The following is a 57,671-nucleotide window of genomic DNA, read 5'->3' as shown; positions in this document are numbered from 1 at the left end:
AGTTGGGCACGGTCGCGGGCGTGCAGCTTCACCATGGCCCGCGACACGTGGGTGCGGACGGTGGCCGGGCTGACGACGAGCTCGGCGGCGATCTCGTCGTTGGACCGGCCGGTGGCGACCCAGGCGACGATCTCGCGCTCGCGCTCGGTCAGCCGGGCCAGCTCCGGGTGCGGCGCGCTGGCCGGCACGTCGCGGGCGCTGAACTGCTCGATGACGCGGCGGGTGACCGACGGCGACAGCAGGCTGGCGCCGTCGGCGACCACCCGGATGGCGTGCAGCAGCTCCTCGGGCGGCGAGTCCTTGAGCACGAACCCGCTGGCCCCGCCGCGCAGCGCCTCGAACACGTACTCGTCGAGCTCGAACGTCGTCAGCACGATGACCTTCACCTCCGCGAGCGAGGGATCGGAGGTGATCTCGCGCAGCGCCGCCAGCCCGTCGAGCACCGGCATGCGGATGTCCATGAGCACGACGTCGGGCTTCGTGCGGCGGACGAGGTCGACGCCGGCCTTCCCGTCGGCGGCCTCGCCGGCCAGCTCGGTGTCGTCCTCGGTCTCCAGGAGCGTGGTCAGTCCCATGCGCACCAGCGCCTGGTCGTCGACCACCGCAACCCGGATCACGCCATCGCCCGCACCGTCGCTCATGACGTCGATCCTGACATGTCCGGCTGACGGTCCGCGTGGGCGAGGGGCAGCCGGGCGTGGACGGCGAACCCGCCGCCCGCGCGCGGACCGGCCTGCAGCCGCCCGCCGAGCGCCTCGGCCCGGGCGCGCATGCCCGCGATCCCCGTCCCCGACCCATCGGGCGACGACGGCGTCAGCCGCGGTTCCGTACCGGGCGCGGCCCCGACGCCGCCGCCGACGCCGTTGTCGCTCACGTCCAGCAGCAGCTCGCCGGCCGAGCGCCGGATGCTCACCTCGGCCCGGGTGGCGGCGGCGTGGCGCAGCACGTTCGTGAGCGACTCCTGCACGATCCGGTAGGCGGCGACGTCGACGTCCGGCGGGAGGTCGGCGTCGGCCCCTGAGAGGTCCGCCGTCACTTCGACCCCGCCGGCCCGGATGCGGTCGAGCAGCACGCCGACCTCGGACAGGCCGGCGACCGGCCGGCGCGGCGCGGCGTCGGTGACCGGGCTGCGCAGCACCTGCAGCTCGGCGCGCAGGCCGTCGAGCGAGGACCTGCTGGTGTCGCGGATCGCCTCGAGCGCCGCCCGCACCTTCTCGGGGTTGCGGTCGAGCACGTGCAGCGCGACGCCGGCCTGCATGGCGATGACGGCGAGCCCGTGGCCGACGGAGTCGTGCAGCTCCTGCGCCATGCGCAGCCGCTCCTCCGACACCGCGCGCCGGGCCAGCGCCGCACGGACGTCGGCCTGCGACTCGCGCCGCGTCTTCAGCGCCGCGCCGATGGCCAGCGGCGCGGCGAACGCGGCCAGCGAGCCGATGGTGCCGGCGCTGGCCTGCCGCCAGAAGTCCCCGGACTCGTCGATCAGGCGCGACACCGACACCACGGCGATGAGCACCCAGTACCCGCCGATCCAGCGCACCGCCGTCCGCAGCGGCAGCTCGTAGCCGAACGTGAAGCTGACCACCAGGATGGTGAACATGATCGGCCCGTAGGCGTAGCCGGCGGTGAGGTAGGACAGCACGGCCGCGCCGCTGACCACGAGGACGGTGCGCGGATAGCGGCGGCGCAGCACGAACGGCAGCGTCGCGAGCACCACCAGTCCGTACGCGAGCGCGTCGGCGTCGCGGCCGGCGTCGTCGGCGGCGCTGGCCCCGTGGGTGCCGGCGATGCAGATGAACAGCAGGAACAGCGCGATGCCCACGTCGGGCAGCGACATCCTCAACCGGGCGAACGTCTTCACGCACCTCATCCTCTTCGTGTCCGGCCGTGCACGACACACGTGGTCTCTCCAGTCGTCCGCTCGACCGACGACTTGGGGAGCCTCCGGCCCCCCGCTCCTCGGCGGTGTGCAAGGCCCTCCACAGGACCCTAGGACCGCCGCCCGGCTCGCGGCGTCGGCAACGGGGCGTAACCGCACTACGCGGATCTGCGTACGTGTGATGCCGCTCCACGGCCGACGCGGGTGACGGTGCCTGCGCGGGAGCGTGGAGCCATGACGAACACCATCGTGGTCACCGACCGGCTGACCAAGCGCTACGGCGACCGGCTCGCCGTGAGCGACGTGAGCCTCACCGTCCGCAGCGGCGAGGTGTACGGCTTCCTCGGACCCAACGGAGCCGGCAAGACGACCACGCTGCGCATGCTGCTCGGCCTGGTCCGTCCCACCAGCGGGACCGCGACGATCCTCGGGCACGCGCCCGGCGAGACCGGCGCGACGTCGCGCATCGGCGCGCTGGTCGAGGGCCCGGGCTTCTACCCGTACCTCTCCGGCCGCGACAACTTGCGCGTCATGGCCCGCTACCAGGGCGTCTCGGACCGCGCCGCCGACGAGGCGCTCGCGCGGGTCGACCTCGCCGACCGCGGCGGCGACGCGTTCAAGTCGTACTCGCTGGGCATGAAGCAGCGGCTCGGCGTGGCGTCGGCGCTGCTCGGCGAGCCGGACCTGCTGGTCCTCGACGAGCCGACGAACGGCCTGGACCCGGCCGGCATGGCCGACATGCGCAAGCTCGTCGTCGACCTCGCGAAGCAGGGCCAGACGGTGCTGCTGTCGAGCCACCTGCTGGCCGAGGTCCAGGAGATCTGCGACCGCGTCGGCGTCATCGCGCACGGCCGGCTGCTCGCCGAGAGCACCGTCGCCGAGCTGCGCGGCGCCAGCACCCTGCTGGTCCGCGCGCACCCGGTCGACCTCGCGCTCTCGGTGTCGATGCGGGTGGCCGGCGACGACGCCGTCCAGCTCATCGACGACGGGGTTCGGCTGGAGCTGCCCGAGGAGCGCGCCCCCGAGCTCGCCCGCGCGCTGGTCGAGGCCGGCGCCGACATCCACGAGATCCGGCCCTCGGAGCGGTCCCTGGAGGACGTGTTCTTCGAGATGACGGCGGACCACTCGGACCACTCTGACCCGGAGGAGAACCGATGAGCACCGCGACGATGACCAGCGCGCCCGCCGCCCGGAGCGGCTCGGTGCGATCCGCGACGGGCCCGCTGGGCGGCCTGGTCGCCAGCACCCGGGCCGAACTGCTGCGGCTGCGCAAGTGGCCCGCCGTCTGGGTCCTGGCGACGGTGTGGCTGCTGCTCAACCTCACCTTCGCCTACCTCTTCAACTACATCGCCTACGCGACCGGCTCGTCCGGCTTCTCCAACGAGGGCGTCCCGCCGGACGCGCTGCTGCCGGACCTGCTGCCCGCGGCGATCCCGTCGGTCCTCACCGGCGGCATGCCGATGTTCGGCGGCGCCATCATGTTCATCCTCGGCGCGCTGGCCGCAGGCAGCGGCTTCGGCTGGGGCACCTGGAAGACCGTGCTCACGCAGCGTCCGCGCCGGCTGCCGGCGTTCGGCGGCACGCTGGCCGCCGTCGGCGTGGCGGTCGTCGGGGTGGTCGCGGCGACGCTGGTCCTCGACGTCGCGACGTCGACGCTGATCGCCGTCGTCGAGGGGCAGAGCATCGTGTGGCCGGCCCTCGGCCCGCTGGCCGAGTCGGCCGCCGGCGCGCTGCTGATCTTCGGGATGTGGGCGGCGGCCGGCGTGCTGGTCGGCGTGCTGACCCGCAGCCCGGCGCTGGCGGTCGGCCTCGGGCTGGTGTGGTCGCTGGTGGTCGAGAACCTGCTTCGGGGCGTCGGCAACCTGCTCAGCGGCATCGAGTACGTGACCGACGTGCTGCCGGGGACGGCAGCGGGTTCGCTGGCCGGCGCACTGGGCGCCGGCGGCGCGGGCGACCCGGACGGCGCGCCGGGCGTGCTGACCGTGCTCGACGGCGGGCCGGCGGCGCTGCTGGTGGCCGCCTACCTGGTGGTCTTCGCCGCGGTGGCGGCGCTGCTCATGCGCCACCGTGACGTGGTGTGACGCCGTCGCCGGCCGGTGATCGGACCCCGGCCGGCGATCAGGCGATCACGGGAGCGGGCGGCCCTGGGCCGTCCGCTCCGCCGTGGTCACTCCCGCGCGCTGATCTGCATCTCCAGCGATACGTCGGTGCCGATCTCGCCCTGGTCGGAGCCGTCCTCGACCAGGAGCAGGATGCTGTTTGAGCCGGTGCTGGAGCCGCTGACCGCCATCGGGAAGCTCAGGCTGCCGCTGCTGGTCCCCGAGCCGGTGCCGGTGCCCTCGAGCACCTCGATGGTCGCGGTGCCCTGCTCGAGGGTGGTGGGCTGGGCCTGCTGCGTCACCTCGGTCTCGAACGCGTACGCGTCGCCGTCGAACTCGGTGAGCCGGTAGGTGGTGGTGCTGCAGAAGACGACCCCGTTGGAGTCGATGGCCGTGGTGACGTCCCAGACGGCGCCGACGCCGACCGGGTCCGTGGGCAGCGGCATGGCCAGCTGCTCGAGCTGGGCGCCCATCTGGCCGATGGCCGCCCCCAGCGCGGGGTCGACGCCCGTGGTGTCGATGGTGCCGTCGATGAACACCCCGCTGCGGTTGGTGGTGACCGTGCTGGTGAGTCCGACCATGGACTCCATGGTCGCCTGCAGCTGGGGATCGTCGGACTCGAACTCGGCGCGGTCGTAGACGACCGACATGGAGATCTGCTCGTCGGTGACCTCGTCGACGGTGACCGCGAGACCGAAGATCATGGGCGGGATCTGCTGCGGCGGCTGGGCCTCGCCGTCGAGGGTCTGCGTCGACTCGGAGAGGATGCGCATGTCGAGCTCGACGGTGTCGCCGGCGGTGGGCGAGAGCTCCATGACGGAGCGCGGCTCCGCCCCCGGGTCGGTGACGGTGACCTGGGGCGGGCCGTCGGCGGCGCAGGAGGCGTCGTCGTCGGCCGCCGGCTCCTCGGTCGGCTCCTGCGTGGGCCCGGGCTGCTCGGACGCCTCGGCCGTCGGTTCGGAGGTCTCGGCAGCGGACCCGCCGTCGGAGTCGTCGCCGCAGCCGGCGAGGACGAGCAGGACAGCGGCCAGTGGCAGGCAGCCGGTGATGCGGCGCACGGAGGCTCCTCGGAGGATGGGACCAGGATCGAGCGAACTCTAACCACGCCCGCCGACAACGAGCATCACGACGAGGTCACCGCGGGGTCATCCCGTCGGGCCGCGGCCGCTCCAGCTCCAGGCGTAGGCGCCGTCGTCGCTCTGCTGCCCGGCCTCGCCGATCTCGAGCGGCCGGAAGGTGTCGACCATGACCGCCAGCTCGTCGAAGTAGTCCTTGCCCAGCGCCCGCTCGATGGCGGCCGGCTGCGGCCCGTGCGAGTGGCCGCCGGGGTGCAGCGTGATCGAGCCCTGGCCGATGCCGGAGCCCTTGCGCGCCTCGTAGTCGCCGCCGCAGTAGAACATGACCTCGTCGGAGTCGACGTTGGAGTGGTAGTACGGCACCGGCACGGCCAGCGGGTGGTAGTCGACCTTGCGCGGCACGAAGTTGCAGATGACGAAGTTGTGGCCCTGGAAGACCTGGTGCACGGGCGGCGGCTGGTGGATGCGCCCGGTGATCGGCTCGAAGTCGTCGACGTTGAACGTGTACGGATAGAGGCAGCCGTCCCAGCCGACCACGTCGAAGGGGTGCGTCGGGTAGGTCACGATGCTGCCGACCAGCCCGGACGGCCCGTGCCCGCGGTGCTTCGTGTAGACGTCGACGTCGCTGCCCTCGGTGACGTACGGCTCGGCCGGCGCGGTGAGGTCGCGCTCGCAGTACGGCGCGTGCTCGAGGAACTGGCCGAACCGCGACAGGTACCGCTTGGGCGGGGTGATGTGCGAGTTCGCCTCGACCACGTACGCACGCAGCGGGCCGTCGCCCGTCGGGACCCAGCGGTGCACCGTCGCCCGCGGGATGATCGCGTAGTCGCCCTTGCGCACACGCAGGAGGCCGAACATCGTCTCGAGCGTCGCCTCGCCGTCCTCGATGTAGACGCACTCGTCGCCGATGGCGTTGCGGTAGAGCGGCGACGACTCGCCGGCCGCGACGTAGGCGATGCGGACGTCGCCGTTGCCGAGCAGCAGCCGCCGCCCCGTCACGACGTCGAACGCCTTCCAGTCCTTGCCCGGGAAGAGATCGTGCGGCTTGAGGTGCAGCGGCTTGAGCGGGTGGTTGGCGACGGTGCGGGCGTCGGGCAGCTCCCAGATGCGGGAGTCGACGATGGCCGACGGCACGCCCTCGTGGTAGAGCAGCGACGAGTCCGAGGAGAAGCCTTCCTCGCCCATCAGCTCCTCGTAGTAGAGGCCGCCGTCGGGCTTGCGGAACTGGGTGTGCCGCTTCGGCGGTACCTGGCCGACGCTGCGGTAGAACATCTCCGTCACCTTCTCGGCATTGTTCGAAAATCGGACACACTTGCCCGTATATCGACCAGAGTCGAGGATGGTGGGATGGGTGTCAAGGAGGGCGGGCGTGCGATGACGATTCCACCGATCTTCGAGCGGCTGATCGACGATGCCGCCGTGTTCCCGCCGGGTGACCTGCCGCTGGCCGACGCCGTTCCGGCGCACGTCGCGCACCGGGCGGCCTGGTACGCCGGGCTGGTCGGCCCGCTGCTCTGCGCGGCGTCGTCGCTGGACTCGCTGGCGTCGTCGGCGCGGGGGCTGCCCGCGCCGCTCGAGGTCGCCGTCGTCGTCGACACCGGGACGGGAGGCGTGCTCGACGCCGTCGACGCCGTCGACGCCGAGCCGCACGTGAGGCTGCGCGGGATCGAGGTGCCGCTGCGTGGCTCGCCGCTCGGGGACGCGGCCCGGCGGACGGTGGCCGCGCTCGACGCCGCGCTGGGCGGCCCCGACGACGACGAGCCCACGTACGTCGAGGTCCCGCGCGAGCACGGGTGGGAGGTGGCGCTCGACGTCGTCGCCGAGGCCGGCTACCGGGCGAAGCTGCGCACCGGCGGGGCCGCGGCTGACGCCGTCCCGTCGAACGAGGAGGTGGCGGCGTTCGTCGTCGCCTGCCTCGACCGCGGCGTGGCCATGAAGTTCACCGCGGGGCTGCACCACGCCGTCCGCGGCCCCGTCGAGCACGGGTTCCTCAACGTGCTGCTCGCGGTGGGGACGGCGGCGGGCGGCGGGTCCGTGGCGGACGTGGCGGCGGCGCTGTCGATCGACGACGGCGCTCGCCTGGCCGCCGCCGTGGGGGCGCTGGACGCCGCCGCGGTGCGGCGCTGGTTCGCGTCGTACGGGTCGTGCAGCATCGCCGAGCCGCTGTCGGAGCTGATCGCCCTCGGACTGGTCGCCGAACCCGGTAGGGTCGCGCGGTGACCTGGTTGGATCTTGCCGACGACGCCCCCTTCGACGCCTGGACGCTGCCCTACGGCGTCTTCTCCACCACCGGCGAGGAGCCTCGGGTCGGGGTCGCCGTCGGAAGCTGGGTCCTCGACCTCGCGCCGCTGGCCGCCGTCGAGGGCCTGGACGGCTCGCACCTGTTCGCACAGCGCACGCTGAACTCGTTCCTCGCGGCCGGGCGGCGGGCGTGGGAGGCGGTGCGCGGCTGGGTGCTCGAGCTGGTCACCGAGTCGCCGCACCGCGACCTCGTCGAGCCGCACCTCGTCCCGCTGGCCGAGGCGACGCTGCACCAGCCGTTCACCGTCGCCGACTACGTCGACTTCTACGCGTCGCAGCTGCACGCCGAGAACGTCGGGAGGATCTTCCGGCCCGACTCCCCCGCCCTCCCCGCGGCCTGGCGGCACCTGCCCATCGGCTACCACGGCCGGGCCGGCACCGTCGTCGTCTCCGGGACGCCGATCGCGCGCCCGTCGGGGCTGCGCCGGGTGGGCGCGCCCGGATCCGATGTGGAGTTCGGGCCGTCGCTCAAGCTGGACATCGAGGCCGAGGCCGGCTTCGTCGTGGGGACGCCGTCAAAGCTGGGGTCGCGGGTGCCCCTCGGCTCGTTCGAGGACCACGTGTTCGGGATGGTGCTGGTCAACGACTGGTCGGCGCGCGACATCCAGGCCTTCGAGTACGTCCCGCTGGGACCCTTCCTGGGCAAGTCGTTCGCGACGTCGGTGTCGCCGTGGGTCGTGCCGCTGGCGGCGCTCGAGCCCGCCCGGGTGACGCCGCCGACACGCTCGCCTGCGGTGGCGGCGTACCTGCGCGATGGCGACCCGTGGGGCCTGGACCTGCAGTTCGAGGTGTCCTGGAACGAGACGGTGGTCGCCCGGCCGCCGTCGCGCGAGCTGTACTGGACGCCGGCGCAGATGCTGGCCCATATGACCGTCAACGGCGCCTCCGTCCGCACCGGCGATCTCTACGCCAGCGGGACCGTCAGCGGCGCCCGTCCCGACACCGGCTCCTTCCTGGAACTGACGTGGAACGGCAGCGACCCCGTCACCCTCGCCGACGGCACCCGACGCACGTTCCTGGAGGACGGCGACACCGTCACCATCCGCGCCACGGCCCCCGGCCCGAACGGAACGCGCCAACGTCTGGGCGAGGTCACCGGAACCATCACCCCGCCCCCGTGATCACCAAAGCATCGGGTTGCCCTGGCGACCCGTTACTCGGCTGATCCTGGTCATCCACGTCACCGTCGTAGCCGACCACGACGTCGGCAAGATCGACGGTGTTCGGGTCCACTACGCGCACCGCCTGCCGCTCACCCGGCCCCCGGCCGAGACCCCGCCGCGCACGCGCGTCGAGGACACCGCACCCACAGGACGCCGAGACCTGCGCGTCATCACGACCCGCTTCTTTGATGATCAAGGGACGGGTGGGGTCAGGCGTGGCCGGCGTGCTCGTGTTCGACGTGACCTTCCGGCTCGATCTGGAACGTGCTGTGCTCGATGTCGAAATGGCCGGCGAGGCAGGCGTGCAGGCCGTCCAGGACGGAGTCGGCGCCACACCCCGGCGGCGACTCGTCGGCGATGACGACGTGGGCCGACAACACCGGGACGCCGCTGGTGATGGTCCAGGCGTGCAGGTCGTGCACGTCGACGACGCCGGGGATCTCCATGATGTGGCGGCGGACGTCCTCGAGGTCGACGCCCTTGGGTGTGGCCTCGAGCAGGACGTCGAGCACCTCGCGCAGCAGCAGCCAGGCCCGCGGCAGGATCAGCACGCCGATGAGGATCGACGCCAGTGCGTCGGCCTGCGTCCAGCCGCTGGCCATGATGACCAGCGCCGCCGCCACGACGGCCAGCGACCCCAGCGTGTCGCCCAGCACCTCGAGGTACGCGCCGCGGACGTTCAGGCTCGACGACTGCCCGGACCGCAGGAGCAGCAGTCCGCCCACGTTCGCCACCAGGCCGACCACGGCGATGACCAGCATGATGCCGGCCTCGATCTCGCCGGGCTCGCCCAGCCGCCGGACGCCGCCGACGATCGCCAGCACGCCGATGGCCGCGACCACGATGCCGTTGGTCAGCGCCGCCAGGATCTCCGCCCGCTGCCAGCCGAACGTCCGCGCCACCGTCGTCGGCCGGGTCGCGATGGCCGTGGCCAGCAGCGCCAGCGCCACCCCCAGCCCGTCGGCCAGCATGTGACCGGCGTCGGCGAACAGAGCCAGCGACCCGGACAGGAACGCGCCGACGACCTCGGCCACCAGCACGACGCCGATGATGACCAGCACGGCCTGCATGCGCCGCCGGTACGCGTACGACGCGGTGGTCCCGCGCGGCGGCAGCCCGTGCCCGTGCCCGGCACCCATCAGTGCGCCTTCCCGGGTCTGGTCGCGGGGGCGGCGGTGTCGGGCCGCGCCCGGTGCCCGGGTACGACGGCGTCAGCGTGCGGTTCCGCGTGGGTTCCGTCAGCGGCGACGCCGTCGGGCCGCAGCCTCGCGGGCGAGCCGGCCGCCGCCAGGACGTCCTCGGCGGCGGTCAGCATCGCCCACAGCTCGGGCCGGATCAGCGCGTAGTACGTGGACCGGCCGTGCGGGTGCGGCTCGACCAGCCCGGCGTGGCGCAGGCAGGACAGGTGGCCGGACACCGTCGACTGGGCCAGTCCGAGCTCGGCGGTGAGGTCGACCACCCGTCGTTCGCCGGCGCCGAGCAGCCGCACGATCTCCAGTCTGGCCGGATCGGCCAGGCTGTGGAACAGCTGCACGGCCGCCGCGTCGACGGACGCCCGATTCATCGTCATACGACGATGATAGCGCCCCTCACCGATGAACCGTCAGGTGTGCCGCGTCACGGCAGAGCCGGCTTGCCCGCGGTCCACACCCACGCGTCGAAGAAGGCCTCGAGGTCCTGGCCGGACAGCTCCTCGGCCAGCGCCTGGAAGTCGTCGGTCGTCGCCACCGAGTCCTTGTACCGCGTCGGCCACTCCACGGACAGCGCGTCGAACGCCTCGCCGCCGATCTCCTGCCGCAGCGCGTACAGCGTCGCCGCGCCCCGGTCGTAGACGGCGCCGGCGAACAGCCCGAGCGGCCCGGGGTCGGCGATGACCGTCTGCCAGAACGAGCTGGTCGCCGGGATCGCCATGACATCGGCGAAGTTCTCCGCCGCCGTGGTGCGGCCGTCGTGCTCGGACCACAGCCACTCCGCGTAGCTGGCCCAGCCCTCGTTCAGCCAGATGTCCGACCAGCGCTCCGGGCTGACGGAGTTGCCCATCCACTGGTGCGCGAGCTCGTGCGCGACCGTGCCCTCCGACGCGCTCCTGGAGTAGATCGGCCGGGTCTGCGTCTCCAGCGCGTAGCCGACGCTGTCGTCGTCGACGATGGCGCCGTACGACGAGAACGGGTACGGCCCGAACCGGGTCTCGAAGAACGCGATCATCTCGGCGGTCTGCGCGAGGCCGGCCGACGCCGCGGGCGCGAGATCGCGGTCGATCGCGTCGATGATCGGCAGCCCGTCCGGCGTCGTCCACTGCCGCAGCTCGTAGTTGCCGACCGACGCCGTCACCAGGTAGCTGGCCATCGGCTCGCGCGACGACCACTCCCACGTCGTCCAGCCGTTCGCCGTCGAGGAGCCGACGAGGTCGCCGTTGCCGACCGCGACCCGCCCCTCCGGCACGGTGACGGCGACGTCGTAGGTCGCCTTGTCGGTGGGGTGGTCGCTGACCGGGTACCAGGTCATCGAGCCTTCCGGCTCGCTCGCCACCATGGCGCCGTCGCGCGTGGTCACCCAGCCGTAGAGCGCGCCCTCGATGTCGAGGGGCCGGCCGGTGGCGCCGTGGTACGTGACGACGACGTCGACGGCGCGGCCCCGGGGCAGGATCGTCTTGGGCGTGATGACCAGCTCGTCACCGCTGCGCGTGAACTCCGCCGGCCGGTCCTTGACGACGACGGACTCGACCGTGAGCCCGCGCAGATCCAGATCGAAGCTGGTCAGGTGCCGCGTCGGCACGATCGTGACGGTGGCGACGGCGGTCAGCTGGCCGGTCAGTGGGGCGGGCGCCGGGGCCGGCGGCTGGTAGCGCAGGTCGAGGTCGTAGTGGACGGCGTCGTAGCCGCCGTTGCCCGCGAACGGGAAGTAGGCGTCGCCCGCGCCGGACGCGCCCGGCGCCGGCCTCGACGACTCGCCGTCTGCGGCGACGGCGGGCAGCGCCGCTCCCGCTGCCAACACGACGGCGGCCGCCGCGGCCAGGCCGCACACCATACGAGATCTCATGTCGAGCACGCTCCCCCGGGTAGACGACGGTCGATCACCGCAGCCTGCCGGAGATCCGGGCAAAAGGGAACGCCTCGCGCGACGGCATAGGCTCGGGTCTCGTGGGTGTACGCGCGCGACTCGCCGGTTTCCTGGGTGTCCGACCGCTGGTTCCGGACGCCGCCGCGCGCCGGGCGGTGCACCGCGCGGCGCAGGCCGAGGCGGCGCTGGCGGACGTCCCCGACGACGAGCTGGTCACGCGCCTGCGCGCGGACCGCGACGACGCGCTCGCCCTCGTCCGTGAGCTGGGACGGCGGGCGCTCGGCGAGCGCGCCCACGACAACCAGCTGCTCGCCGTCGTGGGCCTGCTCGCCGGCCGGATCGTGCAGCTCGACACCGGCGAGGGCAAGACGCTGGCCGGCGCGCTCGCCGCCACCCTGTCCAGCGTCCGCGACCGGCACGTCACGGTGCTGGCGGCCAACGACTACCTCGCCCGCCGCGACGCCACCTGGATGCGACCGCTGTACGACGCGGCCGGCGTGAGCGTGGCCTGGGTCGACGCGGCCTCGGATCCGGAGGCGCGGCGGGCCGCCTACGCCGCCGACGTCACGTACGTACCGGCGAGCGAGCTGGGCTTCGACGAGCTGCGCGACCGGCTGGCCCGCGACCCCGAGGAACGGGTGCGCGGCCGGCGCGAGGTCGTCATCGTCGACGAAGCCGACTCCGTGCTCATCGACCAGGCGCGGCAGCCGCTGGTCCTCGCCGGCGCCGTCGACGACGCCGAGTCCGACACCGCCATGGCCGGGCTGGTCGCGTCGATGCGCGCCGGGGTCCACTACGCGGTGACCGACGACGGCTACGGGGTCGCCCTGACGCCCGCGGGCGAGGAGCTGGTCGAGCAGGCCTTCGACGTCGACCTGTACTCCGAGGCCGACGGCGGCCGCATCCTCACCCGGGCCAACCTGGCCGTCCATGCCGAGGCGCTGCTGACCCGCGACGTCGACTACATCGTCCGCGACGGCGCCGTCCAGCTCGTCGACGTCACCAAGGGCCGGGTGGCCCGGTTGCACCGCTGGCCCGACGGTCTCCAGGCCGCCGTCGAGGCGAAGGAGGGGCTGGTGCCCAGCCGGGCCGGCGAGATCCTCGACTCCATCACGGCCGCGGAACTGGTGCAGGAGTTCGGCCTGCTGTGCGGCATGACCGGCACGGCGGCCTCGGCCGCCGAGCAGTTCGACCGGATGTACCGCCTCCGGGTCGAGACGATCCCGCCGAACGTGCCGGGCATCCGCACCGACGAGCCGCTCGCCCTCTACGCCACCCGCGCGGACAAGCTGAACGCCGTCGTCGACCGCATCGCGGCCGCGCACGCGACCGGCCGGCCCGTCCTCGTCGGCACCCCCAGCGTCGCCGACAGCGAGGAGCTGGCCGGGCTCCTCGCCGGCGCGGACGTGCCCTGCGTGGTGCTGAACGCGAAGAACCACGAGGCCGAGGCGGCGGTCATCGCCGAGGCCGGCCGCCGCGGCGCCGTCACCGTCTCGACCCAGCTGGCCGGCCGCGGCGTCGACATCCGGCTGGGCGGCAGCGACGGGGCGGACGCTCGTGCCGACGTCGCGGGCCTCGGCGGGCTGCTGGTCATCGGGACGGAGCCGCATGCGGCGGCGCGGCTCGACGACCAGCTCCGCGGCCGCGCCGGGCGCCAGGGCGACCCCGGCGGCTCGGTGTTCTTCGCCTCGCTCGACGACGACCTCATCGCCCGGCACGCCCGGATCCGGGCCACCCCGGCCGCCGACGGCCGCATCACGTCCGCGGGCGCTGTCGCCCAGGCCGCACATGCGCAGCGGGTGGCCGAGGGCACGGCGCTGCGGATCTACGCGAACACGCACGAGTACGCCGTCGTCCCGCGTCGCCAGCGCGCCCACGTCCTGGCCCGCCGCGAGGAGCTGCTCGCGCTGCCCGAGCCCGAGCGCGGCGCGCGGCTGTCCTTCCTCGACCGCGCGTGGGCCGACCACCTCGCCCACCTGGCGCACCTGCGCGACGCCACGCCACTGCGCTCGCTGTCCGGCAAGGCCCCCGTCGTGGAGTTCAACGCCGAGGCCGTCCGCGCCTTCGAGTCGCTGCTGCAGAGCGCCGAGGACGACGCCGACGAGTTCCTGGCCGCGCACCCGGACCTCAGCGACGCGGACGCGGAGGGGCTCGGCCTCGGCCGGCCGTCGGCGACCTGGACCTACGTCGTCCGCGACGATCCGTACGGGTCTCCGGTCGAGCGCTTCCTCCTCGGCATCACCCGCCGCGCGCTCGGCCGCCCCGACGGCGACGAGCGCGGGCTGACCGGCTGAATCGATGAGTCTCAGCGGGTTCGGCGTCACAGAGTTCCAGCTGGTCCTGCTGCGGCGCATGCAGGACTTCCAGCCGGAGCTCGTCGAGGCGGCGTGGGAGCGGCTGGGCGTGACCCGCTCGGACGCGCGAAAGGCGAACGCGTTCTGGCAGACGGTGGAGCGGTCGCGCACGGCGCCGCGCGGACTCGACCGCTACCGCATCGTGCTCGGCGCGCCGGCCGGCCAGAGCGAGGTGACGATCGGCGACGTGAGCTGCCGGCTGTTCCACTGGTACCTGCCGCTCTGGCCGGACCTGCGCTGGGAGCTGCTGACCGGCACCACCGGCAGGGTCGTCAACGGCTGGCTGACCCGCGCGCAGGGCGGCGCCGTCCCGCAGCTGCCCGCCGACGGCGACCTCGAACCGTGGTCGTGCGTCATCGGCGACGTCGAGCGGACGTACGCCGGCGTCAAGCACCTCGAGGGCGACGCGGCGAGCCGGTGGCACGTCGCGTTCACGACGCCCACCGGCTCGGCGCGGCTGGCCCGGTTCGTCTACGGCCTGGTGCAGACGACCGAGGCCAGGACGGTCAGAGGTTTCCCCGCTTCTCCTGCTCGCGCTCGATCGACTCGAACAGCGCCTTGAAGTTGCCCTTGCCGAAGCCCAGCGAGCCGTGCCGCTCGATGATCTCGTAGAACACCGTGGGGCGGTCGCCGATGGGCTTGGTGAAGATCTGCAGCAGGTAGCCGTCCTCGTCGCGGTCGACCAGGATGCCGCGCTTCTTCAGCTCCTCGACGGGGACACGGACGGTGCCGATGCGGGCCCGCAGCTCGGGGTCGTCGTAGTAGGCGTCGGGGGTGTCGAGGAACTCGATGCCCTCGGCGCGCATGGCGTCGACGGTGCGCAGGATGTCGTTGCTGGCCAGCGCGATGTGCTGGCAGCCGGCTTCGCCGTAGAACTCGAGGTACTCGTCGATCTGCGACTTCCTCTTCGCGATGGCCGGCTCGTTGAGCGGGAACTTCACCCGGTGGTTGCCGTTGGCGACGACCTTCGACATGAGCGCGGAGTAGTCGGTGGCGATGTCGTCGCCGACGAACTCGGCCATGTTCACGAAGCCCATGACCTTGCGGTACCAGTCGACCCAGTAGTCCATCTTGCCCAGCTCGACGTTGCCGACGCAGTGGTCGACGGCCTGGAAGAGTCGCTTCGGGGCGCCGTCGCGCTTGACGTAGGTGGAGGTCTTGGCGACGTAGCCGGGCAGGTACGGGCCGGTGTAGCGGGACCGGTCGACCAGCGAGTGCCGGGTCTCGCCGTAGGTCGCGATGGCGGCCAGCCGGACGGTGCCGTGCTCGTCGGAGACGTCGTGCGGCTCCTCGAGGACGGTGGCGCCCTGGGCCCGCGCGTGCGCGACGCACTTGTCGACGTCGGGCACCTCGAGGGCGAGGTCGATGACGCCGTCGCCGTGGCGGCGGTGGTGGTCGAGATGGCCGCTCTCGGGGTGCACCCCGCCCTGGATGACGAACCGGGCCGACCCGCTGCGCAGCACGAACGCCTTGTGGTCGCGGTTGCCGGTCTCGGGGCCGGAGTAGGCGACCAGCTCCATGCCGAAGGCGGACTGGTAGAAGTGCGCGGCCTGGGTGGCGTTGCCGGCGACGAACACGACCGCGTCCATGGCCGTGACCGGGAACGGGTCCTTGCTCTCGTCGTACTCCACCAGGCCGACGAGCTGCTTGAGCTGCTCGAGATCGAGGTCGGCGTCGCGTTCTTCGGGGGTCAGAGCGTGATCGATGGCCGTCATGACAGGACTCTGCCGGGCGGTCACGGGGTGAGCAAGTGGCCCCCGGCACAGTAGTCACGGTGTACGGTATGAACACCGTAACCGCCAAACCACTGTGCAGATTGTCCACTGGAGTTCTACTGTGATCGACGGCCTCGACGCCCGGATCCTCGAGCTGTTCACACGCGAGCCGCGCATCGGCGTGCTCGAGGCGTCCCGACGGCTCCAGGTCGCCCGCGGCACGGTGCAGGCCCGGCTCGACCGGCTCCGCGACACCGGCGTCATCGCGAGCCTGGCACCGACGGTCGACCCGGCGGCCCTGGGCTTCCGGGTCACGGCGTTCGCCTCGCTCGACATCCGCCAGGGCGCCCGCGCGTCGGTCGCGGCGCACCTGAGCCGCATCCCCGAGGTACTCGAGGTGCACACCATCACCGGCCAGGGCGACCTGCTCTGCCGCATCGTCGCGCGCGACAACGACGACCTGCAGCGGGTCATCGACGACCTCGTGGGCGACGACGACATCGTCCGCACGTCGACGCTGATCGCGCTGTCCACCGTCGTCGCGCCGCGGATCCTCCCCTTGGTCGAGTCCGCCGCCACCCCGCCGAGTCGATCTTGGAGTACCCGCGGAATCACTCCGGGCGAATCGGACCGGAACTCCGCGGTTGTTCCATGATCGACTTCGTCGGCGGCGGGCGGGACGGCGACAGTTGCCGGTCAGCCCGTGGGGTCGCCCGCCCAGGCGATGAGGGCGGCGCGCAACGCGGCGTCGCGGCGGATCATCGGCCTGGTGTCGGTGGCCCAGGCGACGTAGCCGTCGGGCCGGACCAGCGTGAGGCCGTGCGAGCGGTCGACCGTCGTGACGAGGTCGACCCGCCCGTCCCACGGGTCGACCAGGCCGTGGTGGTCCTGTCCGGTCAGCAGCAGGAACCGGCCGCGCCGCAGCTCCTCGTAGAGCCGGGTCTTCGTGCCGGACCCGGTGACGACGGTGACGTCGGGGACCCGCTTGCCCACCAGGGGGTGGTCGCCGCGGTCGCGGTCGTAGCCGATGGCCAGGCCCGAGACGAACTCGCCGGCCTTGCGCTGCAGCGGGCCGATGCTCGCGGCGACGGCGCCGGCGATGTTGCGCACCGCCCGCAGCGCCGCCGACCCCGTCAGCGCCATGCGCAGCAGCGTGCCGCTCCCCTGCACGACGCTGGCCCCGACGGCTCGGCGCTCGGTGTCGTAGGTGTCGAGCAGCCCGGGCGGTGCCCAGCCGCGCACCGCCGCGGCGAGCTTCCAGCCGAGGTTGGCGGCGTCCTGCAGCCCGGTGTTCATGCCCTGCCCGCCGGCCGGCGAGTGCACGTGAGCGGCGTCGCCGGCCAGGAACGCCCGGCCCTCGCGGTAGCTCGGCACCAGCCGCTCGTCGCTGTGGAAGCGCGACAGCCAGCGCACGTCGCGCATCCCGTAGTCGGTGCCGAGCACGCGGACCGCGACGTCGCGGACCTCCTCGAGGTCGACGGGGTCGTCGTCGGGCCGCTGCTCGCGCCGGTCCCAGGCGATGACGCGGTACCAGCCGTCGCCGTAGGGCGCGACGAACGCGAACCCGTCGTCGTTGGCGTTCACCACCAGGACCTCGTCGGGCGGCTCGGCCAGCCGGACGTCGGCCAGCATCACCGACCGCACGACGGCCTCGCCGGGGAACGGCAGCCCCAGCGTCTCGCGGACGGTGGACCGGACCCCGTCGGCGCCGACCGCGTACGCCGCTCGCAACTCCCGGGCGCCGCCGTCGTCGCCCGTGAGCCGCACGGTGACGCCGTCGTCGTCGTGTGCGAGCGCCGTCACCGTCGCCCCGGTCAGCAGGGTGGCGCCGGCCCGCCGGGCCCGCTCCTCGAGGACGTCCTCGACGTGGTACTGCGGCGTGACCAGCACGAACGGAAAACGCGTCGGGAGATCGGAGAGGTCGACCTCGACGTTGCCGAACAGGCTGAGCGCGGCCACCCGCTGCCCGGTGTCGATGACCTGCTCGGCAATGCCGCGGGCGTCGAACACCTCGAGGGTGCGGGCGTGGACGGCGAACGCGCGGGTCAGCGGCGAGCGGGCGGTGCGCTTCTCGACCAGGGTGCACGCGAGGCCGGCGGCGGCCAGGTCACCCGCGAGCAGCAGGCCGGTGGGACCGCCACCGACCACAACGACGTCCGGCGCGTCACTCATCGCATCCCTCCGGCTCCTTCGGCCTGCGGGCACCGTACCCGTCCGGGCGGCCGGCGCACCTGTCGCCGTCGTCACAGTGATCATCACTGCTGGTCATGTCAATCGTCGCGGCCCTGCGGACTTGCCTCGCCCCCGGGGTGACGGGGTTGAATGTCTCCGATGTCCAGTCGAGCCTCGGGCGGCGCGCTCGCCGCCTGCCTCATCATCGCCGCCATCGTCGGCTTCGGCGGCGGTGCCTACATCGGCTCGCAGTCCGGCGGCGGCAGCCCGTCCGACTCGGAGTCCACCTCCGGCGACAGCACCACGCCGGTCGGTGAGACCCCCGCGGGCGAGACCCCGGCGGCCACCGAGACCCCCGCGGGCGACGGCGCCATCACGCTGTCCGCGGAACCCACCCAGGTCGGTCCGAGCGAAGACATCAACTTCGCCGTCACCATGGATCCGCCCGAAGAGGGCGTCGAGCTGATCATCCAGCGCAGCGTCGACGGCGGTGAGTGGGAGGCATTCCCCAACGTCAGTCCCATCGTCACCGATGCGAACGGCGCGGGCACGTCGCGCGTGAACTCCCAGCGTGAAGGCGTCAACAGCTTCCGAGTCGTACGGGCCGACGACGAGTCGGTCGTCTCAAACGCCGTCGACGTGCCCATCGGGTGACGGTGGCGGATGCTTCAATAGGCGACGATGTCCCCTCCAGCCTCAGGCGACGCCCGGCCCACGTCCAGGCATGCAGCCGGTGGACGACGCGCGGCGGATCGCGGCTCGGCCAGCGACTCCGGCCGCCGCTCCGGCGACTCCTCGGCGCCTGAGGTCGCCGACTCCGGCGACGATCTCGGCATCGCCGCCTGGCTCGACGCCGCCGGACCCGCCCCGCACGAGACCGGACCACTGCTGCCCGGCCTGGGCGGCCTGAGCGACCCGGGTCTCCCCGCAGACGACGAGGCGCCCGACGCAGCCCGTCCGGCCTCCAGACACGCGGCCCCGTCCGGTCGGGCTGCCGAGCCTCGCCTCGCGGCCGACCTCGGCCGGCCGGGCGATCGTGATGGTGCCGGTGCCGGCTCCGGCCGGTCGAGCGAGGGTGACGGCGAGCTCCACGGCTCTCGCCGGTCTCGCAGCACGGGACCGACCGCACGCGACGGCGGGCCCGGGCATGGTGCCGAACCCGGCGCCGCCGACGGCGGCGGGCGACGCGAGTCCGGCCGAAACGGCACCACCGGCCCGGCCCCGTCCGCGGCCGAAGCCGGCGGGCCGAGTGAGTCCGGCGCAGGTGAGGCGGGCGCGGGTGCGGTTCCCGGCTCCCGGCGAGCCCGTGCGACCGCGCCCACGACCGAGTCCCGGCACGCTGCCGAGCCCGGCGCCGCCGTCGGCGGCGGGCGACGCGAGTCCGGCCGAACCGGCACCACCGGCCCGTCCCCATCCGCCGGCGAGCCCGGCCGGCCCAGCACCGGCGACGCCGGTGTACTGGGCGGCTCCAACCGCGCGGCCGAGTCGAGCCGATCCCACACCCGCCGCGCCGGCGAGCCCGGCGAATCCCACCCTGCGACCGGCGCCGGCGACGAGGCCTCTGCGGGACACCGCGTGTCCAAGCACGCCGGCGGCCGACGCCGGCGCTCCGGGCCCGTCCCCACCGATGCTGCCCCCGCGGCCGCGGCCGGCGGCGCGCCCGTCTTCGGCACCCCGTTCTGGTCCGGGCCGAGCCAGGAGCCCGATCCCGACGACCCGCTCGGCCTCGGCGAGCCCGACGCCGCCCCCGGCCTCCGGGCGAGCCGGGCGACCCGGTCCGACGGCTCGGCCAAGGCCGTCACGCAGGCCTGGGCACCCTCGCCTCCGCCGGAGACCGCCACCCGGGTCGCCCCCCGCGCCCCCGAGGTCGGCACCGCCGCCGCGCCGGCCATCCAGGCATTCGCACCCGCTCTGGCGCCCGACCCGATCGACGAGGACGAGGACGCGCCCGCGCGCGAGCCGTCGGCCCGAGGAGGCGGCGGCACGCGCGGCAGGTCGCCGCGCACCCGGCCGCGCCGGGCCGGCGACGCGCCCCCGCCCAGCCGGGCCACCGCCGGGGCGCTGGCCGCATGTCTCGCCGTCGCCGCGGTGCTCGGGTTCGCCGGCGGCGCCTGGTTCGGCTCCCGCGACGGCGGCGCCGACCCGGCGGGCGACGCACGCACGTCCGACCCCGGCGCGCCGGGCGAGGGCGAGGCGCCGCCCGCGGAGGGCCTGACGCTCTCGGCCGACCCGGTCGAGGTCGCGCCGAACGACCTGATCGCCCTCGCCGGCACGCTGGCGCCGGTCGAGGACGGCGTCGAGGTCAGCCTCCAGCACCGGGTCGGCGACGGCGAGTGGGTCGACTATCCCGCCAGCCGTCCGCTCACGTTCACCACCCGCGCCGACGGCTCGTTCAGCGGCTCCGTCGCCACCGGTGCGCCGGGGCCCAACTTCTTCCGCGTCGTGAACGTCGACGACCCCGACGAGGCCTCGAACGAGATCGAGGTCACCGTCGCGGAATAGGGCGGCCTCAGGCCAGCGCCGCCGCCAGCTCGGCCGCGGCCGCGACCGTCCGGGGCCCGACGGTGTCCGCGTCGAGCGCCCCGAGCGCGATGACGCCGACGCTCGCCTCGACGCCGGGGAGGTCGAGCACCGGCGCCGCCACCCCGCTCGCCCCGGTCTGCAGCTCGCCCGCCGTCGCCACGTACGACCTCGACCCCGACCGCGCCCCCAGGATCGCCCGCCCGGCCGCGCCCCGCTCGAGCGCATGACGGGACCCGACCCGGTAGGCGACGTGGTAGTCGGTGCGGGTCGGCTCGACCACCGCCACGGCCAGCGCCTCGACGCCGTCGGCGATGGTGAGATGCGCCGTGGTGCCGAGGTCCTCGGCGAGCGAGCGCAGCACCGGCTGGGCGACCTGGCGCAGCGACGGCTGCACACTGCCGGCCAGCGTGAGCACGCCGAAGCCGACGCTGAACCGGCCGCCGGCCACCCTGCGCACGAGCCCGTGCTGCTCGAGCGTGGCCAGCAGGCGGTAGACGATGGTGCGGTTGACGCCGAGCACGGCGGAGGCCTCGGCGACAGTGAGCCCGCCGCTCGAGCCGGACAGCACCTCGAGCAGCCGTAGCCCGCGATCGAGGGTCTGGGAGATCTCCACCACGGCCCCACCATAGAGGTTCGCCGGTGCCCGGTCCGCGACGCACATTCACGCGTACTGTGTCACGCAGATGACATCTGCGCATCGCCCACAGCGCGGCCGAGCCCCGGCGCCACGGGAACGCCGCCGTCACGGAAAGGTCGGTCCGTCGATGAAGAAGCTGATCAACTCCCCCGACTCGGTCATCGCCGACGCTCTGCGCGGCATGGCCGCCGCCCACCCGTCGCTCGCCGTCGACCTCGAGAACCGGGTCGTCTCGCGAGCCGGCGGCGTCATGGCGGGCAAGGTGGGACTGGTCTCGGGAGGTGGCTCCGGCCACGAGCCGCTGCACGGCGGCTACGTCGGCTACGGCATGCTCGACGCCGCCGCGCCTGGCGAGGTCTACACGTCACCGGTGCCGGACCAGATCCTGGCCGCCACCAAGGCCGCCGACCACGGGTCGGGGGTGCTGCACATCGTGAAGAACTACACCGGCGACGTGCTCAACTTCCGCATGGCGGCCGAGCTGGCCGAGGACGAGGACATCCGCGTCGTCAGCGTGGTCACCAACGACGACGCCGCCGTCGAGGACTCCACCTACACCGCTGGGCGCCGCGGCGTCGGCGGCACGGTCTTCGTCGAGAAGCTCGCCGGCGCGGCCGCCGAGGAGGGTGCCGACCTCGACACCGTCGCCGCCCTCGCCACCCGCGTCAACGAGGCCACCCGCTCGTTCGCCATCGCGCTGCACGCCGGCACCGTCCCGGCGGCCGGCAAGCCGGGCTTCGACCTCGCCGAGAACGAGGTCGAGCTGGGCGTCGGCATCCACGGCGAGCCGGGCCGCGAGCGCGGCACCATGCAGCCGGTGCACGACCTCGTCGGCTACGCCCTCGACGTCATCCACGCCGACCGCCCCATCGCCGGCGACCAGCTGGTCATGCTGAACGGCCAGGGCGGCACCCCGCTGATCGAACTGTACGGCGCCTTCGCCGAGGCCGTCGCCTGGATCGAGGGCCACGGCGGCACCGTCGCGCGCAGCCTGGTCGGCAACTACATCACCAGCCTCGACCAGCAGGGCTTCTCGATCACCGTCATGTCGCTGGACGACGAGTTGCTGCGGCTGTGGGACGCCCCGGTGTCGACGCCCGCGCTGCGGTGGGGACGGTGACCATGGCGTTCGACGTCCAGACGGCGACGGCGTGGATCACCGCGTCCGAGGCCGTCGTCAAGGCGAACGAGGCACGGCTGACCGGCCTCGACGCCGCGATCGGCGACGGCGACCACGGGGCCAACATGGCCCGCGGTCTCGCCGCCGCCCTGGCCAACATCGCCGAGAAGGAGCCCGCCACGCCCGGTGACGTGCTGGTCGCGGCCGGCCGCGGCATCGTCGCCAAGACCGGCGGCGCGTCCGGGCCGCTCTACGGCACCGCGTTCCGCCGGGCCGGCAAGGCGCTCGGCGACGCCACCGAGGCGACGGCGGAGCAGGTCGGCGACGCGCTCGAGGCCGCCCTGACGGCGATCAAGGAGCTGGGCGGCGCCGCCGAGGGCGACAAGACCATGGTCGACGGCCTCGCTCCGGCGGTGGCGGCGTTCCGGCAGGCGGTCGCCGACGGCGGCGATCTCGCGTCGGCGTCCGTCGCGGCCGCCGACGCCGCCGAGGCCGGGCTCGCCGCGACGGTCCCGCTGCAGGCGCGCAAGGGCCGGGCCAGCTACCTCGGCGCGCGCAGCGTGGGCCACGAGGACCCGGGTGCGGCGTCGCTGGCGCTGATCCTGCGGGCGCTCGCGGAGGTCACGGCGTGACGGTGGGCATCGTGCTGGTCTCGCACAGCCCGGCGGTCGCGGGCTCCGTCGCCGATCTGGCGGCGGAGCTCGCCGGTCCGTCGGTCGCCATCCGGGCCGCCGGCGGCACCGACGACGGCCGGTTCGGCACCAGCATCGAGCTGATCTCCGCCGCCGTCCGCTCCGCCGACAGCGGCGACGGCGTCTGCGTGATCATGGACATGGGAAGTTCCGTCCTGACGTCGAAGACCCTGGTCGAGGACCTCGAGGACGAGGCCGACGCGCCGGTCGTGCGCCTCGCCGACGCCCCGTTCGCCGAGGGCGCCGTGGCCGCCGCCGTGCTGGCGTCGACGGGACAGGACCTCGACGCCGTCGTCGCCTCCGCCGAACACGCCTGGTCGATGCGCAAGCTCTGACCCGCCCTCCCGATGATCACGTTCACCACCCGAATCCCTGCCACACGAGGCCTGCGGACCTCGTGAAGCGCGGGTGACCCTCGTGATGTCGCCGCCAGCGCCGCGAACATCCGGGAAAGCGATTGCCGGGCCGCGTGCGCGTCACATCACGAGGCGCTCAGGTGCGTCACGAGGTCCGAAGGCCTCGTGTGGCACCGGATCGGGTGGTGAACGTGGTCATTCCGGTGGTGGGCCGGTAAGCGAGCACGGCGCGACCGCAGGCTGACGCGGTCGACGGATCACCCTTGACCCGCCCCCGGCGCGGATGCGATATTTCACCTGTTACCGGTCACATTCCGCTCAAGAGCGGATCCCGGAGCACTTCTGTTAACGCTCACATTTGCACCACTGCGCGGCCAACGAGGGCCGGAACGAGGAGGGCGAGATGAGCAAGAGATTCTCCCGACGCGACGCGTTGCGCATGGGCGCGATGGCGGCGGCCGCCCCGGCTGCGGCGTCCGCCGTCGCCACCGCGGTCGCACCCGCCGCTCACGCCGACACCGGCGCCGGCGCCGTCATCGGCGGCGCGCCGCGGCCGGGGTGGACGTCGGACACGTGGGAGGTCGCGCCGTTCGCGCTGAACCAGGTCACCCTGGGCGATGGCATCTACAAGGACAAGCGCGACCGGATGCTCAACTATGCCCGCAACTACCCGGGCACGGGGAACGTGCTCGACGGGCCTGACCGCATGCTGCACCTGTTCCGCCGCAACGCGGGGCTGCCGGCGCCGGGCACCTGGCCCGGCGGCTGGGACACGCCGAACCACCTGCTCCGCGGCCACTTCTCCGGCCACTGGATGACCATGCTCGCGCAGTGCTGGGCGGCCACCGGCGAGGAGCTCTTCCTGACGAAGCTCGACTACATCGTGGCGGAGCTCGCGAAGGTCCAGGACGCCCTGGACCAGCGCAATCTCGGCCGCGTCGCCGGCAGGTTCGGCCAGGCCGTCCAGCTCAGCGACCCGCATCCGAACCAGTTCGTCACGCTGCCCGCCGGCCTGAACACCGGCGTCACCGACGTCACCTTCGCCGCCTGGGTGCGGCCGGTCGCGAACCAGACCAACGCGCGCATCCTCACCCTCGCGACCAGCACGCGGGCCTACGTCGCCCTGACGGCGCGCATCTCCGATACCGTCGGCCCCCGGTTCGCCATCACGGTCGACGGGTCCGGCGCCGAGCAGCGCATCGACTCCCCCGTGCAGCTGCCGGTCGGCACCTGGTCGCACGTCGCGGTCACCATCGGCGGCGGCACCGGGCGGCTCTACGTCGACGGCGCCGAGGTCGCCGTCAACCCTGCCATGACCGTCACGCCCGCGGCCGTCGGCGCCACGGTCAGCAACTGGATCGGCCGCTCGACCAGCAACGACCACGCGCTGCTCAACGCCGCGGTCGACGAGGTGCAGCTGCACGGCCGGGCACTGTCCGCGGCCGAGGTCCAGGCGCTCGCCACCGCCACCACGGACCCGACCGGCGGGGTCGACGGCACCGGCCTGCTGGCCCGTTGGACCTTCGACGCCGAGGGCCAGGCCGCGCCGGACGCGTCGGGCCACGGCCGCGACGCCACCATCGTCGGCACCGGCTACCCCGGCTACCTCGCGGCGTTCCCCGAGGGCCAGTTCATCCGCATCGAACCGCCGATGGTGCAGCCCAACAGCGGGCCGAACGCCGTCTGGGCGGTCTGGTACACCCACCACAAGATCATGCGCGGACTGCTCAACGCCTACGACCTCACCGGCAACGAGGACGCGCTGCCGATCCTGTTCCGCATGGGCGAATGGGTCCACAGCCGGCTCAGCGCGCTCACGCCCGAGGGCCGCGACAGCATGTGGAACACCTACAGCGCCGGCGAGGCCGGGTCGATGAACGAGGTCATGGCCGAGCTCGCGTCGCACACCAGCGACGCCGCGCAGCGCGACCGGTTCCTCGAGACCGCCAAGATGTTCACGTTCAGCACGCTGTTCAACGCCACCATCAACGACGTCGACCAGCTCAACGGCCGCCACGCGAACCAGTACATGGCGCCGAACATCGGCTACCTGCGCATCTTCGAGCACACCGGCGAGGAGCAGTACCACACGGCGGCCCGCAACTTCTGGGGCATGGTCGTGCCGCACCGCACGTTCAGCAACGGCGGCGCGGGACGCAGCGAGCACTTCCGCGCCCGCGGCGACATCACGTCCGGGTTCACGTCGGGCAGCGACCCGCGGCACGCCGAGACCTGCTGCGCGTACAACATGCTCCGGCTCACCCGGAACCTGTTCTTCATCGAGCCCGAGCCGGCGTTCATGGACTTCTACGAGAAGGCCCTGCACAACCAGATCATGAGCTCGCGCCGCGACATCGACAGCGTCACGAACACCGAGGTCACGTACCACCAGAACATGTGGCCGGGCCGGTCGCGGCGCATCGGCACGTTCGTCGAGTACAGCCGCTACGGCGGCAACGGCAGCTGCTGCAACGGCACCGGTGTCGAGAGCCACACGAAGTACCAGGAGACGGTGTTCTTCCGCTCCGGCGACGGGTCGGCGCTCTACCTCAACCTGTTCATCCAGGCGACGCTGACCTGGCCGGAGCGGGGCTTCGTCATCACGCAGGAGACGGCGTTCCCGGCGGCCGGCTCGACCCGGCTGCGCTTCGTCAGCGGCAGCGGGCCCCTGGACCTGAAGCTGCGGGTCCCCGGCTGGGCGAAGCAGGGCTACACGGTCGCCGTCAACGGCAAGGACCAGAAGGTCGACGCGACGCCGACGTCCTACGTCACCGTCAGCCGCGTCTGGCAGGCCGGCGACGTCGTCGACATCACCATGCCGCTGAGCTTCTGGGTCGACAAGGCGATCAACGACAAGTCGGTGCAGTCGATCATGTACGGCCCGACGCTGATGGTCGTGCGCGACGCGAACACCACCTACCGGCAGTTCTCGTTCTTCTCCCAGCTCGGGCTGAACGGCGACCTCGCGGCGTCCATCCGGCCCAGCGACGCGTCGATGCACTTCACGACACACGGCTACCTGCTGGCGCCGTACTACGTCGCCGACCCGGTGCCGGGGGAGTTCAACGCCTACCACCCGTACTTCAAGCGGGTGGAGCCGGAGATCGTGTTCCGGTCGCAGCGCACCGGCGTGCCGAACGACGCCGTCCGCGACCAGCAGGGCGAGACGTTCCTCGACCGCGTGTGGGAGGCGGCGCCGTTCGCCACCCACGCCGACCTCGTCCGCAGGGTCGAGGCCGTGTCGCAGGAGTGGGTCGACGCAGGCCGGCACACCCGGCGGCAGCGGCAGGACATCCTGATCGCGGCGGCCCGTTCGAAGAGCGAGCTCTGACACTCACAGACCGCGGGCGGATCACCGGCGGCCCAGAACCCCGGTGGTCCGCCCGCAGCCATTCCCTTGTCAGAACTGCTCCTCCTCCGTCGACCCCTTGAGCGCCAGCGTGTCGCTGTCGGGGTTGAGCGCCGTCGCGACCAGGTCGAAGTAGCCGGTGCCGACCTCGCGCTGATGCTTCGTCGCCGTGTAGCCGAGGCTCTCGGCGGCGAACTCGCGCTGCTGCAGGTCGACGTAGGCCGTCATCGCGCTCTCCGCGTACCGGCGGGCGAGGTCGAACATGCCGTAGTTGAGCTGGTGGAAGCCGGCCAGCGTGATGAACTGGAACCGGTAGCCCAGCTCGGCGAGGTCGCGCTGGAAGGTCTCGATCTCGGCGTCGTCGAGGTGCGCCTTCCAGTTGAACGACGGCGAGCAGTTGTACGCCAGCATCTTGCCCGGGTACTGCTCGTGCACGGTCTCGGCGACCTTGCGGGCCAGGGCGAGGTCCGGGGTGCCGGTCTCGACCCACAGCAGGTCGGCGTAGGGCGCGTAGGCCAGCGCGCGGGCCAGCACCGGCTCGACGCCCGAGCGGGTGCGGAAGAACCCCTCGGCGGTCCGCTCGCCGGTGAGGAACGGCTGGTCGGCGGGGTCGACGTCGCTGGTGATCAGCTCCGCGGCCAGGGCGTCGGTGCGGGCGACGACGATGGTCGGCGTTCCGGCCACGTCGGCGGCCAGGCGCGCGGCGTTGAGGGTCCGGACGTGCTGCGACGTCGGGACCAGCACCTTGCCGCCCAGGTGGCCGCACTTCTTCTCCGAGGCCAGCTGGTCCTCGTAGTGCACGCCCGCGGCGCCGGCGGCGATCAGCGCCTTGGCCAGCTCGTAGGCGTTCAGCGGCCCGCCGAACCCGGCCTCGGCGTCGGCGACGATCGGCGCCAGCCAGTCGAACCCGGGGTCCGTGCCCTCGGCGTAGGTGATCTCGTCGGCGCGCAGCAGCGCGTTGTTGATGCGGCGGACGACGGCCGGCACCGAGTTGACGGGGTAGAGGCTCTGGTCCGGGTAGGTGTGGCCGGAGGTGTTGCCGTCGGCCGCGACCTGCCAGCCGGACAGGTAGATCGCCTTCAGCCCGGCCCGGACCATCTGCACCGCCTGGTTGCCGGTGATCGCGCCGAGCGCGGCCACGTGCTCGTCGTCGCGCCGCAGCAGGTCCCACAGCCGCTCGGCGCCTCGGCGGGCGAGCGTGTGCTCCTCGCGGACGCTGCCGCGCAGCCGCACGACGTCCTCGGCGGTGTAGGTGCGGCGCACGCCGGCCCAGCGCGGGTCGGTCGCCCACTGCTCGGCGAGGGTGGCGGCCTCGGTGGTCCGGCGGTCCTGTGTCGTCGTCATGCTCACTCCCGGAGTGCGGTGAATTGCTGACGTCCTCCACCGTGCTGGCCGTCATACGGTCCGATCTACCGCTAGAGTGGGTGAAGATTCGACGAATTTCACTGGCAGGACAATTTTGTGGAAGAGGGGGCATGGCCGATCTCGACCTCGTCACCCTGGGCCGCCGCATCCGGCACGCCCGCAAGGCCGCCGGGCTCACGCTCGGCGCGCTCGCCGTCGCCGTCGATCGCGCGCCGTCGCTGCTCTCGCAGATCGAGAACGGACGGCGTGAGCCGCGGCTCACACTGCTGCAGGCCATCGCGACGGCGCTGGGCGCCGACGTCGCCGACCTCATGAAGCCGGAGCCGCCGTCGCACCGGGCCGCGCTCGAGATCGCGCTCGAGCACGCACAGGCCGAGCCGCTGTACGCGTCGCTCGGGCTCCCCCACGTCGCCGCAACGGCGACGCTCGGCACCGATGTGCTCGAGTCGCTGGTCGGCCTGCACCGCGAGTTGCAGCGCCGGGCCACCGAGCAGGCCGCCACGCCCGAGGAGGCGCGCCGGGCCAACGCCGAGCTGCGCCGGCAGATGCGCGACCGCGGCAACTACTTCGCCGAGATCGAGCAGGTCGCGGCCGGCATCTCGCGCGCCGTCGGCCACGAGGGCGGCCCGCTGACAGAGCGAGGCGTCGGCGAGCTGACCACGCACCTCGGCTTCACGCTGCACCGCGTGGCCGACCTGCCGCGCGCCACCCGGTCCGTCACCGACCTCGCCGACCGGCGCATCTACCTGCCGGCGGCCGGCCGCGGCGGGCACGACCCGCGGACCATCGTGCTGCAGACGCTCGGGCACTTCGCGCTGGGCCACCGCGAGCCGGCCGACTACGCCGACTTCCTGCGCCAGCGGGTCGAGACCAACTACTTCGCCGCGGCGCTGCTGATGCCCGAGGCGGCCGCGGCCGGGTTCCTGCAGCGGGCCAAGGCCCGGCGCGAGCTGGCCATCGACGACCTCCGCGACGTGTTCGCGGTGTCCTACGAGACGGCGGCGCACCGGTTCACCAATCTCGCGACGCACCACCTGGGCCTGCCGGTGCACTTCATGCGCGTCGGCGAGGACGGCGTCATCTACAAGGCGTACGAGAACGACGACGTCACGTTCCCCACCGACGTCACCGGCGCCATCGAGGGCCAGCTGGTCTGCCGGTTCTGGGCGTCGCGGGCGGTGTTCTCCGCACCCGACCGGCACGCCACCCACCACCAGTACACCGACATGGGCCGCGGCACGTACTGGTGCACCACGCACGTCGAGAGCACGCCTGAGGGCGACTTCGCCATCGACGTCGGCGTGCCGTACGCGCACTCGAAGTGGTTCCAGGGCCGCGAGACCACCGTCCGGGCGACGTCGGGCTGCCCCGACCCGTCCTGCTGCCGCCGTCCGCCGGCCGCCCTCGCCGACCGCTGGGCCAGCCGGGCGTGGCCCAGTGCGCGGGTCCACTCGCACCTGCTGGCAGCATTGCCACCGGGCACTTTTCCCGGGGTCGACGACACCGACGTCTACGATTTCCTCGAGCGACACTCCATCCCTCGGGCCGATTAACCGGACATTCGCCCAGATTCTGGTGACAGCGCCACAAACTGTCGGTAGGTTCTGCTGTGACTCGGCCGGCGCGACCCGCCGGTGCAGGGCGACAGAGGGGATCCGCAGTGACCAGCCAACCCACCCGCCGCGCCGTCCTGGCGCTCGGCGCCGCCATCGTCGTGACACCCGCCGTCTCCACCGCCGCGAACGCCGCCGGCCACCCCGTCCGGCCCGTCACGCGGCTCACCAGCGTCTTCGCCGCGGCGGCCCGTCGCCACGGCGTCCCGCGCGACCTGCTGATCGCGCTCGCGCACACCGTCACCCGCATCGACGACCACGACGGGCAGCCCAGCTCGGCCGGCGGCTACGGCGTCATGCACCTGGTCCGCAACCCCACCACCGACACACTGGGCACGGCCTCGAAGCTCAGCGGCCAGCCGGTGTCCGCGCTGCAGACCGACCTCGCGGCCAACGTCGACGGCGCCGCCGCGCTGCTGCGTGGCCTGGCCGACGGTGCGGGGCTGACGGCGGCCGACCGCGGCCGCCTCGACGCCTGGTACGAGCCGGTGGCCCGCTACTCGGCGTTCGCCGACCCGTCCGTCGCCCGGCTCGAGGCCGACACCGTCTACCAGACGCTCGAGCGTGGCCTGTCCCTGCGGGCGAACGGCGAGACGTTCACCGTCGCCGCCCGCCCCGTCGCCCCCGACTACGGCGCGTTCGCCGACGTCCCCACGCTCGGCCAGCGGTTCACCGTCATGACCGACGACTACCCGCCGGCCCGCTGGGTGGCCGCCAACTCGGGCAACTACCGCGTCGCCAACCGGCCCAGTGACTACGCCATCGATCGCGTAGTCATTCACACGGTCCAGGGCTCGTACGCCGGCTGCATCTCCTGGTTCCAGAACCCCAGCGCGAACGTGTCGGCGCACTACGTCATCCGCTCGTCCGACGGCGAGGTGACGCAGATGGTGCGCAACAAGGACGTCGCCTGGCACGTCGGCAACACCAACAACCGGTCCATCGGCATCGAGCACGAGGGCTGGGTCAACGACCCCGCCTGGTACACCGAGGCCATGTACCGCTCGTCGGCGGCCCTCACCCGCCACGTCTGCGACCGCTACGGCATCCCGCGCACGCGGACCCACATCATCGCCCACAGCGAGGCCCCCGGCGCGACACACACCGACCCGGGTCCCAACTGGGACTGGAACCGGTACATGAGCTATGTCAACGGTGGCGGCGGCGAGCCCTCGTGGAGCGTCATCGTCGACAACGGCGGCGCGTTCACCGCCAGCGCCAACTGGGTCACGGCGTCGGCGCCCGGGCAGTACGGCAGCAACCACCGCCACGCCCAGCCGGTACTGTCCAGCGACGTCGCCTGGTTCAGCGCGAACATCCCGTCGGCCGCCACCTACCGGGTCGAGGTCTGGTATCCGCAGGACCCCGCCAACAACTCGCGGACGCCGTACATCGTCGCGACCCCGAGCGGCAATCAGACGGTCTACGTCGACCAGCGCAGCAACGGCGGCCGCTGGGTCTCGATCGGGACCTTCTCGCTGGCCGCCGGCAACCGCCCGGTCGTCGGCGTCAGCCGCTGGACGTCGGCCGCCGGCTCCATCGAGGCCGACGCCGTGCGCATCTCCCGCTAGACGTTCCCACGACCGGGGCGCCCCGGAGCCCCACCGGCGGCCGCCTGCGACCCAGCCCTCCAGGTTGCGGGCGGCCGCCCCCTTCCCGCCGTCCCCATCCGGACGGGTGCACCTCACCGGCCGGAGGACCCGGCCGGGTACACCTAGCCGCTGCGGGCGACCGCCCAGGCGCGGATGGTGTCGATGCGCTCCTGGATTTCAGCCGCCGTGGCCAGCGCGGCCGGCGGGCCGCCGCACGACTTGCGCAGCTCGGTGTGGATGACGCCGTGCGGCTTGCCGGTGCGGTGGTGCCAGGCGCCGACCAGCCCGTTCAGCTCGCGCCGCAGCAGCGAGATCTGCTCGAAGACGGCGGGGTCGCGCTCGCCGTGGCCGCCACCGGCGGCCGAGCCGTCGCCGTCGCCGTCGCCGTCGGCCGTGGCCGCCGCACGAGCCGCCTGCTGCTCGGCCTGCCGCCGTCGCAGCAGAGTCGCGACCTGGTCGGGCTCGAGCAGGCCGGGGATGCCCAGGTAGTCGGCCTCTTCGGCGGACCCGGTGCGGGCCTGGGTGCCGAACTCGCCGCCGTCGTACAGGACGCGGTCGAAGGAGGCGTCGGAGCCGAGCGCCTCGAACGGCACGAGCTCTTCGCCGTCGCCGGGCTCCTCGCGCTGGGCGGCCTCCATGAGCGCTTCCTCGACGGCGTTGGGGTCGTCGTCGGCGCCGGGCGGCTTGCCCAGGACGTGGTCGCGCGAGACCTCCATCTCGCCCGCGTACGACAGCAGCGACGGCACCGTCGGCAGGAAGATCGACGCGGTCTCTCCGCGCTTGCGGACCCGGACGAAGCGGCCGACGGCCTGGGCGAAGAACAGCGGCGTCTGGGTGGCCGTGGCGTAGACCCCGACCGCGAGCCGGGGGACGTCGACGCCCTCGGACACCATGCGCACGGCGACCATCCAGCGGCTGTCGCCGGCGCTGAACTCGGCGATCTTCTTCGACGCCTTGGGCTCGTCGGAGAGCACGACGGTGGGCGACTCGCCGCAGACCCGCTTGAGCAGCGCGGCGTAGGCCCGGGCGGACTCCTGGTCGGTGGAGATGACCAGGCCGCCGGCGTCGGGCACGTGCCGGCGCACCTCGGTGAGCCGGGTGTCGGCCGCCTGCAGGACCGACGGGATCCAATCGCCGTGCGGGTCGAGCGCGGTGCGCCAGGCCTGCGCGGTGATGTCCTTGGTGAGCGGCTCGCCCAGCCGCGCCGCGACCTCGTCGCCGGCCCGGGTGCGCCAGCGCATCTCACCGGAGTACGCCATGAACAGCACCGGCCGGACGACGCCGTCCTTGAGCGCCTCGGCGTAGCCGTAGGAGTGGTCGGCGACGCTGCGCGGGACGCCCTGCGCGTCGGGCGCGTAGGTGACGAACGGGATGGGGTTGATGTCGGAGCGGAACGGGGTGCCCGTCAGCGCCAGCCGCCGCGCCGCCGGCTCGAACGCCTCGCGCGTGGCCTCGCCCCAGGACAGGGAGTCGCCGGCGTGGTGCACCTCGTCGAGGATGACCAGGGTGCGGCGGTTCTCGCAGCGGGCGCGGTGCAGCATGGGGTGCGCCGCGACGCCGGCGTAGGTGACCGCGACACCGGTGAAGTCGCGGCTGGTGCGGGCCGTGCGGCCGCTGAACGCGGGGTCGACGGTGATGCCGACCTTGTCGGCGGCCTCGGCCCACTGCCGCTTCAGGTGCTCCGTGGGCGCGACGATGGTGAGCTGGTGGACGACCCGGCGTGCGAGCAGCTCCGCGGCGATGCGCAGTGCGAACGTCGTCTTGCCCGCGCCCGGCGTGGCCACCGCGAGGTAGTCGCGGGGGTCGCGCCCCATGTAGTCCTCGAGCGCCGCCGCCTGCCAGGCACGCAGGCGCCCCGCGGTTCCCCACGGGGCACGATCGGGATAGGCAGGAGGCAGGTGCTCAGCGGCCGAAGTGCTCACACATCTCCCGTGATGTCGACGTCGGAGTCCGGTCCGCCGGCGGCACTGCCGACACCGATGGTTCGAGCCTAACGGCCGGGACCGACAGCCCGCGGCCGGACGCGCACAGACTCACGCAGCCGGCTCCGCCGTCTGATCGGGTGCCGACGGCGTCGCGACCGGCGGCGTGCGGACCCGGCCGGCCGCCCACGCCCCGAACAGGGCGAGCGCCGCCATGACCCCGATGATCACCAGGTAGACCCAGTGCTCGACGGCGGCCTCGGCGAGGTCGCCCGCGTGCCCGGTGCCGAAGATGGTGCCGGCCAGGCCGACGAACGTCGCCGTGAACAGGGCGTCGCTGACCTGCAGCGCAGCGGAGTTGGCGCCGTGGTCGGCGACCGGCGACAGCTGGAACAGCAGCACGCTCATGCTCGCCGTCGCGATGCCCATGCCGAACGCGCCGATGACCCAGCCGAGCATGACGGCGACCGGCGGCACGGCCGGCACCAGCGTCAGCGCGACCAGGCAGATCGCGATCGCCACGAACACGCCGCCGGCCCGCACCAGCAGGTAGCGCGGCGCGACGGTGCGGGTGCGGCCCTGGTACCAGGACCCGGCCGCCCAGCCGAGCGCTCCCCCCGTCAGCGACAGGCCGGCCAGCGTCGACGACATCCCGCGCTCCGAGACCAGCAGCAGCGGGAGGAAGGTCTCGGTGCCGAAGAACGCGCCCGCGTAGATGCCGCGCAGCGCGACGACGGTGGGCAGCCCGCGCCGCAGCGCGATGGTGCCCGGCGGCAGCAGCTTCGGCACCGTCGGCACCATGAGCGCCAGCGCGACGACGGCGACACCCAGGCCGAGCAGGTCGGCGCGCGAGCCCGCGTACTGCAGCAGCCCCACGCCGAGCGCGGCGGCCGCGGCGAACCGCTTGCGCCCGCTGCGCTGCGACGCACCGCCCGGCGGCGGTCCGTCGAGCGCTTTGGCCTGCGGCAGCGCCAGGAAGACCGGGATCAGCACCAGCGGCGCGATGCCGAGGAACACCCACCGCCACGAGAGCTCGTCGGTCAGGATGCCCGCGACCAGCGGTCCGATGATGGACGGCAGCACCCAGGCGGCCGCCATGGCGGCGAAGATCTTCGGCCGCAGCCGCTCCGGGTAGGCCCGCCCGACCACCACGTACAGCGCGACGATGACCAGCCCGCCGCCGAGCCCTTGGATGGCCCGGCCGGCCAGGAACGGCCACATCGACTGCGCCGACCCCGCCAGCAGCAGGCCCACCGTGAAGGCGCCGGTGCCGAGGATCAGCGGCAGCCGCGGCCCCTTCCGGTCGCACAGCTCGCCGGAGACGACCATGGCGAACAGGCTGGTGGTGAAGAAGGCGGAGAAGGCGAACGCGTAGAGCGCCATGCCGTCGAGCTCGGGCACGGCCTTCGGCATGGCGGTGGCGATGGCCATGGACTCGAACGCGACGAACACGACCGCCGAGACGATGCCGACGGAGAGGCGGAGATACGCCGGGCCGAGGATCCCCTGGGCGCCGTCGTCGGCCGGCCTCGCTGTCACGAGCGAATCATAGCGACGCTCCCGACATGGTCTCTTCGGGATTTCGGTCCGTAGACTGACGGCGTGAGCACGCAGATGAGCCCCGGCACCGAGACCATCGAGGACCGCCGCACCCAGCCCGGCAGCGGCGACGGCGACCACGAGCGGTTCTCGCATTACGTGCCCAAGGACAAGCTCACCGAGGCCATGATCAACGGCACCCCCGTCATCGCTCTCTGCGGCAAGGTGTGGGTGCCCAGCCGCGACCCCCAGAAGTACCCGGTCTGCCCGCAATGCAAGGAGATCTGGGAGTCCATGAAGCCCGGCGGCGGCGAGAAATCCTGAGCGTCGTGTCACATTCGGGTCGCTGAGAACACCCATAGGGGGTGTGAGAGCGACAACGAGTCCGGCGGCGGCCGGGTGCGCCCATGGGTGAGCGGCCGGTCCGCGCGGCCGCCGATGCTCTGGCGGCCCTGCGCGCGGCGGCGGCGACGGAGTTCGGCGCGCTGCGCTCGGCGACGGTGGGGCGTGCGGCCGGCATGGCCGGTGCGGACGGCGTCGTGGCCGCGGTCGACGACGCCGCCGACCGCACGCTGCACGCCGTCGACGCCGAGGCCCGGCGGCTGCGCGGGCTGTTGCGCGACTCACCTCCGGCGGGCCGCCGGCCACCGTTCCTCGCCCCCTCGGGGACACCGGCCGGCGGTCCTTCTCCCGTCCCCGGGCTGACCGTCGAGCCCGAGGTCACCGCGGGCGTCGAGTACGCGGGGCGCCCGCTCACGCACCCGGTCGCCGTCGATGTGCGGTTCGCGCGGCAGGGCGGCATCAGCGACTGCCACCTCGTCGCGGCTCTGGGGGCCGTGGCCGACCGCGCGCCCGAGCTGCTGCCGCGCGCCACGGCCGGCGACGACGTCGTGCTGGTCGACGTGCCGGGGCGTCGGTACCGGCTGCGCGCGACACTTCCGGTCGACGGCGGCAGCGGGCGGCTCGCGTACGCGCACTCCCCCGACCACTCCACGCTCGTGCCGTACGTCGAGAAGGCGTTCGCCGTCTACGCCGGCGGCTATCCGGTGCTCGGCGAGGGCGGGCTGCCGGTCGAGGCGCTGCACTGGATCACCGGCCGGCCGTGCTGGCTGCTCCGCCTGCCGCGGGCGCCCGACGAGGCGCTGACCGCACTGATCACGTCCCGCCGGCCCGCGGTCGCCTGCAGCCGCCCCTTCGACGACGACCCCGCCGACGCCGCGCTGGCCGTGCGGTACGGGCTGTCACCGGTCGGTCACGCGTATGCGGTGTGCGGGCTCGACCCCGAGGGGCGGGTGCTGCTGCACAACCCGTGGGGCCTGCGCCACCCGGAGCCGTTGCCGCTCGGCCTCTTCCGGCGCCTCTTCACCCGCATCGACTGGTGCGAGACCGATGACGACGACTGAGCGCCGCACGGTGACAATCGAGGTCCGGCTCGGCTATCCGGCACTGGTCGGCGCCGCCTGGGTCACCGTCATGGGCCTCGACCCGCCGCTCGTGTGCCTGGGGGTGGACGATCCGGCCGGGCACCGGACCACCGCCTGGTACGCGCCGGGCAACGTGCTGATGGCCGGTGGACACCGGTGGCGGGTGGTGAGCACGAGCGCCGCGCCTCGGTCGTCCGACGATGCGGCGCCGGGTTCGTTGGGCGAGCACACGGTCGCGGTGCTGCTTCGCCTGGACGGTTGAGCCAGTTGGCCGGGGTGGTGAGGTGGGCGGGCTCCCCGTCCCCCTTGCTGCCCATTCTCTTAGCCGCGTGCACACGCCTCAAGCGGACCGGTGGGCGCTGCGCGCCCTGGGGGTCCGCTTGACCCGTGCACCCGCGGCCTAAGAACGGGCAGCTATCAGGGGGACGGGGAGGCCCTGGGCACGCCTCGCCGTTCGCGCGCCCGTTTCGTCCCGGTTCGACGGGCTGTGCACCGCGATGATCATCGGCGATCCGCTACATCACCAGGCGTTCTGCCGCTTCACCAGGCATGCAGGCCTCGTGAAGCGGCAGAGAACCTCGTGATGGCCCCGCGAAACGCGCCAAATCCCACCTCGCGGACGCACCAAGGCCCGCCGACCCCGCACCCGTCGCCAGACTCCCCCGTCCCCCTGATAGCTGCCCGTTCTTGGGCCCCGGACGGGCGGGTCAAGCGGACCCCCACGGCGCGAAGCGCCACCAGGGTCCGCTTGAGGCGACCGTTCGGGGCTAAGAGAATGGGCAGCAGGGGGACGGGGGGAACCGCAGAACCTCAATTCATCGACGGGTCGGCCGGAAACGTCGCCATCAGGGCCAGCTGCCCACCTTGCCGCCGCAGCACCGCCGGCCACATGTCCTGGGCGTCCAGACGGAAGGCGTCGCCCGGCTCCGCGTCGACCACGAACCAGGAGCCCTCGTCGATCTCGCCCTCCAGCTGGTCCGGGGCCCAGCCCGCGTAGCCCGCGAAGACGCGCATCGCCGTCACGGCGGGCTCGATGATCTCGGCCGGGGTGTCCAGGTCGACGACCCCGAGCTGCCCGCGCACGCGCCGGATCCCGAGCGGCTCGTCGTTCCCGCCCACGGCGACCAGGCCCAGCGCGCTGTCGAGGCTCACCGGCCCGCCCTGGAAGACGACCCCGGGCTCGGACACCACCGAGATCCAGCGCGGCAGGACGTCGCCCACCAGTACTTCCGTGGGTTTGTTGACCATGACGCCGAGGGCGCCGTCGCCGTCGTGGGAGAGCATGAGGACGACGGCGCGGTCGAAGGTGGAGCCGCGCAGGGACGGCGCCGCGACGAGCAGCTTGCCGGTCAGTGTCTCAGAGCCCACGATTCCATCGTCCATCAGACCGGGATGGCGGGGAACTCACCGGTCTCCTCGGCCACGCGGCGGATGGTCTCGACGCTGCCGCGGACGGCCTCGGCGACGGCTTCGGCGACGCCGGAGTGGAACACGCTGGGCACGATGTACGACGGGTTGAGCTCGTCGTCCTTGACGGTGGCGGCCAGGGCCCGGGCGGCGGCGATCATCATCTCCGTCGTCACCGAACGGCTGCGGGCGTCGAGCAGGCCACGGAAGACGCCGGGGAACGCGAGCACGTTGTTGATCTGGTTCGGATAGTCGGAGCGGCCGGTGGCGACGACGGCGGCGAACTCGCTCGCCGCGCGCGGGTCGATCTCGGGCTCGGGGTTGGCCAGCGCGAACACGATGGAGTCGGGCGCCATGGTGGCGACGTCGGCGGCGGCGAGCACGTTCGGCGCGGACACGCCGATGAACACGTCGGCGCCCAGGACGGCGTCGCGCAGGTCGCCCACCACGCCGCGCGGGTTGCAGTGCTCGAGGTACCAGGTGGGCACGCCGGTGAGGTCGGCCCGGCCGGGATGGATGACGCCGTTGATGTCGGCGGCGACGATGTCGGTGACGCCGGCCGCCACCAGCAACTGGGCGATGGCGTGCCCGGCGGCGCCCGCGCCGGACATGGCGACCCTGATGGTGCCGATGTCCTTGCCGACCACCTTGAGCGCGTTGTGCAGCGCCGCGAGGACGACGATGGCGGTGCCGTGCTGGTCGTCGTGGAAGACGGGGATGTCGAGCAGCTCGCGCAGCCGGGCCTCGATCTCGAAGCAGCGCGGCGCGGAGATGTCCTCGAGGTTGATGCCGGCGAAGACCGGGGCGATGTGCTGGACGGTGCGGATGATCTCGTCGACGTCCTGGGTGTCGAGGCAGATGGGGAACGCGTCGATGCCGCCGAACCGCTTGAACAGCGCCGCCTTGCCCTCCATGACGGGAAGGGCCGCCGTCGCGCCGATGTTGCCCAGCCCCAGCACCGCCGAGCCGTCGGTGACGACGGCGACGGTGTTGCGCTTGATGGTGAGGCGGCGGGCGTCGCCGGGGTTCTCGACGAGCGCCTGCGACACCCGCGCGACGCCGGGGGTGTAGATGAGCGAGAGATCGTCGCGGTTGCGGATCGGGACCTTCGACACGACCTCGATCTTGCCGCCCAGGTGCACGAGGAAGGTCCGGTCGCTGACCTTGCCGATGATGACGCCGGCCACCGAGCGCAACGCCATGACCAGCTCGCCGGCGTGCGCCGACGACGTGGCCGCGCAGGTGACGTCGACCTGGATGCGGTCGGTGCCGGAGCCCGTGACGTCGAGCGCGGTGACGAGCCCGCCGGCCTTCTCGACGGCGGCGGTGAGCTGCCCCACCGACGAGCCGCCCGCGGGCACCTCGAGCCGGACGGTGATCGAGTAGGAGACGCTCGGAACGCTGACCACGGTGACCCTTCTTGCCGAGATGTGAGCAGGACCACCGTAGATGATCCCGCACCCACCGGGCTGTGGCGGCCGGGTCGGCCGAACTGACCCCTTACTCCCCGCGGACGACGGGGTAAGGGGCCGGCGCCGCCGGGGTGTGCGTGGACGCCCGATGCCGCGGAACCGCCCTCAGCATGAGTCTCGTGTGAGAAGAGAAGTCCGAGGGAGGGACATCATGATCGACAGCGTCCTCGCCGAGATCGGCTACCGCCGCGAGCAGGTCAGGCGCGACGTCGCCGCGGGCCGCCGCACCAAAGGGACGAACCGCGCCGAGCGGACCGCTCGCATGACGGAGGACCACCCCGCCGCCGGCCGGCGCGCCACCCGGCGCCCCCGGCCGGCGGTGCAGTACGCCCGGCCGCGCGCGGTGAGCGCGGGGCCACAGCCCGGCGGCCGCGTCTGCTGACCGGAAAATGCTCACGCCGATGTCGGAGGGGTGTGCGAGCATCGGTATCGTGCCTCGGCTCGGTACCGGAGTCCCCTTCATCGCGCGCGGCGACGAGATCGGTCGCCTGCGTGCGGCGCTCGCCCGCGCCCGCACGGGCGGGGGCGGTGCGGTCCTCGTCTCCGGCGACGCCGGCGTCGGCAAGAGCCGGCTGCTCACCGAGTTCCTCGCCGAGGCGGGGTCGGGCGGCGCACACGTGCTGCTCGGCCGCTGCCTCAGCGTCGGCGAGGCCGGCCTGCCGTACCTGCCGTTCAAAGAGGTCGTCGAACAGCTGCGGGCGCTCCGGCCCGGCCTCGTCGAGGCCCGCCCGGCGCTGTCCGGGCTCATCGGCCGCACGGCCAGCACCGCGGCGCCGTCGCGCGAAGAGAACGACCTCGGCCAGCTGCAGCTCTTCGACGCCATGTTCACCGCACTCGCCGAGCTGGGCGACGACGCCCCGGTGCTGCTGGCGGTCGAGGACCTGCACTGGAGCGACGCCTCCAGCCGCGACCTGCTCTCGTTCCTGGTCTCGCGGCTGGCCGGGCAACGGCTGCTGCTCGTCGGCACGTACCGCTCCGACGACCTCCACCGGCAGCACCCGCTGCGCCCGTTGCTCGCCGAGCTGGTCCGGCTGCCGGTCGTCGAGCGGCTCGACCTCACGCCGTTCGGCCCGGCCGACACCCTGGCGTTCGTCGAGACCCTGGCCGACGGCAGCATCGACGCCGAGCTCATGGCCGACGTCGCCGCCCGCTCCGAGGGCAACGCGTTCTTCGCCGAAGAGCTGGTCGCGGCCAGCGCCACCGGCCCGGTCGGCGGCATCCCCACGGCCCTGGCCGATGTCCTCCTGTCCCGGGTCGAGACGCTCAGCCCGGCGGCCCAGCGCGTCGTCGGCGCCATCTCCGTCACCGGCCGCCGGCATGTCCGGCACGCCGCGGTGCGCTCCGTCGTCGACCTCCCCGACGGCGAGCTCGACGCCGCGCTGCGCGAGGCGCTGCAGCACCACATCCTCGTCACCGACGACCAGGACGGTTACACCTTCCGGCACGCGCTGCTGCGCGAGGCCGTCTACGCCGACCTGCTCCCCGGCGAGCGAGTCCGGCTGCACGCCGCCTACGCCCGGCGCATCGTCGACCTCCAGCAGGACGAGCTGGCCGGCGCGCTCGCCTACCACAGCCTGCGCAGCAACGACCTCCCCACGGCGCTCGCCGCATCGGTCAAGGCGGCCGACGACGCCATGCGGGTCGGTGCGCTCGCGGCCGAGCTGCGCCACGTCGAGCAGGCGCTCGAACTGTGGTCGGCGGTGCAGAACCCGGCCGAGCACGCCGGCGTCGACGAGCTCACCCTCACCCGCAAGGCCGCCTACGTCGCCAGCGCCGCCGGACACCCCGAGCGGGCGCTCGCCTACGCGCAGGCAGCGGTCGTGGTGGCCGACCGCGACTCCGACTCCGTCACCCGCGCCGACGTCCGCCGTCAGCTCACCGAGGCGTTCCTGGCCAACGGCCGGTGGGCCGAGGCGCAGAAGACCATCGCCGACGCCTGGGAGCTGGTCGAGTCCCAGCCGCCCAGCCGCACCCGCGCCTGGGTCCTGGCCTTACGCGCCCGCACGCTCTGGGCCACCGACGACGACGTCTCGCGCTCCTACGCCGAGCAGGCCATCGAGGACGCCCGGGCCGCCGGCAGCGTCAGCGCCGAGTCCGACGCGCTCATCTCGCTGGCCTTCAACGACCTCCGCGCCGGCGCCGTCGAGGACGCCTGCACGCTGTTCGAGCAGGCCCGGCAGAACGCCGTCCGGGTCGGCTCCGCCAACGTCGAGCTGCGCGCCTCGTTCAACCTCGTCACCACGCGCTACGAGCAGGGGCTGCTCGACGCCGCCGTCGCCCTGGCCGACGCCGCCGTGCAACGGGCCAACGCGCTCGGCGTCACGTGGAGCATGTACGGCCTCGAGCTGCGCTGGCTGCGCGCCATGGTCCACTACGGGCACGGCAGCTGGGACGAGGCGCTGGCCGCCGCCAGCCCGCCGGGCGAGCAGGTGTCCGACACCATCACCGCGCTGCTGGCGGCCTCGGCGGCCATCATCAAGGTCAGCCGCGGCCACTTCGACGACGCCCAGCGCGAGCTCGTGCGGGTCCGGCCCGAATGGCACCGCGACGGCCAGATCGCGCTGCTCGCCGGTGTCGCGGGCGTCGAGATGGCCGGCTGGCAGGGCCGGCACTCCGATGCCACCGCGCTGGCCGACGAGGCCATCGCGGCCATGCGCAAGGGCGACGCCGACCGGTGGCCGCTGGGCGGCATCCGGCTGGCCGTGCTGGCCATCGGCGCGCTGGCCGACGCCGCCCGGGTGGCCCGTCTCGAGCATGACACCCACGCCGAGACGGCCGCCGTCGCCGAGGGCCGCCGCTTCGCCGAGCACGCCCGGCTGACCGCCCAGCACGGAATCCCGCGCGCCGATCGCCTCGGCCCCGAAGGGGTGGCCTGGCTGGCCCGGCTGGCCGCCGAGGAGTCCCGGCTGACCGGCTCCACCGACCCCGCGCCGTGGCGGGCCACCGTCGAGGCGTTCGGCTACGGCGACGTCTTCCACGCCGCGCTGGCGCAGTGGCGGCTCGGCGAGGTCCTGGTCACCGCCGGCGACCGCGACGCCGCCGCCGTCGAGCTCGCGGCCGCGCACGAGACCGCCGGGCGGCTGGGCGCACAACCGCTGGCCGACGCCGTCCGCGACCTCGCCCGCCGTGCGCACCTCGCGCTGCCCGGCACCGTCCTGCCGGCCACCGGGTTGCTGACACCGCGCGAGCTGTCCGTGCTCGAGCTCGTGGCCCGCGGCTACACCAACCGCAAGGTCGGCGAAGAGCTGTTCATCAGCGAGAAGACCGTCAGCGTGCACCTGTCGCGGGTCATGACGAAGCTCGGCGCCGCCAGCCGCACCGAGGCCGTCTCCGTCGCCCACCAGCGCGGACTGCTCGCCGACGGCTGACAACCCCGGCGACACCGGGCGGCCGGCCCCGGCAGAGTGGCCGCGCGCGTCCCGCGTGCACCTCTCACCGGCATCATGGCGGCCGGCACGTCGAGCCGTCGCCGAGGCGCTCGCCGAGAGGCCGCCGTCACTTGAGCCCGGTGGCGTTGCCGGAGCGCAGGAAGTACCGCGAGAAGAACACGTAGACGATCGCGATCGGGATGGTCGAGAGCGTCGCCAGCGCCAGCTTCAGCGGGAACTGCTGAGATCCCTGCAGGTCACCGGCCGTGAGCCGGGCGATGCCGAGATTCATCGTGGCGAGGTCGGGGTCCGACGTCGCCACCAGGAAGTGGGTGAACTCGTTCCACGACCCCTGGAAGGACAGGATCGTCACCGTCACCAGCGCCGGGCGGACCAGCGGCAGGATCACACTCCAGAACGTCCGGAACACGCCCGCGCCGTCGATGCGCGCCGCCTCGTCCAGCTCCGCCGGGACCGCCTCGAACGCCGTCTTCATCAGCAGGATCCCGACGGCGTCGCAGAACAGCGGCAGGATCATGCCGGCGTAGCTGTCGAACATGCCCAGCTGGTTGAGCACCAGGAACTTCGGGATCAGCAGCACGACACCGGGCACGGCCAGCACCGCGACCACGCCGGCGAAGACCACCGCGCGGCCGCGGAAGCGCAGCCGGGCCAGCGCGTAGCCGGCCAGGCTGTCGATGATCAGCCGCCCCAGCGTCACCGAGATGGTCACGAGGAACGAGTTGCCCAGCCAGCGGAAGACTGGGATCGAGTAGGCCGGGTTCTCCCCCGCCACCACCGCCCACGCCGCCGTCGACACCGGTGACGGCCACAGCGAGACGGGGTTCGTGACGGCGTCGGCGTCGGTCTTGAACGACGTCGCGATCTGCACGAGGAACGGCCCGAGGTACAGGATCGTCCCGAGCGCCAGCAGCCCGTAGCCGATGACGCGCACCAGCACCTTGCGCGACAGGGGCGAGTACAGGTCGGTGAGGACGACGGGGACGGCCTCGCGCTCGGACCGTGCGGACCGCGCGGCCCGCGGGTCCGCAGGTTGTCGCCGTCGTCGCTCGAGCAGCCCGCTCATGCCCGCCGCTCCCTTCCCACCCACCGCTGCACCAGCGTGAGGACGATGATGATCGCGAACAGCACGAACGCGACGGCCGCGCCGACGCCGAACTGACCGTCGCCGAAGCTGCGCACGTAGGAGATGTAGGCCGGCGTCAGCGTGGTCTTGGCCGGCGCGCCCTGCGACAGGATGAACACCTGGTCGAACACCTGCCAGCTACTGATCAGCGCCAGCGTGATGACGAGGACGATGCTGCGGCGCATGAGCAGCAGCGTGAGGTGGCGGAAGCGCTGCCAGGCGCTCGCGCCGTCGATGGCGGCCGCCTCCTCCAGCTCGACCGGGATGTCCTGCAACCCGACCAGGAAGAACAGCATGAACGTGCCCGACGACGCCCAGATGGTCAGCGCGATCAGCGCGCACATGGCGACCGACGGCCCGGACAGCCAGTTCCAGAGGCTCAGCCCGCCCACCGTCGTGTCGGCCAAGGCACCCGGCGCCGCGTCGACCCCGGCCCAGCCCAGCACGATGTGCAGCACGCCGCGCGGGTCGGTGAACCAGGTCGGCCCGTCGATCCCCACCCAGGACAGCACGACGTTCACCACGCCGGACCCTTGGAACAGGAAGAGGAACAGCACGCTGATCGCCACCGACGACGTGATGGCGGGGAAGTAGAAGACGGTGCGGAAGAACGACCGGCCGCGCAGCACGTAGGAGTTCACGGCCAGTGCCAGCACGAACGACAGCACGACCACGCCGGTGACGTTGAACAGGACGTAGTAGAGCGTGTTGCGCACGCTCAGCATGAAGTCGCCCCGGAGCAGCCCCGCGTCGGCCAGCAGGCTCTGGTAGTTGGAGAGCCCGACGAACTCCGCCTCGCCGGAGAACGGGCTGGACTGCCCGTTCCAGTCCAGCAGGCTGACCCACGCCGCCATGACGATCGGCGCGAACAGGAACACCACCAGCACGATCACGGCCGGTGCGACGAACAGCCAGCCGGCGCGGCGCTCCTGCAGCCGATATCCGGAGACCGGGCGTCGGCGGACCGGCCGGGTCCGGCCCGCCGGCGTGTCCCGGGTGACCGTCGCGGTCACGTCACTCCTGGGTGAGGACGGCTTCGCCGTTGGTCTGCAGGGCCTGCAGCGCCTGCTCCGGCGTGACGGTACCGGCGGCCATGCCCTCGAGCTGGGTGTTGAAGTCGGCCAGGACGGACTCGAAGCCCGGCACGGCGACCTGGCTGCGGGCGGTCTCCATGCCCTCGGCGAACGCCGCCTTCTCGGGGAACGTCTCGGCGTTCCAGTCGGCGAGGCCGGCTCGCGACGGGATCGGGCCGAACGCCTCGGCGAAGGCCTGCTGCTCCTCGGGGGCGATGAGGAAGTTCACGAGGTCGACGGCGGCCGCCTGGTTCTCGCTGTCGGCGGCGATGCCCCAGCAGTTGGTGAACGCCGTCGAGGCCTGCCCGCCGGGGCCGGCCGGCATCGGGACCGCGGTCCACTGGCGGTCCGGGAAGTCGTTCTGCAGCGCGCCGACGATCCAGGCGCCCTCGATGGTCATGGCCGACTTGCCGCTGCCCAGCGCCTCGCCGCCCCAGGCCGCGTCGATGTTCGGCGCGAACGCGAAGGAGCCGGCGTCCATGTTCTGCTCGAGGTACTCCAGCGTCGCCAGGTTCTCCGGGGTGTCGGCTGTGACCTCGGTCTGGTCGTCGTTCACGAAGAACCCGCCGCCGGCCAGCATGAACGAGCCGACGGGGTTGTAGTCGCCGGTGAACGCGAGTCCCACGCGGCCATCGGCGGTCAGCGTCTGCGCCACGGAGGCGAGCTGGTCCCAGTCCTGCGGGTAGTCGGCCTCGGTCAGCCCGGCCGCGGCCCACGCCTCGGTGTCGATGACCAGTGCGTGCACGCCGCCGTCCTTGGGCGCGCAGTAGAGCTCGTCCTCGTAGGTGAACGCGTCGCGCAGCGACTGGTAGATGTCCTCGGCGTCCTCGATCTGGTCGCCGTACGGGTACAGCGAGCCGCCCTCGGCGAACATGCGGAAGCGGTCGGGGCTGACGTAGAAGAGGTCGGGCGGGTTGCCGCCGGCGAACCCCTGCTGCAGCTGCTGCACGAGGTCCTGGGCGGGAATCACCTCGACCTCGTTGCCGGTCTCGTCGGCCCAGCGGGCGGTGGCCTCCTGGACGGCGACGGTCTCGGCCTCGCCCGACGAGCCGATCATGACGGTGAGCGACGCGGGCTCGCCGGTGTCGCCGCCGCTGGCCTCGGACGGCTCGCCGCTGCCGCCGTCGTCGCTGTCGTCGAAGCCGCTGCCACAGGCGGCGAGCAGAGTGGCGGTGGCCACGGCCGTGGCCACCGCGAGTGGGGTACGGGGGAAGTGACGCATGATCAGGCCTCCGTGGGGGGAACGGCGGGACGGGAGCTGGCCCGGACGACGAGCGAGGGGCGCAGCAGGCGGTGCTCGGGGCCGGGCGGGAGCTCCACGACACCGAGCAGGCCGAGCAGCATCAGGACGGACTCGTGCCCGATCTGCTCGATCGGCTGGGACAGGCTGGTGAGGTCGACCCCGGGCAGGCGGGCGGCGGGGGTGTCGTCGAAGCCGACGACGGCGACGTCCTCGCCCGGGCGCAGGCCGCGCTCGGCGAGCGCCCGCAGCGCGCCGTAGGCCGACTCGTCGCTGACGCAGACCAGCGCGGTGGGCCGCGCTTCGGCGGCGTCGTCGAGCAGGGCGGCGGCCAGGGCCCGGCCGGTGCCGGCGCCGCCCTCGGCCCGGACGACGCGTGGGTCCAGGCCGAGCCGCAGGCAGGCGGCGGTGTAGCCGGCGACGCGGTCGTCGCCGACGCCGGAGCCCTCGGGCCAGCCGATGAACGCGATGCGGCGGTGGCCGATGGCGTGCAGGTGCTCGACCGCCTCGGTCATGCCGGCCGCGCCGTCGACGTCGACCCAGTGGCCCCGGTCGGGACCGGACCAGCTGCGGCCGAACGCGACGAACGGCACGCCCTGCTCCGTCAGCCACCCGGGGCGCGGGTCGGCCACGACGGTGTCGGCGAGCACGAAGCCGTCGACGGCGCGCTGGGCGAGCAGCTCGGCGTAGCGGTCGAGGCCGGCGCTGCCGGTCGGCGCGGTGAAGAGGAGCACGTGGAAGCCGTGCGCCGCGGCGGACTCGGTGACGGCGTGGACGAACCGGTCGAGGACGGGGTTGAGGTTGCCGGCCGGGGCCGGCTGGATGCAGTAGCCGATGAGCCGGCTGATGCGGGTGCGCAGCGAGCGGGCGGACCGGTTGGGCCGGTAGCGCAGCTCGCGGATGGCGTCCTCGACCCGCTGCCGGGTCTCGGGCGCGACCCGCTCGGGCGCGTTGAGGACGTTGGAGACGGTCTGCCGCGAGACTCCTGCCACGGTGGCGACGCTCTCCAGCGTGGCACCGCTCTCCGGCGTCGCCATCCGCGTCCTCCTCGACGTGTTGAACGATCAAAATTCGATTGGTAGCGTGTTTTGATCGTTCAAAAATGGGATCTGGTTCAGAGTTAAGAACGCGGCGACTGTTCTGTCAAGTCTCGAGAGGATCACGCTGGTGACCGTTCCACCCGCCCCCGGTCCGGTGCCCCAGCCGTTCCTGCACGACCTCGTCAGCTGCGTGAAGGCGCCGACCGTGGCGCTGTCCGGGGCCGACGGCCAGATCCGCCCCTCCGGCGCGCAGGGTGTGCTCAGCCACGACCGCCGCGTCCTCTCCGAGCTGTGGATCGACGTCGACGGACACGAGCCGTCGCCTGCCGGCCACGGCCTGCGCGGCGCCGGTCACGCGCAGTTCACCGGCCTCGTCCGGCACCTCGGCGACTCCGGCGCCGACCCGACGGTGCGGCTCGAGCGGCACCGCTTCGCCCGGCCCGACGGCGTCGCCGAGCGGCTCGAGCTGGTCAACGACGCGCGCGAGGCGATCGCCGCCACCGTCCGCGTGCACGTGGCGGCTGACTTCGCCACCGCCGAGGCGATCAAGCACGACGGCGCCCAGCGCGGCGGCCGGGCCCCGTCGTCGTCGGTCGCCGACGTCGTGGGCTGGCGCGACGGCGACCTCACCGTCACGGTCACCGCGCCGGGAGCCGGCGTCGAGACCCACACCACGGGGGCCGTGCTCAGCTGGGTGGTCCACCTGCCCGCGCACACGTCGTGGACGGCCGACATCGAGGTGGCGGCCGCTTTCACCGGGGGTCCCCCGGCCAACGCGTTCGGCCCGGCCGACGGCGCGGGCTGGGACGCCGTCGCCGTCGCCGGCCGGTCCGACCTCGCCCGGCTGGCCGAGCGCAGCGTCGAGGACCTCGCCGCGCTGGCGCTGTCCGACCCGCTCGACCCGTCCGACACCTTCCTCGCCGCCGGCAGCCCGTGGTTCTTCACGCTGTTCGGCCGCGACTCCCTCTGGGCCGCGCGGTTCACGCTGCCGCTGGGCACCGGCCTGGCCCGCGGCACACTGCGCACGCTGGCCCGCCGGCAGGGGCGCCGGCACGACCCCGACACCGCCGAGGCGCCGGGCAAGATCCTGCACGAGGTGCGCATCCCGGCGCCCGGGTCGTGGCTGCCGCCGGTCTACTTCGGCACCGTCGACGCCACCGCCCTGTGGATCTGCCTGCTGCACGACGCCTGGCGCTGGGGACTGCCGGGCGCCGCCGTCGCCGAGCTGCTCGACCCGCTCGAGGGCGCGCTGCGCTGGTTGACGGAGGAGGCCGACCCCGACGGCGACGGCTTCCTCGAGTACGTCGACACCGGCGGCCGGGGCCTGGCCAACCAGGGCTGGAAGGACTCCGGCGACTCCATCCAGCACCCCGACGGCTCCATCGCGGCCCCGCCCATCGCGCTGAGCGAGGCGCAGGCCTACGCCCACGAGGCGGCGCTGGCGGGGGCGGCGCTGCTCGACGCGTTCGACCGGCCCGGGAGCGGGCCACTGCGCGAGTGGGCGGCCGCGTTGCGCGAGCGGTTCGCCGCCACGTTCTGGGTGTCCGACGAGAAGGGCCGCTTCCCTGCCATCGCGCTCGACGGCGCCAAGCAGCCGGTCGGCACCGTCACGTCCAACCTCGGCCACCTGCTCGGCACCGGCCTGCTCCGGCCCGACGAGGCCGCCGTCGTCGCCGACCGGCTCGGCCGCCCCGACCTCGACGCCGGCTACGGCCTGCGCACGATGACCGCCGACGCCACCGGGTTCAACCCGCTCGGCTACCACGCGGGCAGCATCTGGCCGCACGACACCGCGATCGCCGTCCGCGGGCTGGCCGCCGACGGGTTCGCGGGCGTGGCGGCGTCGCTGGCCGGCGGGCTCCTGCGGGCGGCGCCCGACTTCGCCTACCGGCTGCCGGAGCTGTTCGCCGGCACCGACGCCCGGGCCGGCGAGCCGGTGCTCGCCTACCCGGCGGCGTGCCGCCCGCAGGCGTGGTCCGCGGCGACGGTGGTGGCGCTGCTGCAGGCGGCACTCGGCCTGACGGCGGACGTGCCGGGGGGCACGCTGCGGGTCGCCCCGCATCCCGCGTTCGCCGACTGGTTCCCGCTGCGCGTCGAGGGCCTGCGGGTGGCCGGCCACCCGCTCACCGTCGCCGTCGACGCCTCGGGCCGGGCCGACGTCCGCACCTCCGCACCACTGACGGTGTCGGTCGACGCGCACTTCCCATGATCATGTTCGGTTGCGGCGCGTCAGCGGCCCGCGAGGGAACATGATCATGGATCATGCGGCGGCGACGAGCCTTGGGGCCGGCTCTCGTCAGGATGTATGAAAATGCCCTAAAGTTCGCAACCATGGTCGAGTCATCCCTGCCAGACGCCACCACCGCCGTCGTCTCGGTCGTGGTCGACGCCGACCCCGACGACGTGTTCCCGATGTTCACCGAGCCGCGTGGGCTCGCCGGCTGGTTCTGGCCGGCGGCATTCGCCGCCATCTACGAGACCGATCCCCGGGCCGGCGGCCGGTTCGTGTTCCGGACGGCCGGCCTGGCGGCGGGGCACAACGTCGCCATCCGCGGCATCTTCGGCGAGGTCCGCAGGCCGCGGCTGATCACCTACATCTGGTCCTGGAACGGCGACAGCGCGCCCGCGAGCCGCGTCGCCGTCAAGCTGGCGCCGGCGGACCAGGGCGGCACCGAGGTCGTGGTGACGCACAGCCACAACCCGACCGAGGAACAGCGCGACGACCACCTCAAGTCCTGGCACGACAGCCTCTCGCGCCTGGCCGATCACCTCGCCATCGGATAGTCTGAAGACGTGCCAGGTCAGCGCTGGTTTAGCGGCCCCCGGTCGGCGAACGTCCGCCGCCCGGAGGGTACGCACGCCTGACCCTTCGCGGACGACCGGCCGGGGGAGCATCCGTCCCGCTTCCCAGCCCCCGCGAAAGGCCTGGCCATGACCGCTCCCACTCTTGCCTCCGGCAGCCGGCCGCAGCCGCTGTCGCTGCCCGCCCTGGTCGACGCGCTCTCGCTGCGCGACCTCACCGATCCCGCGCAGGGGCCGCACGCCCTGCAGCTCCTCGTCTCGGCCGCCGCCGACGCGCTCGGCGAGCAGTGGGGCGCCGACGTCCGCGTGCTGCGTTCGCGCCCCGTCGTCGCCGTCGAGGACAACTACGACCGCCTCGGCTACCAGCCCGACGCCGTCTCGCGCGACGTCCGCTACACCCGCTACGTCAGCGACACCACGATGCTGCGCAGCCACACGTCGGCGGGGGTGCCGCCGGCGCTGCGCGCGCTGGCCGCAGCGCCGCTCGTCGACGAGCGCGACGTGCTGCTGGTACTGCCGGGCATCTGTCACCGCCGCGACTCCATCGACCGTCTGCACACCGGAACGCCGCACCAGCTCGACCTCTGGCTGGTGCGGCGCGGCGGCCGCCGGCTCGACCACGACGACCTGCACACGCTGGTGTCGACGCTGGTCGGCGCGGTCCTGCCGGGCACCCACTGGCGCTGGACGGCGACGACGCACCCGTACACGACCGGCGGCCGCGAGGTCGAGGCCATCCGCGACGGCCGCCCGGTCGAGATCGCCGAGTGCGGGCTCGCCGCGCCGGGCGTCCTCGCCGCCGCCGGGCTGTCGCCGTCGTCCTGGAGCGGGCTCGCGCTCGGCATGGGTCTGGATCGGGTGCTGATGCTGCGCACCGGCATCCCGGACATCCGGCTGCTCCGCTCGGCGGACCCGCGCGTCGCTGAGCAGCTGACCGGCCTGGCGCCGTACCAGCCGGTGTCCGACCTGCCGCCCGCGCGGCGCGACATCTCCGCCGCCGTCCCCGCCGGATCCGACGCCGAGATCATCGGCGACCGCGTCCGCGAGGCGCTCGGCCCCGACGCCGACCTCGTCGAGGAGGTCACCGTCCTGTCGACGACGCCGTACGACGACCTGCCGGCGGCGGCTCGGGAGCGGCTCCGGATCCGGCCCGGTCAGGAGAACGTGCTGCTCCGGCTGGTCCTGCGCCCGGTCGACCGGACCCTCACCGGCGAGGAGGCCAACACCCTGCGCGATCGCGTCGTCGCCGCCCTCACGGAGTGAGCGCCTAGATAAGGGCCGGGGCCGTCCCGGCGCGATGGTTGGCGGTTTGGTGGCGCCCTGGCACCACCAAGCCGCCAACCATTCCCATTCAGGGTGCGGCGGTGGCCGAACCGGGCACCCGCCGCAGCCGGGCGGGTGCCCACCAGGTCGCGCGGCCGAGCGGCCGCATCGTCGCCGGCAGCAGGGCGCCCCGGATGACGGTCGCGTCGATCAGCACGGCCAGCGCAAGCCCGACGCCGAAGGCCTTCATCAGCGTGATGTCGCAGACCAGGACAGCGACGTGGTCTCGTCGGATTCGGCACACGAGACCCGCGAGGCCGGCCCGATGTGACACCGGCGCGGGGAGCGGGACCGAGGTCACATCTCCAAACCGCTGCAACAGAGCGCGGGGCGTACCTCCACCCGGCCGGTCGCGGCCTCCGGGAGCTGCCGAGCGTGTCCGAGCGCGCGGTCGATCGTCTCGCACTCGACCAGGTAGAAGGAGGTCAGGTGGCTGTCGACGCCCGGCAGCGGGCCGTCGGTGACCACGCCGTCGTGGAGCCGCTTCGTCAGCGACGGGTCGGCCAGCGCCTCGGCGGCGATCAGCTCGCCGCCGCCCGCCAGCTCACGTTGCAGCGCCTCGTGGCCGGGTCCTGCCGTGGGCGGATCGCGGTAGACCAGGATCAGGTACTTCATCGGCTTCGCCTCCGGTTCGGCTGCTCTCACCGGTGACGTCGGAGCCGACGACGAGATCTCGACATCCGCAGCCGGACGATCTAAAGTGTACGAAACCGTTTCGTTCACTTCGAAGGGAACTCGATGTCCCCCACCCGCGGCGAGCTGCGCGAGGACGCGGTCCTCCGGGCCACCCTCGAGCTGCTCGCCGAGATCGGCTACGGCTCGGTCACCATGGACGCCGTCGCCGCGCGGGCGCGGGCGAGCAAGGCGACCATCTACCGGCGCTGGGCCGGCAAGGCCGACCTGGTCATCGCCGCGATCGAACGGCACACGAGCGGCGACGGCGACAGCTCGGCGCCGCCCGACACAGGCGCGCTCCGGGCCGACCTGCTGGCCCTGCTCACGGCCATGCGCGACCGGCTCGCCGGCGAGAGCGCCGCGCTGGTCCTGGGCCTGCTGACGGCCATGCGCGACGACCCTGCGCTCGCGACGGCGGTCCGGGCCCGGCTGATCGGGGTGAAGCGTGACGCCTTCGCACCGGCGCTGCGCCGCGCGGCCGACCGGGGCGACATCGCGGCCGTCCCGGATCACGACCTGATCGCCGAGGTCGCCTCGGCGCTGCTGTTCTCGCGCCTGTTCGTCACCGGCGAGCCGCTCGACGACGCCTTCCTCGACCGGCTGGCCGACGCCGTGATCCTTCCTCTCGTCCATGGAGCGACACCATGATCGTCACCGTCCTGCTCGCGTTCGTCGCAGGCTTCTTCGCCGGCAACGGGCTGCCCTACTACGTCGAGGGCAGCACCGGCCGCACCACCAACCCGAGCCCGTTCGGCGAGGGCGCCGTCGTCAACGTGCTCACCGGCTGGGCCGGGCTGGTCGTCGCGGGGCTTGCCTGGTACTTCGCCGACGTCTCGAACCACCCGTGGCCGGGCTGGACCGCGGCGGCGCTGGGCGTGCTGACGGTCGGGCTCGTCCACGCCCGCATGTGGCAGGCCGACCCGTGGGGCCGGCGCGGCCGGACCGCTACGAGCTGACGGTCACGTGGTCGCCGACCTGCAGCCGCAGGTCCGCGGCCGCGCTGCCCCGGTTGACCGCGAGCGCCAGCCGGCCGGCGGAGTCGATCAGCAGCACCGGGTCACGCTCCGGCACCGCCGCGTACGAGGTCGCCAACGGCACGTACGACGACCGGTCGGCGACGGTGATCCGCAGCCGGGCGTGCTCGTCGAGCCCCGCCGCGGTCAGCTCGGCCGGTCCGGCCGCCAGCGCGACGTTGCCGAAGCGGTCGACGACGTGCACCTCGGCCTCGACGGTCTCGTCTGCGACCCGCAGCCACGGGTCGGGCAGCCGGACCAGTGCGGCCACGTCGACCGACGGCCCCAGCGCGGCGACGTCGAGTCCCGCGGCCAGGTGCGCCGCCGCCGGCGCGAACACGTCCCGACCGTCGAACGTCGTCGCGCCGGTGACCAGCCGGTACTCGGGCGCCGTGAGCTCGATCGCCCGGCTCGCCCCGCCGAGGGCCGCGGCCGCCCACAGCAGCAGCCCGTTGTCGGGCCCGACCAGCACGGACTCACCGGCGACGACGGCGACGGCGCGGCGCTCGGTGCCCACGCCGGGATCGACGACGCCCAGCACGACCGACGGCGGCAGGTAGGGCAGGGTGTCGGCGAGCACCACCGCGCCGTGCCGGACGTCCTGCGCGGGGACGTCGTGCGTGACGTCGAGGACCCGGGCCGACGGCGCGATGCGGGCGATGACGCCGTGGCAGGCCGCGACGTAGCCGTCGGCCAGCCCGTAGTCGGTGAGGAACGCGATGAGCGACGGCGTCATCGGTTGACCAGCACCGCCGTGACGACGTCGTCGATGGCGACCAGGCCGACCTCGGCGCCGTCGCCGTCGACCACGATGCCCAGCTGCGAGCGGGCGCCGCGCAGCACCTCGGCCGCTTCGGCGAGATCGGCGCCGTCGGAGATCCGCGGGGCGGGCAGCGCCGCGCCGCCCGCCGTCCATCCCGGCCCCGTCGCCCCCGGGCCGGGCGTGGCCCGCGCGATCAGCGCGCCGCGCACGTGCACGGCGCCGACGGCGGTCCCGGCGGCGTCGCGCACCACGAGCCGAGTGTGCTCGCTGGCGCGGCCGGCCTCGATGACGTCCTGCGGGCCGGCTCCGGCCGGCACCGAGACGATCCGCTCCGCCGGCACCATGACCGTCCGGATCAGCTGTTCGGGCGCGATCAGCGCACGGGTGAGCAGGCCGTAGTCGTCGTCCTCGATGAGCCCGAGCCGGTTGGACTCGCGGACCAGCTGGTGCAGCTGCTCGCGGTTGCGCATGGTCGCGAGCTCGTCGCGCGGGGTCACCCGAATCAGTCGCAACAGCAGGTTGGTGACGCCGTTGAGCACCACCAGCAGCCAGCGGACCCCGAACGCGTAGGCCCGGAACGCCGGGGCGAGGATCATGGCCGACTGCTCGGGATGCGCGATCGCCCACGATTTCGGCGCCATCTCGCCGACGACGACGTGCAGGAACGTCACGCCGGTGAGCGCGATGATCAGCGCGACGACGTCGGCGGTGCCGTCGGGCAGGCCGACGGCGTGCAGCGGCCGCTCGAGGATGTGGTGGAAGGCCGGCTCGGACACCATGCCGAGGCCGATCACGACCATGGTGATGCCGAGCTGGGCGCCGGCCAGCATGAGCGACAGCTCGCGGATGCCCGAGAGCGCCGCCTTGGCGCCGCGCTTACCGGCGTCGACGGCCTGCTCGATGCGGTGCCGGCGGGCGCCGACCAGCGCGAACTCCGCGGCGACGAAGAACCCGCTGGCGATCAGCAGGCCGGTGGTGAGGAGGATGGCGACGACCGGGCTCACGAGGCGGCCTCCGCGCCGTCACCAGTGCGGACCCGGCCGAGCCCGCGCAGCCGCACGAGCTCCGGGACGTGCCTCGCCACCGTCACGACCTCGATCTCGACCTGGTCGCGGTCGTTGGTGCCGTCGCCGACGACGAGGCGATCGCCGGGCTCGGCGAACCGGCCCAGCTCGGCGACGATCAGGCCGGCGACGGTGTCGTAGTCGTCGGACTCGTGCAGCGGCAGGCCGGTCCGGTCCGCGGCCTCGTCGACCCGCAGCCCGGCGTCGAGCTGCCACCAGTCGCCCTGGCGCGTCACCGGGACGCCCTGCTCGTCGGTCTCGTCGGTGATGTCGCCGAACAGCTCCTCGGACACGTCCTCGAGCGTGACGATGCCGGCCAGCCCGCCGTACTCGTCGACCACGCACGCGAACTCGTCACCGGCGTCCTGCATGCGCTCGACCAGCGCCGGCAGCGGCAGGCTGTCGGGCACCAGCAGCGCCGGGCGGGCGATGTCGCCGATCAGCGTGGTGTCGACGGCGCCGGGCGCGACGTACATGAGCTCGCGCACGCCGACCACGCCCGTGACGTCGTCGGTCTCCTCGCCGCGGACCGGGTAGTTCGAGTGGCCGTGCGCGGCGATGAGCTCGATGACGGTGGCGGCGGTGTCGTCGGAACTGACGCTGCGCACGTCGGGGCGCGGCACCATGGCCTCGCCGGCGGTGTGCTCGGAGAAGCTCAGCGCGCGGCCCAGGATGCCCGAGAGCTGCGCCGACAGCGAGCCGCCCGCCTCGGACTCGCCGATGACGTGGCCCAGCTCCTCGAGGGTGGCGCCGTGGTGCAGCTCCTCGACCGGCTCGATGCCCACCCGGCGCAGCAGCCAGGCGGCGGAGTTGTCGAACAGCCGCACCACCGGGCCGCTGACGGCCAGGTAGACGTGGGTCGACGGCGCCAGCAGCACGGCCAGCCGCTCGGGCGTGGCCAGCGCGAGATTCTTGGGGAACAGCTCACCGAGCACCATCTGGATGATCGTCGCGATGGCGAACCCGATGGCGACCGAGACGCCCGGGACGGCATTCTCGGGCAGCCCGACGGCGTCGAGGAACGGCCGGACGATCTGCGCGAACGCGGGCTCCGCGATGAGCCCGACGATGAGGCCGGTGACGGTGATGCCGACCTGCGCGGCCGACAGCATGAACGACAGGTGCTCCATGACCCGGATGGCCGACGCGGCCCGCTTGTCGCCGGCCTCGGCCCGGCGGGCGAGCTCGACCCGGTCGGCGGAGACGTAGGCGAACTCCTGCGCGACGAAGTAGGCGGTCCCGAACGTCAGGACGAAGACCGCGAGAATCGCCACCGCGGCGGTCATCGGCCGGCTCCCGGCCCGGCGTCACGGTGGCGGCGAGATGGGTGTATGCGACTTGACGCGTCCGTCGGCACGGCGGACACAGCTCCCTTCGGGGTGGGGCACGCGTCGATGGACGCGGCCCCGATACGAACGTGTCGCACCAGCTTAGTGGCACGCCGGCCGCGAGGTCCCGGGCGGCGGCGAGTCCCACGAGGGAAGGGGGGCAGCGACGCTTCGGTGACATGGCGCCGCAGCCCTTCGGCGGTTCTGCTCGGGCGGCGTGTCGCCCCGGGCACCGGTGTCCATGAGAACGGTCTCATTCGTGCCTCATCGGCGGCTCATCACACTCCGGAACCCTGGCGGCGTGCCCGGACCGACTGCCGATCCCGACCTCGCGCTGCTCACCGGCCCGTCCGTCCCGGATATCCTGGGTGCCGCCCTGACCCCAGCCGGCGGGACGCTGCGCGGCTGGTCGCTGCGCGACGTCGACCACCGCCCCGGCGATCGCACGACGGCCTCCTACGTGGTCCGCGTCGCGTGGGCCGACGGCGAGCGCGAGGAGACGTTCGCGGCGACGGTGTCCGGGCGGCGGCCCGAGGGCGGGCTCGTCGTCACTGACGGCGACCGCTTCATCCAGGTGTGGCGGTTCCCGTTCGACCCCGAACTGCCCGGGCTCGCGGCCGCCTGCTTCCCGTCGTCGGTCGCCGATCTGCTGCGCGGGCTGGGCCTGCCACCCGACGGCGTCCAGCTGCAGGTGGTCTCGTACCGGCCGCGCAAACGCGCCGTCGTCGAGGTCGTCACCGAGCGGCAGCGGCTGTTCATCAAGGTGCTGCGGCCGCGGCAGGTCCGCGACGTCGACAGCCGGCACCGCGTGCTGACGGCGGCCGGGGTCGCGGTCCCGCGCAGCCTCGGCTGGAGCGACGACGGCATCATCGTGCTCGCGCCCCTGCGCGGAACGCCGCTGCGGACGGCGCTCGAGTCCGGCACGACGGCGCTGCACGACCCAGCCGACCTGGTGACGCTGCTGGACCGGCTGCCGGACGAGCTCGCCGGGCTGCCGCGGCGGCTGCCGTGGTCCGCGCACGCCGAGCACTACGCGGGGGTCGTCGCGGCGGCGGCGCCGACGCTCGGGGTTCGGGTGCGGGCCCTGGCGGGTGACATCGCGGCCGAGCTGGCGGCGTACGACGGCTCGGGCTCCGGCTCGGGCGACGAGCCCACGCATGGCGACTTCTACGACGCCCAGCTCTTCGTCGAGCACGGCGCCGTCAGCGGGCTGCTCGACATCGACACCATGGGCCCGGGCCGCCGCGCCGACGACCTCGGCTGCCTGGTCGCGCACCTCTCCGTGCTGGCGACCGGCGGGTTCCCCGCGGCCGCCGGAGCACGGGCGGCGCTGACGGACTGGCTGCCGGTGCTGGACCGCCGGGTCGACCCGGCCGAGCTCCGGCTGCGCGCCGCCGGTGTCGTCTTGTCGCTGGCCACCGGACCGTACCGGGCCCAGGACCCGGGCTGGGAGAAGGCCACCGCCGACCGCGTCGAGCTGATCGAGCGCTGGCTCGACGCCGCCGCCTCGGCCGGCTCAGGCAGCTCTGAGAACGCTCTCATCCGGCTCTCCTGATGGATTCACGAGGCCTCGCGAATCTTGAGGGGTCAGCACGACGCCGGCGAATCCGGTGTCTGGTTCCCAGGAGGAAACGATGAAGCTCCAGAAGAAGACGTGGCTCGCAGTCGGGACGATGGCGGCACTGGGTATCGGGGTCGGCACCGCCGTGGCCGCGCCCGTTCTCAACGGGGCACAACCGCCGGCCGCCGGAGTGGTCGACGCACCGTCGGACTCCTCCAAGCCCGCGCCCCAGTCCGGCTCGTCGGCCTCGACGGCGAACAGCGCGAACAGCCCGGCTGCTCCCGCCTCGGCCTCCACCGCGGCGTCGCCGGCCACTGCCGGCTCGCCCGCCAGCCCGGCCGGCCCCGCGACCGCCGCCAGCCCGGCGAGCCCGGCGAGCCCGGCGTCGGCCAACTCGGCGAACTCGGCCGGCTCCCCCGCCGAGCCGGCCCCGGCGCCCGCTCCGGC

50 protein-coding genes and 1 pseudogene (1 of these 51 running past the window's edge) are annotated in these 57,671 nt (G+C 73.4%); 26 read left to right on the top strand and 25 right to left on the bottom strand.

Features of this window, described 5'->3' with window-relative positions; genetic code table 11:
* Together E1212_RS13930 and E1212_RS13925 are read right to left on the bottom strand one after the other, a co-directional pair.
* Positions 1-617, bottom strand: partial view of a response regulator transcription factor gene (locus tag E1212_RS13930; protein WP_131983448.1) — the 5' portion only. 43 nt of this gene lie to the left of the window's left edge; only the first 617 of its 660 coding nucleotides appear in the window; its start codon is at positions 615-617; its stop codon lies off the left edge, out of view.
* 20 nt (positions 618-637) lie between these two features.
* Complete coding sequence (locus E1212_RS13925; protein WP_131983400.1) at positions 638-1,858, bottom strand: sensor histidine kinase; 1,221 nt, start codon at positions 1,856-1,858, stop codon at positions 638-640.
* A 252-nt stretch (positions 1,859-2,110) separates the two neighbouring features.
* Between E1212_RS13925 and E1212_RS13920 the strand changes: the two genes are divergently transcribed.
* Both E1212_RS13920 and E1212_RS13915 read left to right on the top strand, forming a co-directional pair.
* A complete protein-coding gene (locus E1212_RS13920) occupies positions 2,111-3,034 on the top strand; it encodes an ATP-binding cassette domain-containing protein (protein ID WP_131983398.1) in 924 nt (307 codons plus the stop codon).
* A complete protein-coding gene (locus E1212_RS13915; RefSeq protein WP_162605464.1) occupies positions 3,031-3,957 on the top strand; it encodes an ABC transporter permease in 927 nt (308 codons plus the stop codon). Before E1212_RS13920 ends, E1212_RS13915 begins: the two co-directional genes overlap by 4 nt.
* Positions 3,958-4,043: 86 nt before the next feature.
* Here the strand turns inward: E1212_RS13915 and E1212_RS13910 are convergent, their stop codons facing one another.
* Positions 4,044-5,033, bottom strand: a complete 990-nt coding sequence (locus tag E1212_RS13910; protein WP_131983396.1) for a hypothetical protein — start codon at positions 5,031-5,033, stop codon at positions 4,044-4,046.
* A gap of 87 nt (positions 5,034-5,120) precedes the next feature.
* A complete protein-coding gene (locus E1212_RS13905) occupies positions 5,121-6,323 on the bottom strand; it encodes a homogentisate 1,2-dioxygenase (protein ID WP_131983394.1) in 1,203 nt (400 codons plus the stop codon).
* A gap of 102 nt (positions 6,324-6,425) precedes the next feature.
* On the opposite strand from E1212_RS13905, the gene E1212_RS13900 reads away from it, so the two are divergent.
* A complete protein-coding gene (locus E1212_RS13900) occupies positions 6,426-7,271 on the top strand; it encodes a hypothetical protein (RefSeq protein ID WP_131983392.1) in 846 nt (281 codons plus the stop codon).
* Positions 7,268-8,473, top strand: coding sequence for a fumarylacetoacetase (gene fahA, locus E1212_RS13895; protein WP_131983390.1), 1,206 nt, complete (start codon positions 7,268-7,270; stop codon positions 8,471-8,473). The genes E1212_RS13900 and fahA overlap by 4 nt, the downstream gene beginning before the upstream one ends.
* Positions 8,474-8,724: 251 nt before the next feature.
* On the opposite strand, the gene E1212_RS13890 is transcribed toward fahA, so the two are convergent.
* From E1212_RS13890 to E1212_RS13880, 3 genes are read right to left on the bottom strand one after another with little or no spacing between them, the layout of a single operon-like run.
* Complete coding sequence (locus E1212_RS13890) at positions 8,725-9,654, bottom strand: cation diffusion facilitator family transporter (protein ID WP_131983388.1); 930 nt, start codon at positions 9,652-9,654, stop codon at positions 8,725-8,727.
* The gene (locus E1212_RS13885) at positions 9,654-10,085 is read right to left on the bottom strand and encodes an ArsR/SmtB family transcription factor (protein WP_131983386.1); all 432 of its coding nucleotides are present in this window, start codon (positions 10,083-10,085) and stop codon (positions 9,654-9,656) included. Before E1212_RS13885 ends, E1212_RS13890 begins: the two co-directional genes overlap by 1 nt.
* A 47-nt stretch (positions 10,086-10,132) precedes the next feature.
* The gene (locus tag E1212_RS13880) at positions 10,133-11,554 is read right to left on the bottom strand and encodes a M1 family metallopeptidase (protein WP_203416841.1); all 1,422 of its coding nucleotides are present in this window, start codon (positions 11,552-11,554) and stop codon (positions 10,133-10,135) included.
* Between the two features lie 101 nt (positions 11,555-11,655).
* Between E1212_RS13880 and E1212_RS13875 the strand changes: the two genes are divergently transcribed.
* Together E1212_RS13875 and E1212_RS13870 are read left to right on the top strand one after the other, a co-directional pair.
* A complete protein-coding gene (locus E1212_RS13875) occupies positions 11,656-13,869 on the top strand; it encodes a preprotein translocase subunit SecA (RefSeq protein ID WP_203416840.1) in 2,214 nt (737 codons plus the stop codon).
* A gap of 4 nt (positions 13,870-13,873) precedes the next feature.
* Complete coding sequence (locus E1212_RS13870) at positions 13,874-14,491, top strand: hypothetical protein (RefSeq protein WP_131983384.1); 618 nt, start codon at positions 13,874-13,876, stop codon at positions 14,489-14,491.
* On the opposite strand, the gene hppD is transcribed toward E1212_RS13870, so the two are convergent.
* A complete protein-coding gene (gene hppD, locus E1212_RS13865; RefSeq protein WP_131983382.1) occupies positions 14,436-15,644 on the bottom strand; it encodes a 4-hydroxyphenylpyruvate dioxygenase in 1,209 nt (402 codons plus the stop codon). The two genes, E1212_RS13870 and hppD, sit on opposite strands and share 56 nt — an antisense overlap.
* Positions 15,645-15,765: 121 nt before the next feature.
* Between hppD and E1212_RS13860 the strand changes: the two genes are divergently transcribed.
* The gene (locus E1212_RS13860; RefSeq protein WP_131983380.1) at positions 15,766-16,299 is read left to right on the top strand and encodes an Lrp/AsnC family transcriptional regulator; all 534 of its coding nucleotides are present in this window, start codon (positions 15,766-15,768) and stop codon (positions 16,297-16,299) included.
* 41 nt (positions 16,300-16,340) lie between these two features.
* Here the strand turns inward: E1212_RS13860 and E1212_RS13855 are convergent, their stop codons facing one another.
* Entirely contained in the window at positions 16,341-17,816 is a 1,476-nt protein-coding gene (locus E1212_RS13855) for an FAD-dependent monooxygenase (protein ID WP_131983378.1), read from the bottom strand.
* Positions 17,817-17,975: 159 nt separating this feature from the next.
* Here E1212_RS13855 and E1212_RS13850 point away from each other — a divergent pair, with 159 nt between their 5' ends.
* Together E1212_RS13850 and E1212_RS13845 are read left to right on the top strand one after the other, a co-directional pair.
* Positions 17,976-18,470, top strand: coding sequence for a hypothetical protein (locus E1212_RS13850; protein WP_131983376.1), 495 nt, complete (start codon positions 17,976-17,978; stop codon positions 18,468-18,470).
* Between the two features lie 921 nt (positions 18,471-19,391).
* Positions 19,392-20,318, top strand: a complete 927-nt coding sequence (locus E1212_RS13845) for a hypothetical protein (protein ID WP_131983374.1) — start codon at positions 19,392-19,394, stop codon at positions 20,316-20,318.
* Positions 20,319-20,325: 7 nt separating this feature from the next.
* On the opposite strand, the gene E1212_RS13840 is transcribed toward E1212_RS13845, so the two are convergent.
* Complete coding sequence (locus E1212_RS13840; protein ID WP_131983372.1) at positions 20,326-21,000, bottom strand: IclR family transcriptional regulator; 675 nt, start codon at positions 20,998-21,000, stop codon at positions 20,326-20,328.
* Between the two features lie 103 nt (positions 21,001-21,103).
* On the opposite strand from E1212_RS13840, the gene dhaK reads away from it, so the two are divergent.
* The 4 genes from dhaK to E1212_RS13820 all read left to right on the top strand — a co-directional run bounded on the left by dhaK (position 21,104) and on the right by E1212_RS13820 (position 26,475).
* Positions 21,104-22,096, top strand: coding sequence for a dihydroxyacetone kinase subunit DhaK (gene dhaK, locus E1212_RS13835; protein WP_131983370.1), 993 nt, complete (start codon positions 21,104-21,106; stop codon positions 22,094-22,096).
* Between the two features lie 2 nt (positions 22,097-22,098).
* Positions 22,099-22,728, top strand: coding sequence for a dihydroxyacetone kinase subunit DhaL (dhaL, locus tag E1212_RS13830; protein ID WP_131983368.1), 630 nt, complete (start codon positions 22,099-22,101; stop codon positions 22,726-22,728).
* Complete coding sequence (gene dhaM / locus E1212_RS13825) at positions 22,725-23,123, top strand: dihydroxyacetone kinase phosphoryl donor subunit DhaM (RefSeq protein ID WP_131983366.1); 399 nt, start codon at positions 22,725-22,727, stop codon at positions 23,121-23,123. The genes dhaL and dhaM overlap by 4 nt, the downstream gene beginning before the upstream one ends.
* Positions 23,124-23,547: 424 nt before the next feature.
* Positions 23,548-26,475 (top strand): beta-L-arabinofuranosidase domain-containing protein, encoded by a 2,928-nt coding sequence (locus E1212_RS13820; RefSeq protein ID WP_131983365.1) that lies wholly within the window; start codon positions 23,548-23,550, stop codon positions 26,473-26,475.
* Positions 26,476-26,544: 69 nt separating this feature from the next.
* Here the strand turns inward: E1212_RS13820 and aceA are convergent, their stop codons facing one another.
* A complete protein-coding gene (aceA, locus tag E1212_RS13815; protein WP_131983363.1) occupies positions 26,545-27,837 on the bottom strand; it encodes an isocitrate lyase in 1,293 nt (430 codons plus the stop codon).
* A 131-nt stretch (positions 27,838-27,968) separates the two neighbouring features.
* Here aceA and E1212_RS13810 point away from each other — a divergent pair, with 131 nt between their 5' ends.
* Positions 27,969-29,411: a helix-turn-helix transcriptional regulator gene (locus E1212_RS13810; RefSeq protein ID WP_131983361.1), complete on the top strand. Its 1,443-nt coding sequence runs from the start codon at positions 27,969-27,971 to the stop codon at positions 29,409-29,411.
* A 107-nt stretch (positions 29,412-29,518) separates the two neighbouring features.
* Positions 29,519-31,042: a golvesin C-terminal-like domain-containing protein gene (locus E1212_RS13805; RefSeq protein WP_131983359.1), complete on the top strand. Its 1,524-nt coding sequence runs from the start codon at positions 29,519-29,521 to the stop codon at positions 31,040-31,042.
* A gap of 143 nt (positions 31,043-31,185) precedes the next feature.
* Here the strand turns inward: E1212_RS13805 and E1212_RS13800 are convergent, their stop codons facing one another.
* Positions 31,186-32,985 (bottom strand): DEAD/DEAH box helicase, encoded by a 1,800-nt coding sequence (locus E1212_RS13800; protein WP_131983357.1) that lies wholly within the window; start codon positions 32,983-32,985, stop codon positions 31,186-31,188.
* A gap of 111 nt (positions 32,986-33,096) precedes the next feature.
* A complete protein-coding gene (locus E1212_RS13795) occupies positions 33,097-34,524 on the bottom strand; it encodes an MFS transporter (RefSeq protein WP_203416839.1) in 1,428 nt (475 codons plus the stop codon).
* Positions 34,525-34,587: 63 nt separating this feature from the next.
* Here E1212_RS13795 and E1212_RS13790 point away from each other — a divergent pair, with 63 nt between their 5' ends.
* The 3 genes from E1212_RS13790 to E1212_RS13780 all read left to right on the top strand — a co-directional run bounded on the left by E1212_RS13790 (position 34,588) and on the right by E1212_RS13780 (position 36,210).
* Positions 34,588-34,848 (top strand): DUF3039 domain-containing protein, encoded by a 261-nt coding sequence (locus tag E1212_RS13790; protein ID WP_131983353.1) that lies wholly within the window; start codon positions 34,588-34,590, stop codon positions 34,846-34,848.
* An 83-nt stretch (positions 34,849-34,931) separates the two neighbouring features.
* Positions 34,932-35,927, top strand: a complete 996-nt coding sequence (locus E1212_RS13785) for a C2 family cysteine protease (RefSeq protein WP_131983351.1) — start codon at positions 34,932-34,934, stop codon at positions 35,925-35,927.
* Positions 35,914-36,210, top strand: a complete 297-nt coding sequence (locus E1212_RS13780; protein ID WP_131983349.1) for a hypothetical protein — start codon at positions 35,914-35,916, stop codon at positions 36,208-36,210. Before E1212_RS13785 ends, E1212_RS13780 begins: the two co-directional genes overlap by 14 nt.
* 548 nt (positions 36,211-36,758) lie before the next feature.
* On the opposite strand, the gene E1212_RS13775 is transcribed toward E1212_RS13780, so the two are convergent.
* Positions 36,759-37,319, bottom strand: a complete 561-nt coding sequence (locus tag E1212_RS13775; protein WP_420814376.1) for a YqgE/AlgH family protein — start codon at positions 37,317-37,319, stop codon at positions 36,759-36,761.
* Positions 37,320-37,330: 11 nt separating this feature from the next.
* Positions 37,331-38,764, bottom strand: a complete 1,434-nt coding sequence (locus E1212_RS13770) for an NAD-dependent malic enzyme (protein WP_131983345.1) — start codon at positions 38,762-38,764, stop codon at positions 37,331-37,333.
* Between the two features lie 214 nt (positions 38,765-38,978).
* Here E1212_RS13770 and E1212_RS13765 point away from each other — a divergent pair, with 214 nt between their 5' ends.
* Positions 38,979-39,209: a hypothetical protein gene (locus tag E1212_RS13765; protein ID WP_131983343.1), complete on the top strand. Its 231-nt coding sequence runs from the start codon at positions 38,979-38,981 to the stop codon at positions 39,207-39,209.
* A 49-nt stretch (positions 39,210-39,258) separates the two neighbouring features.
* Positions 39,259-42,195, top strand: coding sequence for a helix-turn-helix transcriptional regulator (locus E1212_RS13760; protein WP_203416836.1), 2,937 nt, complete (start codon positions 39,259-39,261; stop codon positions 42,193-42,195).
* Between the two features lie 127 nt (positions 42,196-42,322).
* On the opposite strand, the gene E1212_RS13755 is transcribed toward E1212_RS13760, so the two are convergent.
* From E1212_RS13755 to E1212_RS13740, 4 genes are read right to left on the bottom strand one after another with little or no spacing between them, the layout of a single operon-like run.
* Entirely contained in the window at positions 42,323-43,282 is a 960-nt protein-coding gene (locus E1212_RS13755) for a carbohydrate ABC transporter permease (protein ID WP_131983341.1), read from the bottom strand.
* Complete coding sequence (locus E1212_RS13750; protein WP_203416834.1) at positions 43,279-44,355, bottom strand: carbohydrate ABC transporter permease; 1,077 nt, start codon at positions 44,353-44,355, stop codon at positions 43,279-43,281. Before E1212_RS13750 ends, E1212_RS13755 begins: the two co-directional genes overlap by 4 nt.
* A gap of 1 nt (position 44,356) precedes the next feature.
* A complete protein-coding gene (locus E1212_RS13745) occupies positions 44,357-45,607 on the bottom strand; it encodes a sugar ABC transporter substrate-binding protein (RefSeq protein ID WP_162605463.1) in 1,251 nt (416 codons plus the stop codon).
* 32 nt (positions 45,608-45,639) lie between these two features.
* On the bottom strand, positions 45,640-46,692 hold the full coding sequence (locus tag E1212_RS13740) for a LacI family DNA-binding transcriptional regulator (RefSeq protein WP_131983337.1): 1,053 nt from the start codon (positions 46,690-46,692) through the stop codon (positions 45,640-45,642).
* 130 nt (positions 46,693-46,822) lie between these two features.
* Between E1212_RS13740 and E1212_RS13735 the strand changes: the two genes are divergently transcribed.
* From E1212_RS13735 to srmL, 3 genes are all read left to right on the top strand, one after another.
* On the top strand, positions 46,823-48,904 hold the full coding sequence (locus E1212_RS13735; RefSeq protein WP_131983335.1) for an amylo-alpha-1,6-glucosidase: 2,082 nt from the start codon (positions 46,823-46,825) through the stop codon (positions 48,902-48,904).
* A gap of 122 nt (positions 48,905-49,026) precedes the next feature.
* A complete protein-coding gene (locus E1212_RS13730; protein WP_162605462.1) occupies positions 49,027-49,479 on the top strand; it encodes an SRPBCC family protein in 453 nt (150 codons plus the stop codon).
* A gap of 147 nt (positions 49,480-49,626) precedes the next feature.
* Positions 49,627-50,760, top strand: a complete 1,134-nt coding sequence (gene srmL / locus E1212_RS13725; protein WP_131983331.1) for a PheS-related mystery ligase SrmL — start codon at positions 49,627-49,629, stop codon at positions 50,758-50,760.
* A gap of 88 nt (positions 50,761-50,848) precedes the next feature.
* Here the strand turns inward: srmL and E1212_RS13720 are convergent, their stop codons facing one another.
* Together E1212_RS13720 and E1212_RS13715 are read right to left on the bottom strand one after the other, a co-directional pair.
* Complete coding sequence (locus E1212_RS13720; protein WP_162605461.1) at positions 50,849-51,010, bottom strand: hypothetical protein; 162 nt, start codon at positions 51,008-51,010, stop codon at positions 50,849-50,851.
* 107 nt (positions 51,011-51,117) lie between these two features.
* Positions 51,118-51,435, bottom strand: a complete 318-nt coding sequence (locus tag E1212_RS13715) for a YciI family protein (RefSeq protein WP_131983327.1) — start codon at positions 51,433-51,435, stop codon at positions 51,118-51,120.
* A gap of 123 nt (positions 51,436-51,558) precedes the next feature.
* Between E1212_RS13715 and E1212_RS13710 the strand changes: the two genes are divergently transcribed.
* Together E1212_RS13710 and E1212_RS13705 are read left to right on the top strand one after the other, a co-directional pair.
* Positions 51,559-52,143, top strand: a complete 585-nt coding sequence (locus E1212_RS13710) for a TetR/AcrR family transcriptional regulator (protein WP_131983325.1) — start codon at positions 51,559-51,561, stop codon at positions 52,141-52,143.
* Positions 52,140-52,451, top strand: coding sequence for a hypothetical protein (locus tag E1212_RS13705; RefSeq protein WP_131983323.1), 312 nt, complete (start codon positions 52,140-52,142; stop codon positions 52,449-52,451). The genes E1212_RS13710 and E1212_RS13705 overlap by 4 nt, the downstream gene beginning before the upstream one ends.
* Here E1212_RS13705 and E1212_RS13700 read toward each other — a convergent pair.
* Genes E1212_RS13700 through E1212_RS13690 form a run of 3 tightly spaced genes read right to left on the bottom strand, consistent with a single transcriptional unit; the run spans position 52,441 to position 55,621 of the window.
* Entirely contained in the window at positions 52,441-53,244 is an 804-nt protein-coding gene (locus E1212_RS13700) for an SAM hydrolase/SAM-dependent halogenase family protein (RefSeq protein WP_131983321.1), read from the bottom strand. The two genes, E1212_RS13705 and E1212_RS13700, sit on opposite strands and share 11 nt — an antisense overlap.
* Positions 53,241-54,275 carry a hemolysin family protein gene (locus tag E1212_RS13695; RefSeq protein WP_131983319.1) on the bottom strand — a complete coding sequence of 345 codons (1,035 nt, stop codon included), beginning with the start codon at positions 54,273-54,275 and terminating at the stop codon, positions 53,241-53,243. Before E1212_RS13695 ends, E1212_RS13700 begins: the two co-directional genes overlap by 4 nt.
* Positions 54,272-55,621, bottom strand: coding sequence for a hemolysin family protein (locus tag E1212_RS13690; protein WP_131983317.1), 1,350 nt, complete (start codon positions 55,619-55,621; stop codon positions 54,272-54,274). The genes E1212_RS13695 and E1212_RS13690 overlap by 4 nt, the downstream gene beginning before the upstream one ends.
* 343 nt (positions 55,622-55,964) lie before the next feature.
* Here E1212_RS13690 and E1212_RS13685 point away from each other — a divergent pair, with 343 nt between their 5' ends.
* Complete coding sequence (locus E1212_RS13685) at positions 55,965-57,218, top strand: phosphotransferase (protein WP_203416832.1); 1,254 nt, start codon at positions 55,965-55,967, stop codon at positions 57,216-57,218.
* Here the strand turns inward: E1212_RS13685 and E1212_RS13680 are convergent.
* Positions 57,180-57,671: pseudogene (locus E1212_RS13680) on the bottom strand (hypothetical protein); the annotation flags it as partial. The gene E1212_RS13685 and the pseudogene E1212_RS13680 overlap by 39 nt on opposite strands.

Source organism: Jiangella ureilytica, assembly GCF_004348545.1.
GTDB lineage: Bacteria > Actinomycetota > Actinomycetes > Jiangellales > Jiangellaceae > Jiangella > Jiangella ureilytica.
Note: the sequence above shows the minus strand (reverse complement) of the source record. Positions and strands in the feature narration are given on the sequence as shown.

Bases quoted from the DNA above. Each gene is read 5' to 3' on its own strand.
- E1212_RS13880 (WP_203416841.1), bottom strand. From the start codon at position 11,554: ATGAGATCTCGTATGGTGTGCGGCCTGGCCGCGGCGGCCGCCGTCGTG.
- E1212_RS13710 (WP_131983325.1), top strand. From the start codon at position 51,559: ATGTCCCCCACCCGCGGCGAGCTGCGCGAGGACGCGGTCCTCCGGGCC.
- aceA (WP_131983363.1), bottom strand. From the start codon at position 27,837: ATGACGACGACACAGGACCGCCGGACCACCGAGGCCGCCACCCTCGCC.
- E1212_RS13915 (WP_162605464.1), top strand. From the start codon at position 3,031: ATGAGCACCGCGACGATGACCAGCGCGCCCGCCGCCCGGAGCGGCTCG.
- E1212_RS13820 (WP_131983365.1), top strand. From the start codon at position 23,548: ATGAGCAAGAGATTCTCCCGACGCGACGCGTTGCGCATGGGCGCGATG.
- E1212_RS13700 (WP_131983321.1), bottom strand. From the start codon at position 53,244: ATGACGCCGTCGCTCATCGCGTTCCTCACCGACTACGGGCTGGCCGAC.
- E1212_RS13855 (WP_131983378.1), bottom strand. From the start codon at position 17,816: ATGAGTGACGCGCCGGACGTCGTTGTGGTCGGTGGCGGTCCCACCGGC.
- E1212_RS13755 (WP_131983341.1), bottom strand. From the start codon at position 43,282: ATGAGCGGGCTGCTCGAGCGACGACGGCGACAACCTGCGGACCCGCGG.
- E1212_RS13705 (WP_131983323.1), top strand. From the start codon at position 52,140: ATGATCGTCACCGTCCTGCTCGCGTTCGTCGCAGGCTTCTTCGCCGGC.
- E1212_RS13870 (WP_131983384.1), top strand. From the start codon at position 13,874: ATGAGTCTCAGCGGGTTCGGCGTCACAGAGTTCCAGCTGGTCCTGCTG.
- dhaL (WP_131983368.1), top strand. From the start codon at position 22,099: ATGGCGTTCGACGTCCAGACGGCGACGGCGTGGATCACCGCGTCCGAG.
- E1212_RS13810 (WP_131983361.1), top strand. From the start codon at position 27,969: ATGGCCGATCTCGACCTCGTCACCCTGGGCCGCCGCATCCGGCACGCC.
- srmL (WP_131983331.1), top strand. From the start codon at position 49,627: ATGACCGCTCCCACTCTTGCCTCCGGCAGCCGGCCGCAGCCGCTGTCG.
- E1212_RS13690 (WP_131983317.1), bottom strand. From the start codon at position 55,621: ATGACCGCCGCGGTGGCGATTCTCGCGGTCTTCGTCCTGACGTTCGGG.
- E1212_RS13780 (WP_131983349.1), top strand. From the start codon at position 35,914: ATGACGACGACTGAGCGCCGCACGGTGACAATCGAGGTCCGGCTCGGC.
- E1212_RS13740 (WP_131983337.1), bottom strand. From the start codon at position 46,692: ATGGCGACGCCGGAGAGCGGTGCCACGCTGGAGAGCGTCGCCACCGTG.
- E1212_RS13720 (WP_162605461.1), bottom strand. From the start codon at position 51,010: ATGAAGGCCTTCGGCGTCGGGCTTGCGCTGGCCGTGCTGATCGACGCG.
- E1212_RS13900 (WP_131983392.1), top strand. From the start codon at position 6,426: ATGACGATTCCACCGATCTTCGAGCGGCTGATCGACGATGCCGCCGTG.
- E1212_RS13730 (WP_162605462.1), top strand. From the start codon at position 49,027: ATGGTCGAGTCATCCCTGCCAGACGCCACCACCGCCGTCGTCTCGGTC.
- E1212_RS13850 (WP_131983376.1), top strand. From the start codon at position 17,976: ATGTCCAGTCGAGCCTCGGGCGGCGCGCTCGCCGCCTGCCTCATCATC.
- E1212_RS13885 (WP_131983386.1), bottom strand. From the start codon at position 10,085: ATGACGATGAATCGGGCGTCCGTCGACGCGGCGGCCGTGCAGCTGTTC.
- E1212_RS13920 (WP_131983398.1), top strand. From the start codon at position 2,111: ATGACGAACACCATCGTGGTCACCGACCGGCTGACCAAGCGCTACGGC.
- E1212_RS13765 (WP_131983343.1), top strand. From the start codon at position 38,979: ATGATCGACAGCGTCCTCGCCGAGATCGGCTACCGCCGCGAGCAGGTC.
- hppD (WP_131983382.1), bottom strand. From the start codon at position 15,644: ATGACGGCCATCGATCACGCTCTGACCCCCGAAGAACGCGACGCCGAC.
- E1212_RS13785 (WP_131983351.1), top strand. From the start codon at position 34,932: ATGGGTGAGCGGCCGGTCCGCGCGGCCGCCGATGCTCTGGCGGCCCTG.
- E1212_RS13840 (WP_131983372.1), bottom strand. From the start codon at position 21,000: ATGTGCGTCGCGGACCGGGCACCGGCGAACCTCTATGGTGGGGCCGTG.
- dhaK (WP_131983370.1), top strand. From the start codon at position 21,104: ATGAAGAAGCTGATCAACTCCCCCGACTCGGTCATCGCCGACGCTCTG.
- E1212_RS13715 (WP_131983327.1), bottom strand. From the start codon at position 51,435: ATGAAGTACCTGATCCTGGTCTACCGCGATCCGCCCACGGCAGGACCC.
- E1212_RS13905 (WP_131983394.1), bottom strand. From the start codon at position 6,323: ATGTTCTACCGCAGCGTCGGCCAGGTACCGCCGAAGCGGCACACCCAG.
- E1212_RS13890 (WP_131983388.1), bottom strand. From the start codon at position 9,654: ATGGGTGCCGGGCACGGGCACGGGCTGCCGCCGCGCGGGACCACCGCG.